Annotated in this window: 59 protein-coding genes and 1 pseudogene (1 of these 60 cut by a window edge); 30 read left to right on the top strand and 30 right to left on the bottom strand. The window is 67.9% G+C overall.

Annotation, left to right across the window (positions count from 1 at the left end; translation table 11 throughout):
• Positions 1 to 938, top strand: partial view of an APA family fibronectin-binding glycoprotein gene (locus G6N07_RS10110; protein ID WP_085192877.1) — the 3' portion only. Its footprint begins 79 nt before the window's first position; the window shows 938 of its 1,017 coding nt (coding positions 80-1,017); its start codon lies off the left edge, out of view; it ends in the stop codon at positions 936 to 938.
• A gap of 33 nt (positions 939 to 971) precedes the next feature.
• On the opposite strand, the gene G6N07_RS10105 is transcribed toward G6N07_RS10110, so the two are convergent.
• The 3 genes from G6N07_RS10105 to G6N07_RS10095 all read right to left on the bottom strand — a co-directional run bounded on the left by G6N07_RS10105 (position 972) and on the right by G6N07_RS10095 (position 4,953).
• Positions 972 to 1,229 (bottom strand): CDGP domain-containing protein, encoded by a 258-nt coding sequence (locus G6N07_RS10105; RefSeq protein ID WP_085192878.1) that lies wholly within the window; start codon positions 1,227 to 1,229, stop codon positions 972 to 974.
• Positions 1,230 to 1,759: 530 nt separating this feature from the next.
• Positions 1,760 to 2,494: a CPBP family intramembrane glutamic endopeptidase gene (locus tag G6N07_RS10100; RefSeq protein ID WP_085192879.1), complete on the bottom strand. Its 735-nt coding sequence runs from the start codon at positions 2,492 to 2,494 to the stop codon at positions 1,760 to 1,762.
• Positions 2,495 to 2,532: 38 nt separating this feature from the next.
• Positions 2,533 to 4,953 (bottom strand): phosphoketolase family protein, encoded by a 2,421-nt coding sequence (locus G6N07_RS10095; protein WP_085192880.1) that lies wholly within the window; start codon positions 4,951 to 4,953, stop codon positions 2,533 to 2,535.
• Between the two features lie 133 nt (positions 4,954 to 5,086).
• On the opposite strand from G6N07_RS10095, the gene G6N07_RS10090 reads away from it, so the two are divergent.
• Positions 5,087 to 6,565: an acetyl-CoA acetyltransferase gene (locus G6N07_RS10090; RefSeq protein ID WP_085192881.1), complete on the top strand. Its 1,479-nt coding sequence runs from the start codon at positions 5,087 to 5,089 to the stop codon at positions 6,563 to 6,565.
• Positions 6,566 to 6,672: 107 nt separating this feature from the next.
• Here G6N07_RS10090 and G6N07_RS10085 read toward each other — a convergent pair whose 3' ends face one another.
• The 4 genes from G6N07_RS10085 to G6N07_RS10070 form a co-directional block, all read right to left on the bottom strand.
• A complete protein-coding gene (locus G6N07_RS10085) occupies positions 6,673 to 7,290 on the bottom strand; it encodes a YgdI/YgdR family lipoprotein (protein ID WP_085192904.1) in 618 nt (205 codons plus the stop codon).
• Positions 7,291 to 7,337: 47 nt separating this feature from the next.
• The gene (locus G6N07_RS10080; protein ID WP_085192882.1) at positions 7,338 to 8,072 is read right to left on the bottom strand and encodes a DUF72 domain-containing protein; all 735 of its coding nucleotides are present in this window, start codon (positions 8,070 to 8,072) and stop codon (positions 7,338 to 7,340) included.
• A 254-nt stretch (positions 8,073 to 8,326) separates the two neighbouring features.
• Positions 8,327 to 10,669, bottom strand: coding sequence for an endopeptidase La (gene lon, locus G6N07_RS10075; RefSeq protein ID WP_085192883.1), 2,343 nt, complete (start codon positions 10,667 to 10,669; stop codon positions 8,327 to 8,329).
• Between the two features lie 264 nt (positions 10,670 to 10,933).
• Positions 10,934 to 11,938, bottom strand: a complete 1,005-nt coding sequence (locus G6N07_RS10070; protein ID WP_085192884.1) for an esterase family protein — start codon at positions 11,936 to 11,938, stop codon at positions 10,934 to 10,936.
• Positions 11,939 to 12,179: 241 nt separating this feature from the next.
• On the opposite strand from G6N07_RS10070, the gene G6N07_RS10065 reads away from it, so the two are divergent.
• Positions 12,180 to 12,572, top strand: a complete 393-nt coding sequence (locus G6N07_RS10065) for a DUF1810 domain-containing protein (RefSeq protein WP_085192885.1) — start codon at positions 12,180 to 12,182, stop codon at positions 12,570 to 12,572.
• A 4-nt stretch (positions 12,573 to 12,576) separates the two neighbouring features.
• Here the strand turns inward: G6N07_RS10065 and G6N07_RS10060 are convergent, their stop codons facing one another.
• From G6N07_RS10060 to G6N07_RS10040, 5 genes are all read right to left on the bottom strand, one after another.
• Positions 12,577 to 13,878, bottom strand: a complete 1,302-nt coding sequence (locus G6N07_RS10060) for an alpha-amylase family glycosyl hydrolase (RefSeq protein WP_085192886.1) — start codon at positions 13,876 to 13,878, stop codon at positions 12,577 to 12,579.
• On the bottom strand, positions 13,875 to 14,021 hold the full coding sequence (locus G6N07_RS20325; protein ID WP_235849951.1) for a hypothetical protein: 147 nt from the start codon (positions 14,019 to 14,021) through the stop codon (positions 13,875 to 13,877). The genes G6N07_RS10060 and G6N07_RS20325 overlap by 4 nt, the downstream gene beginning before the upstream one ends.
• Before the next feature lie 547 nt (positions 14,022 to 14,568).
• Positions 14,569 to 16,161, bottom strand: a complete 1,593-nt coding sequence (locus G6N07_RS10050) for a SulP family inorganic anion transporter (protein ID WP_085192888.1) — start codon at positions 16,159 to 16,161, stop codon at positions 14,569 to 14,571.
• Positions 16,162 to 16,170: 9 nt separating this feature from the next.
• A complete protein-coding gene (locus G6N07_RS10045; protein ID WP_085192889.1) occupies positions 16,171 to 16,863 on the bottom strand; it encodes a cysteine hydrolase family protein in 693 nt (230 codons plus the stop codon).
• A complete protein-coding gene (locus tag G6N07_RS10040; protein WP_085192890.1) occupies positions 16,860 to 18,260 on the bottom strand; it encodes an allophanate hydrolase in 1,401 nt (466 codons plus the stop codon). The genes G6N07_RS10045 and G6N07_RS10040 overlap by 4 nt, the downstream gene beginning before the upstream one ends.
• A 69-nt stretch (positions 18,261 to 18,329) precedes the next feature.
• Here G6N07_RS10040 and G6N07_RS10035 point away from each other — a divergent pair, with 69 nt between their 5' ends.
• Positions 18,330 to 18,458 (top strand): hypothetical protein, encoded by a 129-nt coding sequence (locus tag G6N07_RS10035; protein ID WP_372507556.1) that lies wholly within the window; start codon positions 18,330 to 18,332, stop codon positions 18,456 to 18,458.
• Here the strand turns inward: G6N07_RS10035 and G6N07_RS10030 are convergent.
• The 3 genes from G6N07_RS10030 to G6N07_RS10020 form a co-directional block, all read right to left on the bottom strand.
• A complete protein-coding gene (locus tag G6N07_RS10030) occupies positions 18,430 to 20,382 on the bottom strand; it encodes an FUSC family protein (RefSeq protein ID WP_085192905.1) in 1,953 nt (650 codons plus the stop codon). The genes G6N07_RS10035 and G6N07_RS10030 overlap by 29 nt on opposite strands.
• A gap of 143 nt (positions 20,383 to 20,525) precedes the next feature.
• Complete coding sequence (locus tag G6N07_RS10025; RefSeq protein WP_085192891.1) at positions 20,526 to 20,741, bottom strand: (2Fe-2S)-binding protein; 216 nt, start codon at positions 20,739 to 20,741, stop codon at positions 20,526 to 20,528.
• An 11-nt stretch (positions 20,742 to 20,752) separates the two neighbouring features.
• Positions 20,753 to 21,385 (bottom strand): fatty-acid--CoA ligase, encoded by a 633-nt coding sequence (locus G6N07_RS10020; RefSeq protein ID WP_085192892.1) that lies wholly within the window; start codon positions 21,383 to 21,385, stop codon positions 20,753 to 20,755.
• Between the two features lie 274 nt (positions 21,386 to 21,659).
• On the opposite strand from G6N07_RS10020, the gene bfr reads away from it, so the two are divergent.
• The 4 genes from bfr (at position 21,660) to G6N07_RS10000 (ending at position 27,142) form a co-directional block, all read left to right on the top strand.
• A complete protein-coding gene (gene bfr / locus G6N07_RS10015; RefSeq protein ID WP_085192893.1) occupies positions 21,660 to 22,139 on the top strand; it encodes a bacterioferritin in 480 nt (159 codons plus the stop codon).
• 160 nt (positions 22,140 to 22,299) lie between these two features.
• Positions 22,300 to 24,351 carry an MDR family MFS transporter gene (locus G6N07_RS10010; RefSeq protein ID WP_085192894.1) on the top strand — a complete coding sequence of 684 codons (2,052 nt, stop codon included), beginning with the start codon at positions 22,300 to 22,302 and terminating at the stop codon, positions 24,349 to 24,351.
• A 335-nt stretch (positions 24,352 to 24,686) separates the two neighbouring features.
• Positions 24,687 to 26,048, top strand: a complete 1,362-nt coding sequence (locus tag G6N07_RS10005; RefSeq protein ID WP_085192895.1) for a type I glutamate--ammonia ligase — start codon at positions 24,687 to 24,689, stop codon at positions 26,046 to 26,048.
• A 182-nt stretch (positions 26,049 to 26,230) separates the two neighbouring features.
• Positions 26,231 to 27,142: a dienelactone hydrolase family protein gene (locus G6N07_RS10000; protein ID WP_085192906.1), complete on the top strand. Its 912-nt coding sequence runs from the start codon at positions 26,231 to 26,233 to the stop codon at positions 27,140 to 27,142.
• A gap of 97 nt (positions 27,143 to 27,239) precedes the next feature.
• On the opposite strand, the gene G6N07_RS09995 is transcribed toward G6N07_RS10000, so the two are convergent.
• Positions 27,240 to 28,643 (bottom strand): HNH endonuclease signature motif containing protein, encoded by a 1,404-nt coding sequence (locus G6N07_RS09995; protein ID WP_163784169.1) that lies wholly within the window; start codon positions 28,641 to 28,643, stop codon positions 27,240 to 27,242.
• A 192-nt stretch (positions 28,644 to 28,835) separates the two neighbouring features.
• Between G6N07_RS09995 and G6N07_RS09990 the strand changes: the two genes are divergently transcribed.
• From G6N07_RS09990 to G6N07_RS09985, 3 genes are all read left to right on the top strand, one after another.
• Entirely contained in the window at positions 28,836 to 29,942 is a 1,107-nt protein-coding gene (locus G6N07_RS09990) for a glycosyltransferase (protein ID WP_085187175.1), read from the top strand.
• Positions 29,943 to 30,049: 107 nt separating this feature from the next.
• Complete coding sequence (locus tag G6N07_RS20725) at positions 30,050 to 30,178, top strand: hypothetical protein (protein ID WP_263858039.1); 129 nt, start codon at positions 30,050 to 30,052, stop codon at positions 30,176 to 30,178.
• Positions 30,175 to 30,894: an HAD family hydrolase gene (locus G6N07_RS09985; RefSeq protein ID WP_085187178.1), complete on the top strand. Its 720-nt coding sequence runs from the start codon at positions 30,175 to 30,177 to the stop codon at positions 30,892 to 30,894. The genes G6N07_RS20725 and G6N07_RS09985 overlap by 4 nt, the downstream gene beginning before the upstream one ends.
• Here the strand turns inward: G6N07_RS09985 and G6N07_RS09980 are convergent.
• From G6N07_RS09980 to G6N07_RS09970, 3 genes and pseudogenes are all read right to left on the bottom strand, one after another.
• The gene (locus G6N07_RS09980; protein WP_085187305.1) at positions 30,879 to 31,979 is read right to left on the bottom strand and encodes an Rv2629 family ribosome hibernation factor; all 1,101 of its coding nucleotides are present in this window, start codon (positions 31,977 to 31,979) and stop codon (positions 30,879 to 30,881) included. The genes G6N07_RS09985 and G6N07_RS09980 overlap by 16 nt on opposite strands.
• A 138-nt stretch (positions 31,980 to 32,117) precedes the next feature.
• Positions 32,118 to 32,356, bottom strand: a pseudogene (locus G6N07_RS20320) (hypothetical protein); the annotation flags it as partial.
• Positions 32,357 to 32,801: 445 nt separating this feature from the next.
• Positions 32,802 to 33,017, bottom strand: coding sequence for an Rv3202a family protein (locus tag G6N07_RS09970; RefSeq protein WP_085187181.1), 216 nt, complete (start codon positions 33,015 to 33,017; stop codon positions 32,802 to 32,804).
• A gap of 243 nt (positions 33,018 to 33,260) precedes the next feature.
• Here G6N07_RS09970 and G6N07_RS09965 point away from each other — a divergent pair, with 243 nt between their 5' ends.
• Positions 33,261 to 34,145 (top strand): cyclopropane mycolic acid synthase family methyltransferase, encoded by an 885-nt coding sequence (locus G6N07_RS09965; RefSeq protein ID WP_085187184.1) that lies wholly within the window; start codon positions 33,261 to 33,263, stop codon positions 34,143 to 34,145.
• A 38-nt stretch (positions 34,146 to 34,183) separates the two neighbouring features.
• Here the strand turns inward: G6N07_RS09965 and G6N07_RS09960 are convergent, their stop codons facing one another.
• Positions 34,184 to 34,582 (bottom strand): acyl-CoA thioesterase, encoded by a 399-nt coding sequence (locus tag G6N07_RS09960; protein WP_085187308.1) that lies wholly within the window; start codon positions 34,580 to 34,582, stop codon positions 34,184 to 34,186.
• 128 nt (positions 34,583 to 34,710) lie between these two features.
• Positions 34,711 to 35,178, bottom strand: coding sequence for a DUF5994 family protein (locus tag G6N07_RS09955; protein ID WP_085187187.1), 468 nt, complete (start codon positions 35,176 to 35,178; stop codon positions 34,711 to 34,713).
• 153 nt (positions 35,179 to 35,331) lie between these two features.
• Between G6N07_RS09955 and G6N07_RS09950 the strand changes: the two genes are divergently transcribed.
• Positions 35,332 to 36,267, top strand: a complete 936-nt coding sequence (locus G6N07_RS09950; RefSeq protein WP_085187189.1) for a threonine ammonia-lyase — start codon at positions 35,332 to 35,334, stop codon at positions 36,265 to 36,267.
• Between the two features lie 245 nt (positions 36,268 to 36,512).
• Positions 36,513 to 37,262, top strand: coding sequence for a L,D-transpeptidase (locus G6N07_RS09945; RefSeq protein WP_085187191.1), 750 nt, complete (start codon positions 36,513 to 36,515; stop codon positions 37,260 to 37,262).
• Between the two features lie 75 nt (positions 37,263 to 37,337).
• On the opposite strand, the gene G6N07_RS09940 is transcribed toward G6N07_RS09945, so the two are convergent.
• Entirely contained in the window at positions 37,338 to 37,757 is a 420-nt protein-coding gene (locus G6N07_RS09940) for a lipoprotein LpqH (RefSeq protein ID WP_085187194.1), read from the bottom strand.
• 642 nt (positions 37,758 to 38,399) lie between these two features.
• Here G6N07_RS09940 and G6N07_RS09935 point away from each other — a divergent pair.
• Entirely contained in the window at positions 38,400 to 38,879 is a 480-nt protein-coding gene (locus tag G6N07_RS09935; protein ID WP_085187197.1) for a hypothetical protein, read from the top strand.
• Between the two features lie 69 nt (positions 38,880 to 38,948).
• Entirely contained in the window at positions 38,949 to 39,293 is a 345-nt protein-coding gene (gene fdxA, locus G6N07_RS09930; RefSeq protein ID WP_085187200.1) for a ferredoxin, read from the top strand.
• Here the strand turns inward: fdxA and G6N07_RS20315 are convergent.
• Entirely contained in the window at positions 39,290 to 39,466 is a 177-nt protein-coding gene (locus G6N07_RS20315; protein WP_235849492.1) for a hypothetical protein, read from the bottom strand. The genes fdxA and G6N07_RS20315 overlap by 4 nt on opposite strands.
• Positions 39,467 to 40,009: 543 nt before the next feature.
• Here G6N07_RS20315 and G6N07_RS09920 point away from each other — a divergent pair.
• The 11 genes from G6N07_RS09920 (at position 40,010) to G6N07_RS09875 (ending at position 46,375) form a co-directional block, all read left to right on the top strand.
• Positions 40,010 to 40,747 carry an HAD family hydrolase gene (locus G6N07_RS09920; protein WP_085187203.1) on the top strand — a complete coding sequence of 246 codons (738 nt, stop codon included), beginning with the start codon at positions 40,010 to 40,012 and terminating at the stop codon, positions 40,745 to 40,747.
• A 101-nt stretch (positions 40,748 to 40,848) separates the two neighbouring features.
• Positions 40,849 to 41,187 (top strand): aminopeptidase, encoded by a 339-nt coding sequence (locus G6N07_RS09915; protein WP_085187206.1) that lies wholly within the window; start codon positions 40,849 to 40,851, stop codon positions 41,185 to 41,187.
• A gap of 339 nt (positions 41,188 to 41,526) precedes the next feature.
• A complete protein-coding gene (locus G6N07_RS09910) occupies positions 41,527 to 41,664 on the top strand; it encodes a hypothetical protein (RefSeq protein WP_163784168.1) in 138 nt (45 codons plus the stop codon).
• A gap of 228 nt (positions 41,665 to 41,892) precedes the next feature.
• Complete coding sequence (locus G6N07_RS20720) at positions 41,893 to 42,018, top strand: hypothetical protein (RefSeq protein ID WP_263858038.1); 126 nt, start codon at positions 41,893 to 41,895, stop codon at positions 42,016 to 42,018.
• A 3-nt stretch (positions 42,019 to 42,021) separates the two neighbouring features.
• Entirely contained in the window at positions 42,022 to 42,420 is a 399-nt protein-coding gene (locus G6N07_RS09905) for a PP2C family protein-serine/threonine phosphatase (RefSeq protein WP_085187210.1), read from the top strand.
• A gap of 173 nt (positions 42,421 to 42,593) precedes the next feature.
• A complete protein-coding gene (locus tag G6N07_RS09900; protein WP_235849493.1) occupies positions 42,594 to 42,986 on the top strand; it encodes an STAS domain-containing protein in 393 nt (130 codons plus the stop codon).
• Between the two features lie 32 nt (positions 42,987 to 43,018).
• On the top strand, positions 43,019 to 43,495 hold the full coding sequence (locus tag G6N07_RS09895; protein ID WP_085187213.1) for an ATP-binding protein: 477 nt from the start codon (positions 43,019 to 43,021) through the stop codon (positions 43,493 to 43,495).
• 131 nt (positions 43,496 to 43,626) lie between these two features.
• The gene (locus G6N07_RS09890) at positions 43,627 to 44,364 is read left to right on the top strand and encodes a glucose 1-dehydrogenase (RefSeq protein WP_085187216.1); all 738 of its coding nucleotides are present in this window, start codon (positions 43,627 to 43,629) and stop codon (positions 44,362 to 44,364) included.
• A gap of 34 nt (positions 44,365 to 44,398) precedes the next feature.
• Positions 44,399 to 44,635, top strand: a complete 237-nt coding sequence (locus G6N07_RS09885) for a hypothetical protein (RefSeq protein ID WP_085187219.1) — start codon at positions 44,399 to 44,401, stop codon at positions 44,633 to 44,635.
• Positions 44,636 to 44,766: 131 nt separating this feature from the next.
• Positions 44,767 to 44,991 (top strand): hypothetical protein, encoded by a 225-nt coding sequence (locus G6N07_RS09880; protein ID WP_085187222.1) that lies wholly within the window; start codon positions 44,767 to 44,769, stop codon positions 44,989 to 44,991.
• Positions 44,992 to 45,109: 118 nt separating this feature from the next.
• Positions 45,110 to 46,375 carry a competence/damage-inducible protein A gene (locus tag G6N07_RS09875; protein WP_085187225.1) on the top strand — a complete coding sequence of 422 codons (1,266 nt, stop codon included), beginning with the start codon at positions 45,110 to 45,112 and terminating at the stop codon, positions 46,373 to 46,375.
• Positions 46,376 to 46,448: 73 nt separating this feature from the next.
• On the opposite strand, the gene G6N07_RS09870 is transcribed toward G6N07_RS09875, so the two are convergent.
• On the bottom strand, positions 46,449 to 47,342 hold the full coding sequence (locus G6N07_RS09870; protein WP_085187228.1) for a fructose bisphosphate aldolase: 894 nt from the start codon (positions 47,340 to 47,342) through the stop codon (positions 46,449 to 46,451).
• Positions 47,343 to 47,525: 183 nt separating this feature from the next.
• Here G6N07_RS09870 and G6N07_RS09865 point away from each other — a divergent pair, with 183 nt between their 5' ends.
• The gene (locus tag G6N07_RS09865; protein WP_085187230.1) at positions 47,526 to 48,038 is read left to right on the top strand and encodes a hypothetical protein; all 513 of its coding nucleotides are present in this window, start codon (positions 47,526 to 47,528) and stop codon (positions 48,036 to 48,038) included.
• Between the two features lie 4 nt (positions 48,039 to 48,042).
• Here the strand turns inward: G6N07_RS09865 and G6N07_RS09860 are convergent, their stop codons facing one another.
• Positions 48,043 to 48,198: a hypothetical protein gene (locus tag G6N07_RS09860; RefSeq protein ID WP_163784009.1), complete on the bottom strand. Its 156-nt coding sequence runs from the start codon at positions 48,196 to 48,198 to the stop codon at positions 48,043 to 48,045.
• A gap of 11 nt (positions 48,199 to 48,209) precedes the next feature.
• Here G6N07_RS09860 and G6N07_RS09855 point away from each other — a divergent pair, with 11 nt between their 5' ends.
• On the top strand, positions 48,210 to 49,409 hold the full coding sequence (locus G6N07_RS09855) for an enhanced intracellular survival protein Eis (RefSeq protein ID WP_085187233.1): 1,200 nt from the start codon (positions 48,210 to 48,212) through the stop codon (positions 49,407 to 49,409).
• A gap of 83 nt (positions 49,410 to 49,492) precedes the next feature.
• Entirely contained in the window at positions 49,493 to 50,320 is an 828-nt protein-coding gene (locus G6N07_RS09850) for an alpha/beta fold hydrolase (protein WP_235849494.1), read from the top strand.
• 11 nt (positions 50,321 to 50,331) lie between these two features.
• Here the strand turns inward: G6N07_RS09850 and yaaA are convergent, their stop codons facing one another.
• The 5 genes from yaaA to G6N07_RS09820 all read right to left on the bottom strand — a co-directional run bounded on the left by yaaA (position 50,332) and on the right by G6N07_RS09820 (position 55,848).
• The gene (gene yaaA, locus G6N07_RS09845) at positions 50,332 to 51,078 is read right to left on the bottom strand and encodes a peroxide stress protein YaaA (RefSeq protein WP_085187239.1); all 747 of its coding nucleotides are present in this window, start codon (positions 51,076 to 51,078) and stop codon (positions 50,332 to 50,334) included.
• 179 nt (positions 51,079 to 51,257) lie between these two features.
• Positions 51,258 to 52,394, bottom strand: a complete 1,137-nt coding sequence (locus G6N07_RS09840; RefSeq protein WP_085187241.1) for an alkaline phosphatase family protein — start codon at positions 52,392 to 52,394, stop codon at positions 51,258 to 51,260.
• Positions 52,395 to 52,655: 261 nt separating this feature from the next.
• Entirely contained in the window at positions 52,656 to 53,096 is a 441-nt protein-coding gene (locus G6N07_RS09830; protein WP_085187244.1) for a response regulator, read from the bottom strand.
• Positions 53,096 to 54,685, bottom strand: coding sequence for a sensor histidine kinase (locus G6N07_RS09825; protein ID WP_085187247.1), 1,590 nt, complete (start codon positions 54,683 to 54,685; stop codon positions 53,096 to 53,098). Before G6N07_RS09825 ends, G6N07_RS09830 begins: the two co-directional genes overlap by 1 nt.
• Entirely contained in the window at positions 54,682 to 55,848 is a 1,167-nt protein-coding gene (locus G6N07_RS09820; protein ID WP_085187250.1) for a PP2C family protein-serine/threonine phosphatase, read from the bottom strand. The genes G6N07_RS09825 and G6N07_RS09820 overlap by 4 nt, the downstream gene beginning before the upstream one ends.
• Between the last annotated feature and the right edge of the window lie 9 nt (positions 55,849 to 55,857).

Genomic DNA, 55,857 nt, shown 5'->3' with positions numbered 1-55,857 from the left:
CCGCAGCGGCCCTGGCGATGTCCTCGGTGGCCGGTGCGCAACCAGGACCGCCCCCGCCACCCCTGCCACCCTCACCGGCGATGCCGGCGCTTCCGCCGGGTGCCGGTGCGGTCCCTGCACCGCCGCCGCCCGCGGACCCCAATGCGGCCGCGCCGCCCGCAGGTCAGCTTCCTCCGCCGCCGCCGCCCCCGGGGGATCCCAACGCAGCGCCCCCTCCGGCGGATCCCAACGCCCCGTCGCCACCCCCGCCGGAGCCTGGCCGTGTCGGCAACGCGGCGGGTGGCTTCAGCTACGTGGTGCCCGGCGGCTGGAAGGTATCCGAGGCGACGAATCTCTCCTACGGCCAGGCACTGCTGACGAGAATCCCGCCGGAGGGCGTCACCGACCCGCCGAACGACACCAGCGTGCTGCTGGGCCGCCTGGACCTCAAGCTCTTCGCCGGCGCCGAGGCAGAAAACATCAAGGCGGCCAACCGGCTGGCGTCGGACATGGGTGAGTTCTTCATGCCGTTCCCCGGCACCCGGGTCAACCAGTCGACGACCCCGCTCAACGCGGACGGCATGCCTGGCGCCGCGTCGTACTACGAGGTGAAGTTCACCGACACCAACAAGCCGAACGGTCAGATCTGGGCCGGTGTGGTGGGCAACCCGACAGCACCGGGCACGCCGCGCGGCCAGCGTTCGCCGGAACGGTGGTTCGTCGTCTGGCTCGGTTCGGCCACCAACCCGGTCGACAGGGATGCGGCCGTCGCGCTCGCCAACTCGATCCGGCCGTGGGCGCCCCCGCCGCCACCGCCGCCACCCCCACCGCCTGCGCCGGGCGATCCGAACGTGCCCCCTCCGCCTGCGGATCCCAACGCGCCGCCGGCCCGTCCCCGAGTCGGCGTCCCCGTCCCGGTCGCGCCTGAGAACGCCCAGGGGATGCTGCCCCCGGCTTGACGTCGACGATGAACCGACCCGTACGTCGGGCCGCTACGGCCCGACGTACGGGAGCTGGTTTCCGAGGTTGTTCACGTTGAGCAGGTAGCAATTGGTGCCGCCGAACCCCAGGGCACCGGCCGTCACGCACCGCTCGAACGTGCCGTCGCCGGCGATCGGCCCGTCGCATGTCGTGCCGCCGCCCCACGGTGTCCAGCCGCCCTGACATCCCGCCTGAGCGGGCGCGGCGCTGGCCAGCGCGATGCCCGCGGCCGCGAGCGCGCCGACAGCCAGTGCTATGAGCGTCTTCATCTCGGACCCTTCCTGCCGTGCGCCGCCGACCGCCGGCGGCGCGGACCGATCACATCGCAGCCATGATCTTTGCTGCAATGGGTGTGTGACAGTAGTGCCGGTGAGGACTCTGCGATCCCGCGCTGACCATCTCTGGTTGAGTCGCGCCAACCCCAAGCCGCCCCGATGCCGTGCCGCATCGCGGACACGGCATTGTGCGTGGCTGTCAGCAGTGTGCGCGCCGTATTCACCGTCACCCTCGTCGACCGACCGGCATGCGCAGTGAATTCCCGTCACGGCCGTCCCATGAGGTCGGCGACCTCATCAGATTAGCGCCGAAGTGGCGTCTGCGAAAGTTTGCCGGAAGCGATCATCGGCGGCGTGTGCCGCCACGCTCACATGGTGCCAGGGCCGCCCTCAATCGGCAGCTGAGGTCGCCGCCCCAGAACCGGTACAGCGGCCCGGCGCCGTCGGCGAAGATGCGGTGTTCTGGGGGCGACGCCCCGAGCATCGACGGGTCGGCTGCGCGCAATCGCGCCAAACCGTGACGCTCAGGCGGACAGTTGCCAGACCAGTGCGGCCGCCAGCGCGCCGATCCCGTTGAGCGACCAGTGCAGCGCGATCGGCGCCAGCAGGCTGCCGCTGCGCTTGCGTAGCCAGGTGAACACGAAGCCCGCGATCCCGGTCGCGATGACAGCGAGCACCACGCCGGCCACGGTGCCCAACATGCCGCCGCCGAACAACCGGGTGAAACCGACGTTGCTGCTTGTCAGACCGAGTGACGTGGCGATGTGCCACAACCCGAACAGTAGGGAACCGGCCGCGGCCACGCCGCGGAAACCCCAGGCCCGGTTCAGCGCCCCGTGCAGCACTCCCCGGAAAGCCAGCTCTTCGGGGATCACAGTCTGCAGCGGGATCACGACCAACGAGGCGATCAACGCCCCCGAGATCGTGGCGTAGTTGTTGTTCATGAACATCGGCCGGGTCCACGGCAGCAGTGCGCCGATCGCGACCACCGAGAGCACCACGGCCACCGCGGCCGCCGCGTACCCGGCACCGGACCGCCAGTGCTGGCGTCCCAGTCCGAGCTCGGTCCAGCCCAGCCCCCGCCGACGGACCAGGACGAGCAGGCCCACTGCGGCCGCGGGCACGGTCGCGATGCTGGCCCACGGCGTGGTGAAGTGTGCGACGAGATTGGTGATGGCGAGGACCGCCACGATGACGGCGATGTCGACATAGACCCGCACTCTGGGCAGCGTCGACGGCTGGACGGTTACGGCTGTCATCCGGACCGATGGTACCGGCGCTTGCTGTGCGTCCAGAACTACTCGTTGTCGCCGGTATCCTGCGCCATCGACTGCGCTCCGCCGGGCCGGAAGCCGCTGTCCCATGTCCAGCCCGAGATCGCGGGGTCGTCCTGGCCGTGCTCGCGCGTGTATGCGCGCGCGGCCAACCGAGCGTCGACCATCTCCTGGCGCAGCCCCGCCGCCCTGGTGCCCAGACTCTCGACGCGGTCGATGACATCCATGACCAGATGGAACCGGTCGAGGTCGTTGAGCATCACCATGTCGAACGGTGTCGTCGTGGTGCCGCGCTCCTTGAATCCGCGCACGTGCAGCTGGTTGTGATCGGCGTGCCGGTACGCCAATCGGTGGATCAGCCACGGATAGCCGTGATAAGCGAAGATGACCTGCTTGTCCTTGGTGAAGATCGAGTCGAACTCCCGCTCCGACAGCCCGTGCGGGTGTTCGGAGTCGGGCTGCAGCCGCATGATGTCCACGACGTTGACCACACGCACCTTGAGGTCGGGCAGCCGACGACGCAGGATGTCGGCGGCGGCCACCGTTTCGAGCGTGGGAATGTCCCCGGCGCACGCCAGCACGACGTCGGGTTCGCCGGTCGTTGTGCTGGCCCACTCCCAAATGCCCAGCCCGCGAGCGCAGTGTGCGACCGCTTCGTCCATCGACAGATAGGTCAGTGCGGGCTGCTTGCCGGCCGCGATCACGTTGACGTACTGACGGCTGCGCAAGCAGTGGTCGGCAACCGACAGCAGCGTGTTGGCGTCCGGGGGCAGGTAGACCCGCACCACCTCGGGCCGCTTGTTGGCGACGTGGTCGATGAACCCCGGGTCCTGGTGCGAGGCGCCATTGTGGTCCTGACGCCAGACGTGGGAGGTCAACAGGTAGTTCAACGAGGCGATCGGACGCCGCCAGCTCAGGTGGGCACTGCTGGACAGCCACTTGGCGTGCTGGTTGAGCATCGAGTCGACGATGTGGACGAATGCCTCATAGCAGTTGAACAGACCGTGTCTGCCGGTGAGCAGATAGCCCTCGAGCCATCCCTGGCACAGGTGTTCGGACAGCACCTCCATCACCCGACCGGCCGGTGCTAGTTTCTCGTCATCGGGGCTGGTCTCGGCCATCCAGACCTTGTCCGTCGCCTCGAACACCGGCGACAATCGGTTGGACGCCGTCTCGTCGGGCCCCATGATGCGGAACCGGTCCTGGTTGCGAACGATCACGTCGCGCAGGAACGTGCCGAGCACGCGGGTCGCCTCGGCATTGTCGGCGCCGGGCTGCTCGACGGGCACGGCGTAGTGGCGGAAATCGGGCAGATCGAGGTCGCGTAGCAGCAGACCGCCGTTGGCGTGCGGGTTGTCGCTCATCCGGCGCGTCCCCTCCGGGGCAAGGGCTCTCAGTGCGGGGATCAGCCCTCCGTCGTCGTCGAAAAGCTCATCGGGGCGGTAGCTGCGCAGCCACTGTTCGAGCTGTGCCATGTGCTCGGGGTTGTCGTGCGTCTCCGACAGCGGTACCTGGTGTGAGCGCCACGTGCCCTCCACCTTCTTGCCGTCCACCTCATGCGGACCGGTCCATCCTTTGGGTGTACGCAGGATGATCATCGGCCACAGCGGGCGGCCGGGCTCGTCGTCGAGGCGCGCGGCCCGCTGGATGGCGGCGATCTGGTCGAAGCATTCGTCAAGGGCGGCGGCGAGCTGCTGATGGACGTTGTCCGGATCGTCGCCGGCGACGGTGATCGGCCGGTACCCGTAGCCGTAGAAGAGCGACTCGAGCTCTTCCTGCGGGATGCGCGCGAGCACCGTGGGGTTGGCGATCTTGTAGCTGTTGAGGTGCAGGATCGGCAGCACGGCGCCGTCGGTCACCGGGTCGAGGAACTTGTTGGAGTGCCAGCTTGCGGCCAGCGGTCCGGTCTCGGCCTCGCCGTCGCCGACGACACACGCAACCACCAGATCGGGGTTGTCGAAGGCCGCGCCGTAGGCGTGCACCAGCGCGTAGCCCAGCTCGCCACCCTCGTGGATGGAGCCTGGCGTCTCCGGCGCCACGTGGCTGGGGATGCCGCCGGGAAAGGAGAACTGGCGGAACAACTTGCGCAGTCCGTCGACGTCTTCGCCGATGTTCGAGTAGACCTCGCTGTACGTGCCTTCGAGATACGCGTTGGCGACCAGGCCGGGGCCACCGTGCCCCGGTCCGGTGATGAAGAGCACGTTGGCGTCGCGCTCCCGGATGATCCGGTTGAGGTGCACGTAGAGGAGGTTGAGACCCGGGGTGGTGCCCCAGTGCCCGAGCAGTCGCGGTTTGACGTGCTGGGCCCGCAATTCCTCGCGGAGCAGCGGATTGTCGAGCAGATAGATCTGCCCTACGGACAGATAGTTGGCGGCCCGCCAGTAGGCATCGATGAGCAGGAGTTGCTCGGGGGACAGGGTCGGGGAGAGCGCGGTCTCACTCATTGCCGTCCCGTACCCGATTGTGGGTTGCATTATGTGTTACCGCGTCCACGCCGCGTGGCCGGACGCCGGGCGGATCAGTCCGTCGTGCCACACTAGGAGTTGACACGTGTCAACTGAGCGCAGAGGAGCGTCGATGCCTTCGTCCGCCCACACTCCCGTGCTCGTCGGCTACGGACAGGTGAACCAGCGCGAGGACCGAACCGACATCGAACCCGTCGACCTGATGGAGGCCGCGGCCCGCGAGGCCGCCGACGCGCGGGTGCTCGAAGCGGTCGATGCGGTGCGAGTGGTGAACTTGCTGTCCTGGCGCTACCGCGACCCGGGCCTGCTGCTGGCCCAGCGCATCGGCGCCCAGAAGGCCGCCACCCGGTACACCGGGATCGGTGGGAACGTCCCGCAAAGCCTGGTCAACCAGGGATGTCTGGACATCCAGTCCGGGCGCCACGGCGTCGTGCTGATCGCGGGAGCCGAAACCTGGCGGACGCGAACGCGGCTACGTGCCGCGGGGGAGAAGCCGAACTGGACGCGGCAGGACGAGTCCGTGCCGATGGCGGACGGCGCCGACGAGGACGTGCCGATGGCCGGGGACGCCGAGCACCGCATCCAGCTCCGAGCTCCCTCCCACGTCTACCCGATGTTCGAACAGGCCCTTCGCATCGCGGCCGGGGGGACGCCCGACGGGCACCGCCGCCGGATCGGTGAACTGTGGGCGCAGTTCTCCGCGGTCGCCGCCGAGAACCCGCACGCCTGGCGCCGCGACGCCCTGGCCGCGGATGCGATCTGGCAGCCGGGCCCAGAGAACCGGATGATCAGCTGGCCCTACCCGAAGCTGATGAACTCCAACAACATGGTCGATCAGGGCGCGGTGCTCGTCCTGACCTCCGTCGAGAACGCCCGGCAGCTGCGGATCCCGTCGGACCGCTGGGTGTACCCATATGCCGGCACCGATTCACATGACACCTACACCATCGGCGAGCGCGCAGAGTTCCACCGGTCGCCGGCGATCCGAATCGCCGGTCAGCGGGCACTGCAGCTGGCGGGCGCCGCGATCGAGGACATCGAACTCATCGACGTCTACTCGTGTTTCCCGTCTGCGGTCCAGGTGGCGGCCACCGAACTCGGCCTGCCGGTCGGTGATCCGGCCCGGCCGCTCACCGTGACAGGAGGACTGACCTTCGCCGGCGGCCCCTGGAGCAACTACGTCTCACACTCCATCGCCACGATGGCCGAACGGCTGGCCGCCAATCCGGGACAGCGCGGCCTGATCACCGCCAACGGGGGCTACCTCACCAAACACAGCTTCGGGGTGTACGGCACCGAGCCGCCCCAGGGCGAATTCCGTTGGGAGAACGTGCAGTCGGAGGTGGACCGCGAGCCGACCCGGACGCTCGCCGTGGAGTGGTCGGGTGTCGGAACCGTCGAGTCGTGGACCACACCCTTCACCCGTGACGGTGTCCCCGAAAAAGCCTTCGTCGCCGTGCGGACCTCCGAAGACGAACGCACCCTCGCGGTGATCCACGACCCGCAGGACGCCGCGGCGACCGTCGTGGAGGACATCGCCGGCGCCGCGGTGACCGTCCACACCGACGGCACCGCGCGCCTGGCTGTTTGATCGGGTAGCCGCCGCCGACAAGGTTGGCACCGGTGATCGTCGCCGCGCCACCTGATGCGAAATAGACCACGGCGGCGACTCGGTTGGGTACGGCGTCGTGGCCAGTCCTACCTGGTGGTGGATGTCGGCGGCGGCACCAGCGCTCCGGCGGGCACATCGGTGTACTGCGGTGCGTAGCCGTCGGCGGAAAAGGTGAAGCCCCGCCCGCTGCGTTCGCTGAGACACGACACCCCGAAGGCCTCCTGGACATTGCACCGGAAACCCGCCACGGCCAGGATCTGGTTGAACTGCAGCACGGCCGCCGTTGCGGTGGCGGGGCGCAACGGCTTGTCGAGCGCCACGAATGCGGGGTCACCGTCGCGGCCGACGACGATCGCGTTGGGTGCGGTCTCCTCCCCGGCGGCGTCGGTCACGCTCTCGGGTGCGCCTTCGATGCCGAGGGCCGCGCCGTCTGCGGCTTGACAACCAGCCTGCACCCGCGGCACGACCGCGCATTCCCAGCGTCCCGACGGCGTGGTGAAGAAGTACTGGGTGAAACCGTCGACCGGGGCGCCGAAATGGAAGGCGTTGACCAGGCTGGCGTTGTTCAGGGGCGGTGGAGAGGGTCCGGTGAGCGACGCCGATGTCGCGGTGCCGCCGTCGTCGGTGGTCACCACGGCCGGCCCGGTGCAGCCGGCCAGTACCACGACGGCCAGTGCTGCCGGGATCACAGTTGATTCACGCATGTCGGTGTCCAAGCCTGCCGCAAGTGGTTCCGAGCGTGCCCGCCGGGTCAACCCACGCGGGCGGCGAGCAGCTGACGCAGTGTTCGCGCGTTACGCACCGCGTGTCCGCCGAGATCGTTGTTGAAGTAGACCAGCACCCTGCGACCCTCGGCATCCCACGCGGCGATCCGGTCGGCCCACCGGCCCAGGGCGTCGCCGGGATAGGATCCCGCGTAGCGCGACTCCTGGCTCGGACCGTGCAACCTGAGGTAGACCAGATCGCTGGTGGCTCGCGGTACGCACCGCAGGCCGGCACCGCTCATGATCACGTAGGCGGCGCGGTGCTCTTCGAGCAGGCGATACACCGCCGGCACGTCCCAGGAGGCGTGCCGCAATTCCATCGCGACGGGAATCCAGTCCGGCATGACCGTCAGGAAGTGCGCCAACAGTGCGTCGTCGCGCTCGATGGCGGGATGCAGTTGTACCAGCAGGGCTTCGCGCCGGTCACCGAGCGCGGTCCAGCACCGTTCGAAGCGGTCCACCCACGGCTCCGGGTTCGTCAGCCTGCGGAAATGGGTGAGACCGCGGTGAGCCTTGACGGACATGGTGAACCCTTCGGGCAGCCGCTGTCGCCAGCCTTCGAAGGTCGCGTCGCGCGGCCACCGGTAGAAGCTCGCGTTGAGCTCGACGGTGTCGAACTCCGCGACGTACAGGCTGAGCCGTCTGGCCACCGGTGTGCGCTGCGGGTACAGCACGTCGGTCCAGTGGTCGTAAGACCATCCGGAGGTGCCGATGCGGATCATTGCCTGACCGGTTCGAAGAGCTCGTCGAAGTAGGGTCGCGGCCACGTCCAGGTGTCCCGCGAATCCTGCGGGCGCCGGGTGATCTTCTGTGATGCGCCCATGGCGGTGTCGTTACCCGCGTGCGGCGGCGGTCAATCGGCTACTTGACTTCCAGCACGAATTTCACAGCTCACCCGTACCGGATTCGTCGAATTTGCACTCAGGGTCGTGGCGGCCGAGCGATCACGACCCTGAGTGCAAACCGACTGTCGCCGCTATGCCGCCCGGCTGGCCTCCGCGGCCGATACGATCGCCTGGGCGACGATGTCGGCGACGTCGGTCATCGGTCGAACGTCGAGCGCCGCGAGCACTTCGGCGGGCACGTCGTCGAGATCCGGCTCGTTGCGCTGCGGGATGAACACGGTCGAGAGCCCGGCACGCTGGGCGGCCAACAGCTTCTGCTTGACCCCGCCGATCGGCAGCACGCGGCCGTTGAGCGTCACCTCGCCGGTCATCCCGACATCGGACCGGACCTGCCGTCCGGTCGCCATCGACACCAGCGCGGTCACCATCGTGACGCCGGCCGACGGACCGTCCTTGGGAACGGCGCCCGCCGGCACGTGGACGTGGATACGGCGGTCCAGCGCCTTCGGATCGACGCCGAGCGCCTCGGCGTGGGCCCGCACGTAAGACAGCGCGATCTGCGCGGACTCCTTCATGACGTCACCCAGCTGACCGGTCAACTGCAGACCGGCCTCACCGTCCGTCGAACCCGCCTCGATGTAGAGCACATCGCCGCCCAGTCCGGTCACCGCGAGACCGGTCGCGACGCCGGGCACCGCGGTACGCTCGGCCGATTCCGGCATGAAGCGGGGCCGCCCCAGGTACTGCACGAGATCGGGCTCGTCGATCGTGATCGGCTCGTCGCTGGAGGTGAGCTTCGTGGTCGCCTTGCGCATCGCCTTGGCGAGCAGCCGCTCGAACTGCCGCACGCCCGGTTCCCGGGTGTAGTCGGCGGCGATCTTGCGCAGCGCCGCGTCGGTCACCGTCACCTCATCCTCGGTCAGCGCCGCGCGTTCCCGCTGCCGCGGCAGCAGGAAGTCGCGCGCGATGGCCACCTTGTCGTCGGAGGTATAGCCGTCGATCTGCACCAGCTCCATGCGGTCCAGCAGGGCCTGCGGGATGTTCTCGATCACGTTGGCGGTCGCCAGGAACACCACGTCGGACAAGTCGAGGTCCAGATCGAGGTAGTGGTCGCGGAACGTGTGGTTCTGTGCCGGGTCGAGCACCTCGAGCAGCGCCGCGGCCGGGTCGCCGCGGTAGTCGGAGCCGACCTTGTCGATCTCGTCCAGCAACACAACCGGATTCATCGAACCGGCTTCGCCGACGGCGCGCACGATTCGGCCGGGTAGGGCGCCGACGTACGTCCGCCGGTGACCGCGGATCTCGGCCTCGTCACGCACGCCGCCGAGGGCGACCCGCACGAACTCACGGCCCAACGCCCGCGCGACCGATTCGCCGAGCGAGGTCTTGCCGACACCGGGGGGACCGACCAGCACCATCACCGCACCGGACCCGCGGCCACCGACCACCTGCAGTCCGCGCTGGGCGCGCCGCGCCCGCACGGCCAGGTACTCGACGATGCGATCCTTGACGTCCTCGAGCCCGTGATGATCAGCGTCCAGGATCTCCCGAGCGGCCTTCAGATCGGTCGAGTCCTCGGTCCGGACGTTCCACGGCAGGTCCAGCACCGTGTCGAGCCAGGTGCGGATCCAGCCGCCCTCCGGGCTCTGGTCGTTTGTGCGTTCCAGCTTACCGACCTCGCGCAGGGCGGCCTCGCGGACCTTCTCTGGTAGATCGGCTGCCTCGACACGGGCCCGGTAGTCGGCTCCTTCTCCCGCCCCGTCGGGACCCAACTCGCCCAGTTCCTTGCGGATCGCGGCGAGCTGTTGACGCAGCAGGAACTCCTTTTGCTGCTTCTCCATCCCGGTCCGGACATCCTCGGCGATCTTGTCGTTGACCTCGACCTCGGCCAGATGATCACCCGTCCAGTCGATCAGCAGGCGCAGCCGTTCTGCCACATCGGGAGTCTCCAGCAGTCGACGCTTCTGGACCTGAGTCAGATACGGTGCGTAGCCGGCGGTGTCGGCAAGCGCCGACGGGTCGGTGAGCTCGTTGACGAAGTCGATGATCTGCCAGGCCTCGCGGCGCTGCAGCATCGCCAGCAGGAGCTTCTTGTATTCGGTCGCCAGTTCGCGGGTCTCGTCGGTGATCTCGGGATCGGTCACCTCCTCGACCGAGACCCACAGTGCCGAGCCCGGTCCGCTGGCGCCTGCGCCAATGTGCGCACGGCTCTTCCCGCGGACGACCGCGGCGGTTCCGCTGCCGCCGGGAATGCGGCCGACCTGCACGATCGTCGCGAGAACGCCGTAGGTGGGGTAGCGGTCACCCAGCCTGGGCGCAATGAGCAGCTCACCGGATTCGGTGGCGCGAGCCGCATCTACGGCGGCACGGGCGGCCTCGTCCAGTTCGATCGGCACGACCATGCCGGGCAGCACGATCGCCTCGTTGTTGAAAAGGACGGGCACAACACCCGATGTGTCGTTGGCTTGAGCCATGTGATCCTCCAAAGTTCAGTCAGATCGACTCAACCCTGTCAGGGAAGTGTTTGTTCCCGAGCCCGACCCGGGGGCGGTAGCGCCAGCGCCCGGGTCCACCCGTTGCTTCCCGTCGATATGTGTGACGCAGTGCCGACATCGGCCATTGCGTCACTCCAAGGCGGGTGTCGGCTGCTCGGTGGCCTTTGCCGAATAACCGGAAGGGCAGGGAGCCTGCCGTAGGGACGCGGCAGGCTCCCTGGTTCGGGGGGTCAGGCCCTCGGTTCAGACGGCGCCCTGTGCGCCCAGCACCCGCTGGATGTCCGGCTTCATCTGCTGCAGCTGCTGACCCCAGTAGCCCCAGGCATGTGTGCCATTCGACGGGAAGTTGAAGACCCCGTTGGTCCCGCCCGCGGCGATGTAGTTGTCACGGAAGGTGACATTCGTCCGCAATGTGAAGCCCTCGAGGAACTGGGCTGCCATGAGGTTGCCACCGGAGGTGCCGGCATCGAGCTCCGACGGTGTGCCGGTGCCGCAGTAGATCCATACCCGGGTGTTGTTGGCGACGAGCTGGTTGATGTTGACCATCGGGTCGTTACGCCGCCACGCCGGATCACTGGCCGGGCCCCACATGCTCTCGGCGTTGTACCTGCCGGAATCCTGCATCGCCAGCCCGATCAGCATCGGCCACCAGCCCTCGGAGGGGTTGAGGAAACCCGACAGCGACGCCGCGTAGATGAACTTCTGCGGGTAGTAGATCGAGTATGTGAGCGCCGTGCTTCCGGCCATCGAGATACCGACGACGGCATTGCCGTTGGGCGAAACGCCGCGGTTGGCCTCCAGCCACGCGGGCAGTTCCTGGGTCAGGAACGTCTCCCACTTGTAGGTGTAGTCCTGGCCGTTGCCGCGCGACGGCTGATACCAGTCGGTGTAAAAGCTGGACTGGCCGCCGACGGGCATGACCACCGACAGCCCCGACTCGTGGTACCACTCGAACGCCGGGGTGTTGATGTCCCAGCCGTTGTAGTCGTCCTGCGCCCGCAGACCGTCGAGCAGATACACCGCATGCGGGCCGCCGCCCTGGAACTGGATGCGGATGTTGCGGTTCATGGATTGGGAGAACACGTCGAGGTACTCGACCGGCAGACCCGGCCTCGAGAACGCACCTGCGCTCGCCGACCCCCCGGCGAAGCCGATCAGACCCGGAAGCGTGATCGCGGCGACCGTAACCACCGCCATCCGCCTCCATGTCCGCCTCGCTGTATCGCGGAACTTTCCGACGAATTTCATAACGGCAACCCACCCACCTTTCTTCCATCCCACAAGCAGTGCCGCGCTTATCGAGACTCATGAAACAACGGCCACACCTGTCACAGCCGTACCAACACGATGGCGCGTGATCGCGGTTGGCTAACGATTGCGACTCAGCCCGTTACGAAGGTCCGCATGGCCTCCGCGTGATGTGGGAGTGGGACGGGTATCACCCGATGGTGACATCGAAGTGCGCTGACCCCCACGGGCTGCACCGTTCGTGGACGCCCAGAACCCCCTGTACGTCAACGTGATCAGCGAACTGCGCGCCGGACACAAACGTACACACTGGATTTGGTTCATCTTCCCGCAGCTGCGGGGACTCGGCCGCAGCCCCACCGCGCAGCACTACGGCATCGCCTCGCGCGAGGAGGCCGTCGCCTATCTCGAGCACAAGGTACTGGGGCCCCGGCTGCGGGAGTGCACGCGACTGGTGCTGGCCATCGAGGGCCGGTCAGCCGGTGAGGTATTCGGGTCGCCCGACGATCTGAAGCTGCGATCGTCGATGACGCTGTTCGCCCGGTGCACCGACGACAACGCCGATTTCCTCGGCGTGCTTGAGAAGTTCTACGGCGGTGAGCCGGATCCGGCGACGGTCCAGCGGCTGTCGTGAATGCTCAGGCGGTTGCGACGACGACCCAGCCGTGCGGCGGAACGGTCAGCCGGTCGACCTCCTCCGCAGGCGGTGCCCCGGAGCCGGCGACCACCCGGCCGCGAGGTAGCGTGGTGTCGCCCAGGGATACCCTCAGCGGTGCGTCGTCGACGTTGAGCGCGACCACCAGCGCGTCGTCGCCGTTGCGGGTCTCGTAGACGTACTGGCTGTTGGTCAACTCCACCGCCGACGTCATCGCACGGTGGAGCCACGGATGGCGGCGGCGCAGCCCGATCAGGTACTTGTTCAGCCGGAAGATGTCGGTGTCTTCACCTGGGGGAAAGGTGAACTCGGGACGCACGGCGTCGTCGCCGCCGCGACGGTTCTCCTTGACTCCGCGGTATCCCAGCTCGTCGCCGGCGTAGACGCTCGGCACCCCGCCGATCGTGAACAACAGCACCAGCGCGTGTTCCAGGTGGCGGGGATCGGTCATCTGGCTGGCGATGCGGGTCACGTCGTGGTTGCCGACGAACGTCAACGGCACGAACGTCGCGAGGAACTCGGTGTGCCGCTGCAACGCGTGGTCGAGTTCGTGGAAGTTGCCGTCGTTGAGGCTGCTCCACACCGCTTTCCACAACTCGTACTGGGTGACGGAGTCGAATCCGGCGGCCACGCGGCCCGCATAGTCACCGTGGATCACCTCGCCGACAAACCACGCGTCGCGGTGCCGTTCACGCACTCGCGCAAGCACCTCTGACCAAAAGCGGTCCGGGACGGCGTAGGCGGCGTCCAGTCGCCAGCCGTCGGCGCCGCGCGCCAGCCAGTGCGACATCACCTCCACCGTGTAGTCGACTACGGCAGGCTCGCGGTGGTTCAGCGTGATCAGTTCGCCGTGCCCCTCAAATGTGTCGAACCTGTTGCCGCGCCGCCGAAACCATGCCGAAGCGGGGTGGTCAGGGCCGCCGTCGAGTGCTTCGCGGTAACGGGGGAAGTCGGTGCCGACATGGTTGAACACCCCGTCGAGCAGCACCCGCAACCCGCGCCGGTGCGCCTGGTCGACCAGTTCGTCGAAGTCACCGCCGTCACCGAGCCGCGGATCGATCGTGAAGTGGTCGGTGGTGTCGTAACCGTGTGTCCGCGAGGCGAACACCGGTCCCAGCGCGAGACCGGAGGCGCCGAGTGCGATGGCGTGGTCGAGCCAGTCCACGATGCGCCGCAGCCGGTGCTCGTCGGGTGGGGGTGGGGGATCGGCAGGGAAAGCGCCGACGAACCCCAGTGGGTAGACCTGCCACCAGATGACGTGTTCGACCCACGCCGGCTCTGTCATGAGGCGAACTTCTCCCGGTAGGGGGACTGGATGACGTCGGTCAGTTCCGGCGCCGAGCCGTCGACCGGCACACCCGGCACCACCCGGGCGTGGTCGCCGCCGCCGCGGCCGGGGTGGTCGAGATCCGAGTCGCTGATCGCCACAGGCGGAGTCTACGCAGCGCGCCTCGGTGGTCAGCCGGACCAGCAGTCGCCGACGACGTCGAGGCGGCAGGCGCACGATGACGCTGTGGGGATGTCCGCCCGAGCCACGGCCAGGTTGAGCTGCTGACCGATCGCTGTGACGAGCGGCTCAGATGCGGATCGAGTCCTCAGCGTCACCGATGCCACGGTATGCAGGATTCGGGTGCGGGGCATCGCCGGCGAAACCGCTGGCGGCCGTAGCGAAGCGGCAGTGAACGCCGTGGCGATCGGATCGTCACGATCCGCGAAGTGCTGGTACAAAGCCTGTCGGGTGACTCCGCACGGGCGACGAGATCGTCGACGGCCAGATCGTCGGCGGGCCGTTGCGCGACGAGGGCCGGCGCAGCTTCGCGGATGTGGGACCGAACGGGTTTCGCGCCTGGATCCGCGCCTGGATCCGCACTGTGGTCCGTGCTGCCACGCTGAGCGGGTTGAGCGGAACCGTAGACAAGACCACGAAGTGGGGCGTGCTTTCGGAAACCTCGCCGCCATGGCAGTGAGCGCTCACTCAGTGGCCGGCCACCACGCCACTCTCCTCCACGGCCACCGGCTCCTTGGCTCCCGGCAGGAGACTGCAAGCCGCACAGACGATCCCGAAGAAGACGTAGCCCAGCGCCACCTGTGGGTTGGCCGCCCAGGACACCTCGGGCGCGTGGACCAGGCCGACGAACGACAGCACGGCGCCGACCGCGGAGGCGAGCGCCGCGTAGCGGAACTTCTTCTCCAGGATGAACGTCACCATGGCGCCGAGAATCAACCCGACCAGCACGGCACCTTCGCCCAGGGTCTTGAGCCCCTCGTACACCACGCCTGCGCCGTTCAGCGCCTCCATACCGACGTTGCCGGCCGAGGTTCCCGCCGCGTTGAGCGCGTTGTCGACGAGGCCGTGGGCCCACTGCGCGAGGTTCGGCAGGATCGCCGCGACGACGGCGACCGCATGCAACCGGGGTACCGCCTGGAATGCCTGTGCACCGATCAGCAGACCGATGTACAGCAGGATCGGCACGATCGCAGGCACCGGGAGCACGGCATCGAGAACCCCGAACAGCCCGATGAAACAGAGGACTCCGATGACGACACCGCTGGCCAGCGAGTAGCCCGCTCGCCCGCCCGCGTCCTTCCAGCCCGGATGACCGATGTACACCGCGGGCGGGAAGGGTGAACCGAATGCCGACCCGACCACCGCGCCGGCGCCGTCGGCGAGCAGGACGCTGCGCAGGTTGAAATTGTCTCCGGCTGCGGCGGCGCTCTCGACGTTGCTCATCGCCTCGGTGAAGTTGTACACGCCCAGCGGGATGGCCGTGCCCAGTAGCGGCGCGAGGTCTGCCAGACCGTTGAAGAGCAGGTCGAGACGCAGGTCCGGAATGCCGACGGCGATGTCGGACACGGCCTGTCCGACGTCGGGAGCGGACATGTAACCGCCCGTCCATCCGATCGCGGTGCCGACGAGCAGCGCCACCAGGCCGACGGGGATGTTCCCGGGCACCTTCACGTCCGTGAAGAACCCGATCAGGATGATCGCGAGCACGGGTAGCCCGATCCACGCCGCCTCCCACATCTGCGCGGCCGGGCGCATCGAGATGAATGTGATGGAGATTCCCGCGAGCGTGCCGAGCATCGCCGCCCGCGGGGTCAGCCTGCGGATCCAGGGTCCCACGAACGCGCCGACCATCACGATCACACCGATGAGGAAAGCCCACGCCAACCCGGCCTGCCACGCCTGGATCGGGTCGTCGGTGTTGAGGTAGACCGGCAGCATCACGACGAAGACGACGATGAACAGGTGCGGGACACTGGGCCCGTAGGGCAGCGCCGTCACGTCGTCGCGGTTCTCCCGGCGGGCCAGCCTGCGAGCCAGGAACGTGTAGTACAGGTTGCCGAGGATCAGCGCGACACCGAGCGCGGGCAGGACGGTGCCGAGCACGTCGCCTGCCGGCACCGAGATCACCCCGACCATTAGCCCGGTCAGCGTGAGCACGTTTACCAGGATGTTGAAGCCCAACCCGAAGAACGCGTTGAGGTCGCCCCTGGTCCACCACGGAATCGACAGATTTTCGGCGCGCGCGGGCTCGGCGGGTGGATCTGTCACGTCGGTGGTCATGGTGTCTCCTCACACAGCGGTGGTCGTCATCTCGTCCAGCGCCGGGATGACGGCCGCGCTGCCGGCTACCCAGCCGAAGATGCCGCCCTGCGCCTTGATCATGTCCAGCCCGATACGCTGGAACTCCGGGAAATACGAACCGACACAGTCGGATACGACCAGGCACTCGTAGCCGCGGTCATTGGCCTCGCGGGTGGTGGTGTGTACGCACACCTCGGTGGTCACGCCGGTGACCAGGAGCTGCGTGATCCCTGCCGCGGTGAGAATCTCCTGCAGGTCGGTGGCGTAGAACGCCCCCTTCCCGGGTTTGTCGATCACCACTTCACCCGGTAGGGGCGACAGTTCGTCGACGATGTCGTGTCCGTACTCACCGCGGATGAGGATGCGCCCGTACCGGCCCGGGTCCCCGATGCGTTTGGCGGGTGCGCCCCGGTTGAGCTTGGCCGGCGGACAGTCCGAAAGGTCTGGCCGGTGGCCTTCGCGAGTGTGGATCACCATCACCCCGGCTGACCGGGCAGCCCCGATGAGGGCGGCTAACGGCGGCACCACCCTTTGCAGCTGTCCGACGTCGTTGCCGAGGCTCTCCCCGAAACCGCCGGGCAGCAGGAAGTCCCGCTGCATGTCGATTACGACCAGTGCCGTCTTGCCCACCTTGAGCAGAAAGGGCGTCGGTTCGGCAGGAAGACCGACGGTCTCATTCACGCGTGCTCCTCGGACGGTTCGACGATCTCGAAGGGGGCGGCCCGTGCGCGCGGCTCGTCGAGTAGCTGCGCCGCCAGGTGCAGGACGAGGTCGTCGGTCAGCGCGGCGCCGAGCAGCATCGCGCTGGCGGGTCTACCGTCGGTGGTGAGGCCCACCGGTACGGCAACGCCGAGCAGGTCGAGCAGATTGCCGAAATGGGTGTAGTGCCCGAGCATCGCGTTGGTGTCGATCGGCCGCTCGAGCACCTCGCCGACGGTGAAGGTGGTCCCGATGGTCGGTACGACGAGCACGTCCATCTGCTTCCACAACCGTCCCACCATCGCCTTGAGCTCCTGCAGGGACTGCAACGCCGCGAAGGCGTCGACTGCGGTGTAGCGCTGTCCACTGCGAAGGACGTCGCGTACCACGGGGTGGATCGAGTCCGGTCGTACGGCAAGGAACTCCCCGAACTCCACCAGCCGCTCCGCCACCCATGGTCCCTGGTAGAGCAGCGCACCGGCGGCCAGGAACGGCTCCAGTGAGACGTCCACGACGGTGTACCGGCGTGCGAGGTGGTCGCGGAATGTGAGATGGGCACGGCGCATCTCGACGTCTCCGAAGAACTCCAGCTGTTCGACGGTCGGCAACCCCACCCGGATGTCGGAGCCGTCGTGGAGCGGGCCGCGGTCACGCGACCACGGGTCGTCGTCGTCACGGTCCATCATCACGTCCACGACGCGGTCCACGTCGCCGATGCACGTGGCCATCACGCTGAGGCAGTCCAGTGACTTGCACGCCGGTACCAGCCCCACCGTGCTGATCAGCCCTCGCGAGGGCTTGTACCCGATGACCCCGTTAAGCGCCGCGGGCACCCGGCCGGATCCGGCGGTGTCGGTCGCCACGGCGAACGGCACCTGCCCGAGCGCTACCGCGAGCGCCGAGCCAGAACTCGAACCACCGGAGATGATCCCACCGCCGTAGACACTGCGGGGGACGGTGTAGGGGGTGCGCGTTCCGTTGAGCCCGGTAGCGAATTGGTCGAGGTTGGTCTTGCCGACATACAGCGCTCCGGCGTCCAACAGCCGACGCACAGCAGGAGCGGTCGCGGTCGCGACGTAGGCGTAGTCCGGACACGACAGGGTGGTCGGCACACCCTCGACGTCGATGCTGTCCTTGACGCCGAACGGCACGCCGTACAACGGCAGCGTGCGGGCGCCGGGACGCTTCTCGATGTTCTCGGCGGCGGCGAGCAGTTCGTCTCTCGGCACCGTCGATAGCCAGGTACCGTCGTCGGCGCCGGACGCGATCGCATCGGCGACCCGAGCCGCGGTCTTGACCGGTGACCCCGTGCCGGCCGCATGCGAGGCCAGGATCTCCGCGACGGACGGCCCTGTGGTAGGACCGCTTTCACCAGGCATAACTGTCGATTGTCGGCAGGATGATGGCGTTCGCGGGTCGGCCGTGTGTCGATCGTGTTAGCAACGCGCATGCGCCAACCCGATCGCACATCGCGCGTCGACGGCTACAAGGCCTTCGCGGTCGGCCACCTCGCCTACGACGGGGTCACGGTCGAGGCCGAGGGAATGTTCACCCCGCCCAGGCGGGCTCGGGGATAGGCGTGATCGCCGCGAGGCTGCGGGTGATCGCCGCCAGTTCGGTGACGAGCACGCGGGCACCGCTGCTACCCGTGACGGTGTGGGCCACTTCGCGGACCCGGCGGTCGGCCGCCATCACCTCGGGCAGGTCGATGGTCCACAGCGCGGCCGGGTTCAGCGGCGCCCCGCGCAACGCGTCGACGTAATCGTCGACCGCGGCGACGAACTCGGGGCTAAGCGCCACCGGTTGGGCGGGCAGGTTGCTCTCCATCGTGGTGCAGGCCCCGGTGATCGCGTTGAGCGCTGTGCGTAGGGACCGCAGCCACTGCCGCTGCATCGGATCCTGCAACCGGGTGGCGCCCGAGGCGGCCTCGAAGGCCGCCCGGGCGCGGTAGGCCCGTTGCCACGCCGCGGCCAACGCATCCGCCGGCCGGTCGAGTTCGTGCACGAACGCCCGCACCACCATTGCCGCGTAATCGATCTCCGTCATCAGCAACTCACCAGCGCGCTGACGCAGCCGGATCAGCGCGTCGTCGGGCAGCGTGACGTGGGCGACGAGGGCGAGCCCGCCACCGATCGCGACCGCCACCAAGCGGTGGATCACCGCGGTGCTCTCCACCGGATCCACGACCCCGAGCAGGAACACTACGGCCGCCGCCAACGCCGCGCTGGTCGCGATGTACCCGAAGCCCCACACGGCGTAGGCCACCCCGACGAACACCGCCGCGCTGATCGCCGCCACCATGCCCGCCGGCGGCCACAGCAGACTGATGGCGGAGGCCACCAGGATGCCCCCGGCGATCCCGGCCAGCCGCCCGGCGCAGCGGGTGTAGGTGTGCGCAGTCTCCGGCCGCACGATCAGCAGGACAGTCAGCGCGATCCATGAGGCCTCACGGAGGTCGGAGAAGCGCGCCACCGCCACGGCGACCGCGGTGGCGGCGGCCAGGCGGGTCGCATGCCGTAGCACCGGCGACGTCGCTGCCAGGTGCCGGCGTAGGACACTCGCCGATCCGGTCAGCGAACCCCTCAGGTCCGGTCCGCGCAGCCGGCCGAAACGCAGCACCGCTGCCTCATGCAGTTGTTCGGAGACACGTCGCGCGGCAGCGGCACCCGGTCCGGTGACGGCCGCGGCGGCGGTATCGACCCGCTGCAGGGCGCGGTCGGCTCCGCGGTGTGCGGCGATCCCGTGTTCGGCGATCGCGTCGAGAAACTCGCCGGCTGCCAATGACAGATCCGTGAGATCGGCGTCGGTGCGGCGCAGTGCGACAAGCGTCGCGGCGATCCGTTCGGGCAGCTGGTATCCGAGTTGATACGCCTTGGGGCGCTGGTATTGCGGGATGTTGGCGAACACCTCGCGCAGCCACGTCAGCTGCGCCGGGTCGAGCGTTGTGTCGGTATCGGTGGCCAGCCGCCTGGCGTCTTGCGCCAGCGACCGGTGCGCCCGGGTGAGGGCCTGCTGTTGCGCGCGCCACCGCTGCGGGGGACGCAGCCACACCAGCAGCGCCTGCACCAGGCCGGTGACCACCGTCAACGTCGCGGTGGCCAACACCTCGGACAGCGGCATCGCATCCGACGGGGTGATCACGAGCAGACCGGCTGCTGCGGCGGCGACGAAACCGGCGTTGGCGCCCAGCGCCCACTGCATGCCTGCCACAAAGCACCAGCCCGCCACCGTCGCGACGAACAGGGCGTCGTGTTCGGTGGTCAACGAGCCCAGCAGGGCGGCAGCACCCACCTCGACCGATGCGATGACCACGATGGGCAGCCGCCGTCCGGGGGTGTCTTGCAGCGCGATCGCGCCGGCGATGATGCCGGCTCCCGTGGTCCACATCGCCGCGGTGGGTGAGATCGCATAGAGCGCCAGCGCTGTCAGCGCCAGTACCCCCGACAGGCTGCGGACGACCGCACCGACTCCCGGCGTGGTCAGCCCAACCGTCTCCATCATCCGGCTGTCGACGTGCACGCGATCATTCTCCCCCCGAGGTGCCGACGGCCGGTCGTGAGCTCCTGGGTCTCGGCCGATCCCCGAGCCCGGTGGTCGTGAAGACACCGTCGTGGACCCGACGGGGCTGAAACGCAGGGCCGAAGCTAGTTGGCTCCCAGCCGCGAGGGGCAACCGTTGTGTTGCGCCGAGCAGGCGTCGACGCTGTGTGCCTCGATGATCGCCCGCAGGGTGCGACGACAGCGGCCGCACTCGCTGCCCGCGCCGCAGGCCTCCGCGATCTCCTTGGACGTCGACGCCCCGGCGGCGACGACATCGTTGACGACGTGACTGGTGACTCCCACGCACAAGCAGACGAACACGCCGGACCTCGCTATTCCTCGACGTCGACGGCCATGACCTGGGTCAGCTTGCCCACGAACAGCGTGGGGTAGGCGCCGAGGCCTGCCCTCGACATCCATTCGGCGGAGGCGTCGGGGTGGTCGATCCACTGCCGGGCGTTCGCCTCGTCGTCGAGCTCTTGGAGGATCAAAACCTCCTGGCCGTCATCGAGTGCCTGGTAGACCCAGACCTTGCGGACACCGGCCGCCCGGAACCGGTCGAGTCCGTCGTGCACCTCGGCCAGCAGCGCCTTCACGTCGTCGACGGCTGCCATCGCTCCGACAACGACCCCGGCGACGTGGCGTGCCGGGGAGGGACCGTCGAGGTCTATCTTCTCGACGACCTCCCCGCCGAACACCGGAGGGATGTCGTCGACCCCTGAGATGTCGAACCATTCGAATATCGCGGGCGAACGGAGCACCTCCCGCACGGATCTGGGATGGCGGATGCCGATGGTCGTCAGAACACGCCCCGCCTCGCAGATAGACGTGTAAAGCACCACATGGTGAGCGCCTATCGAATTCAGAGGCGCTTTTTTTGTCTGGAGCCATGCCCACATCCGCTGGGGATCGTCGACGCGGAAATCGCACGCGAGAATAAGTGAGTGGAGGTCATGCTCACCCATTGTTGCCCGCCTGTCAGATGTCTGCGCCCGCATGTTAGCCCAGTCTAACCTTGCTTAGGGCAGCCAGTCCAGAGAACCCGGCCCGCGATGCGGCCAGCAACTCGCGGGTGTGCTACCGCGCTCCGAAAACACGCCGGTGTCAAGCCGAACAGGCCGCCCCTGCTAGTGGTCGGCACTAGATTGCTTGAGTACCGCAAAATGCCGGAGTACCGCAAAATTGCCGGAGTACCGCAAACAGTGAGGCATAGCGCCCCACAGTCTCGAGGAGAAGTCCATGCAAGGCGATCCCGATGTCCTGAAATTGCTCAACGAGCAATTGACGAGCGAATTGACAGCGATAAACCAGTATTTCCTCCACTCGAAGATGCAGGAGAACTGGGGCTTCACCGAATTGGCGAGCCACACTCGGGATGAATCTTTCGATGAAATGCGCCACGCCGAGGCCATCACCGATCGAATTCTTCTCCTGGACGGCCTCCCGAATTACCAGCGCCTTTTCTCACTGCGGGTGGGCCAGACCCTGCGCGAACAATTCGAGGCGGACCTCGCCATCGAGTACGAGGTAGTCGGCCGGCTCAAGCCGGGCATCGTCATGTGCCGGGAGAAGGGCGACGCCACCAGCGCCAACCTGTTCGAAACCATTCTCGCCGACGAAGAGAAGCACATCGACTACCTCGAGACGCAGCTCGAGCTGATGGACAAGCTCGGCGAGCAGCTCTACGCGGCGCAGTGTGTGTCGCGTCCTCCGCAGTAGCGCCCAACCGCCGAACCGACTGACTGACCCTCGCCATTCTGGGTAACCGGAGGCGCGGATCGGTTCGGGTCGGACGTCAACGGAGGGAGATCGGAGTGGCCACCGTAATTTTTATAGCCAAGCTAACGATGTAGGTTCGGCATCTCGACGGAAGGTACGTATGGCGAGTTCGCCCCCACCCACCGCGGCCGCGCCCGAAGCCGACGGCGCGCTGGTCCCTCCGCAACGGCGCAACCTGGTGTTCGCAGCCGTACTACTGGGCATGCTGCTGGCCGCGCTCAACCAGACGATCGTCGCCACGGCGCTCCCGACAATCGTGGCCGATCTCGGCGGCGCGGGGAACCAGAGCTGGGCGGTGACGAGCTATCTGCTGGCATCGACGATCGTCACCGCGATCGTCGGCAAGCTCGGTGACCTTTTCGGCCGCAAGGCGGTGTTCCAGTCGGCGGTGCTGTTCTTCCTCGCCGGTTCGGTACTGTGCGGGTTCGCGGGCTCGATGAGCATGCTGGTAGCCGCGCGGGCAATCCAGGGTATCGGTGGCGGGGCGCTCATGGTCACGGCCATGGCGGTCATCGGTGAGGTCATCCCACTGCGCGACCGCGGCCGCTACCAGGGGGCGTTGGGGGCCGTCTTCGGCGTCACCACCGTTATCGGCCCGTTGATCGGCGGCTTCTTCACCGACCACCTCACGTGGCGCTGGGCGTTCTGGATCAACGTGCCGGTGGGCATCGTGGTGTTCTTGGTGGCCGCCGCGGCGATCCCGGCCCTGAGCAGAGCCGCCGGCCGTCCCAAGATCGATTACGCAGGCATGATCTTCGTGGGCCTGGGTGCCTCCGGTTTGACCCTCGCGACGAGCTGGGGCGGGGCCGAGTACGCGTGGACGTCGCCGGTCATCATCGGCCTGTTCGTCGCCTCAGCGCTGGCGCTGGCGGTGTTCACCCAGGTCGAGCGGCGGGCCGCCGAACCGATTCTGCCGATGCCGCTGTTCGCCAGCCCGGTGTTCACGGTGTGCTGCACACTGTCGTTCATCGTCGGCTTCGCGATGCTCGGAGCACTGACTTTCCTGCCAACCTTCATGCAGTTCGTCGACGGCGTCTCGGCCACCGAGTCGGGCCTGCGGACTCTGCCGATGGTGGCGGGACTGCTCATCACCTCCACGGGCAGCGGTGTCCTCGTGAGCCGCACCGGGCGGTACAAAATCTTCCCGGTCCTCGGTACTGCGATCATGATGGTGGGTTTTCTGCTGCTGTCACGGCTTGACGCCACCACGCCCCTATGGCAGCAGTCGCTTTATCTGTTCATCCTCGGCGCCGGCATCGGCCTGTGCATGCAGGTTCTCGTCCTCGTCGTGCAGAACACCGCCAGGTTCGAAGACCTCGGCGTCGCCACCTCCGGGGTGACGTTCTTCCGCGCCATCGGCAGTTCTTTCGGTGCGGCGGTCTTCGGGTCGCTGTTCGCCAACTTCCTCGACGACCGGATCGGGACCGCTCTGCTGCGCAGTGGTGCACCGCCGATCGCCGCCGAGTCCCCGCAGGCGCTGCACAGCCTGGCCCCCGATGTCGCGGCGCCGATCGTCAACGCGTACGCCGACTCGCTCGGCCTGGTGTTCCTGTTCGCTGCCCCAGTCGCAGCCGTAGGATTCCTGGTGGCACTGCTACTCAAAGAGGTGCCGCTGCGGGAGATGCAGCCCAGCAGCCCCGTCGACTTGGGCGAGGGCTTTGCGGTGCCCGGTGCCGAATCCTCCGAGCACATGCTCGAATCCGCGGTCGGCCGGTTGCTGCGCGACTCACCCGACATCCGGTTACGGTCGGTGGCTGGACGGCCGGGGTGCGAACTTGACGTCGCGCGGCTGTGGGCGCTGTTGCGGATCTACCGCCACAACCAGGTTTTCGGCTCCGCCCGGTTGAGCGAGATCGCCCACCGGCTGCGCATTCCCTGCGAGGTGGTCGAACCCGTCTTCGACGATCTGGTGGCCACCGGATACGCCGTCCGGACCGGAGATCTACTGTGGCTCAGTCAGTCGGGAGTCCGTCAGGTGGATGCCGTGTCCTCGGCGTTCGTCGGGATGATCGTCGACAAGCTCGCCAAGTCGCCGACGTTCGAGGGCCGACCGGACCGGATGCAGGTGGAGGCGGCGCTGGAGCGGATCACCCATCGCATGCTCGTACAGCGCGATTGGGAATGGGACGACGAACTGCAACGCGCTCGGTGAATGCGGCGTGCGCGTGCATGCGGTCGTGGGCGGAATCGGGCGTCTGCCCACGACTTTGCCGATGACGACGTGACGGCCTTCGCCGCCCGCTCACCCGATTTCGGTGCCGCCATGGTCTCGTCAGTCACGCCGTCTACACCAGGGGCCGGTTGCTCTGCGGTGGGGAACCAGCGCACGTCGTCACGAAGACGAGGAACCTCTACCGAATACAGCGACCGGTCACTCACCTGCGGGGTACAGGGTCGGTATGGGCAGGGTCTCGCACCCTCGACAGCTCCAGAGCTGCACGTCACTTTGTAGCTTCCGGACGCCGCCGGGCGGTCACCGGGTGAAGAATGGTCGCCATGGCAGCCAAACCCCTCGCCGCAGCCGCCATCGCGCAGCTGGAGTCCGACGGTGTCGCCACCCTGATCGGGACGGTCGTCAACCCGGCAGGGCTCACGCATGCCAAGACGGTTCCCCTACGCCGGATGGGCACGTTCGTGGACCCGGGACTCGGTGCCAGCCCGGTCTGGCACGCCTTCACCATCGATCAGGCGGGCATCGTGTTCGGTAACTCCATCAGCGTCGTCGGTGATCAGCGGATCCGCATCGACCTGAGCGGGCTGCGCATCCTGGGTGACGGATTGGCCTGGGCACCGGGCGGATTCTTCGACCAGGACGGCGGACCCGATCCGTACTGCAGCCGGGGCGCGCTGCGCCGCGTGGAGGACCGGTTGTCCGCGGCGGGGCTGACGGCCTCGGTCGGCCATGAGATGGAGTTCGTCCTGGTCGAGCCGGACGGCAGCCGCCTGCCGTCGACGCTGTGGGCGCAGTACGGGCTGGCAGGGGTGCTCGAGCACGAGGGGTTCGTCCGAGACGTCACCGATGCGGCGACGAGTTCGGGGGTGCCGATCGAACAGTTCCATCCCGAGTACGGGGCAAACCAGTTCGAGATTTCCCTACCGCCGATGCCGCCCGTCGCCGCCGCCGACCTACTGATACTCATGCGGATCATCGTCGGTCGAGTGGCCCGCCGGTACGGCATGCGAGTCAGCCTGTCACCCGTCCCGTTCGCCGGCAGCGTCGGAAATGGAGCGCACCAACACTTCTCCTTGCTGCGCGACGGCGTACCGTTGTTCTCCGACGGTTCCGGGGCCCATGGGATGACGGCGGAGGGCGAGTCCGCCGTCGCCGGCCTGGTCGCCGGCCTACCCAAGGCGCAGGGCGTGCTCTGTGGGTCGTTGCTGTCCGGCCTGCGCATTCAGCCAGGTCATTGGTCCGGCGCCTACATCTGCTGGGGCACCGAGAATCGCGAAGCCGCGGTGCGGTTCCTGCAGGGCGGGCCCGGAAACGTGCACGGCGCCAATGTCGAAGTGAAGGTGGTCGACCCGTCGGCGAACCCGTACCTCGCATCGGCAGCCATTCTCGGCCTGGCGCTCGACGGCATCGAACGCGAGTCGACGCTGCCGCCGGAGACCGACGTGGACCCGGCGTTGCTCTCCGAAGCCCAACGCGCGCAGGCAGGGACGGTGCTGCTGCCAAACCGCCAACTCGACGCGTTACGCGCCCTGGAAGGCTCCGCGTCGATGCGCCGCATCCTCGGCGACGCTGTCGTCGACGCCGTAGTCGCCGTGCGCCGTTACGAGGCGGAGCATTTCGGAGTTCTGTCGCCGGAGGAGCAAGCCGACAAGTTCCGGATGGCCTGGAGCGGCTGACCGCGCCCCCTCACGTCTAGCCGGTTCCGTCGAACACCCAGGAGTACATCACGGCGACGCGGCATATCGGCGTAGATGCCGTAGATGCCGTAGATGCCGTAGTGGTGTTCATGCCGAGCACGGCCCCGGCGAGCTCGGGCAATTCCGTCCGACGGTGCGGTGAGGGGTGGATACTCGCCACCGTGACACTTTTCCAGCGATATATCGCCGAGGAGATCGCCACCGACCATGTCGACGGATTGCTGTCGCGGCGTGAGGCGTTGCGCAGGCTCTCACTGCTCGGCATCGGCACCGCAGGCGCAACGGCATTGTTCGCCGCCTGCAGCGAGGACAAGCAGCCGGAAGCCGAGGTGCCGGTGACCTCGAGCGGCGCCGCCACGGTCAGTGCGCCACCGCCCGGATCGGAGAACGCGGTGCCGACGAAGCCGGTCACCTGGGCCGGCCCGCGCGGCGAACTGCAGGGCGCTTGGGCGGCGGCAGACAAGCCGCGCGGCGCCGTGCTGGTGATCCACGAGAACAAGGGACTCAACGACTACATCCGGTCCATCGCCGGCCGGTTCGGCGGCATCGGCTATTCCGCGCTGGCGATCGATCTGCTCTCCGGGCAGGGCGGCACCGCTACGTTCGCCGATCCCGCCGAGGCCACGGCGGCGCTGGGCAAGCTGCCGGCCGAGGAGGCTGTGGCCGATCTGAAGTCCGGTATCGACGAGTTGGCGCGCCGGGTCCCGGACCGCAAACTCGCGGCGGTGGGGTTCTGCATGGGCGGAGGCATGGTGTGGCGTCTGCTGGCCGCTGGGGAGCCACGGCTGGCCGCGGCGGTGCCGTTCTACGGGCCCACCCCGGAGAACCCCGACTTCTCCGGCTCCAAGGATGTCGCAGTACTTGGTGTCTACGCCGCCGAGGATCACCGGGTGAACGCAAGCAAACCGGCCGCGCGCGCGGCGTTGGAAAGTGCCGGCATGCAGTTCGAACTCGTCACCGAGCCCGACGCCAATCACGCCTTCTTCAACGACACCAGTGAGCGCTACGACGCCACAGCCGCCGCTGACGCGTGGAAACGCGTGCAGGAGTGGCTCTCGCGCTACGTCGGTTAGCCGTTGCGGGCCAGCGACCTCCTTGTCGGCCTCACCACCTTCAACATCGGTCAGCCGCCGAGTCACGCGGGTTGGCATAACTCAGCCGCCGTCCACCCTATTCGGGCTCGTCGTCGTCCTTTGCGCTGAGGTAGCGGTGGGGGTGGAAGTGGTGGTTGAGGCGGGGTTGGCCGGTGTCGTGGTGTTTTGGTGGGTTCCAGTGGGTGCGGCCGTTGCCGGGGCGGTGGGTGGTCCAGCCGGTTTTGTCGATCATGAGGTTGGCGGGTTGGCAGGCCAGGGTGAGGTTGTCGATGTCGGTGCGCCCGCCGGTGCGGTAGTCGTGGGCGTGGTGGGCTTGGGTCCAGTAGAACGGCGCGGTGCAGTGCGGGTGGGTGCAGCCTTTGTCTCTGGCGAACAGGGCGAGGCGTTGGGCGGTGGTGGCGGTGCGTTTGGCGCGGCCGAGGTAGAGGATTTCTTCGGTGTGGTCGTCGAACACCGCCAGGTAGTGCCGGGAGGTGGCGGCCATGCGGATCAGGTCGCGGAGGGGGAGGCGGTTGCCGCCGCCGGTGTGGGCCCATCCGGCGGCGTGTTCGAGTTCGCTGAGGGTGGTGCTGGCGACGATGGTGGCGGGCACGCCGGCGACCTGACCGAGCCGGCCTGAGGCCACGGTGTCGCGCAGGACGGTTTTGATGGCGTCGTGGTGGCGTTGGCCGGCGGTGCGGTGGTCGCGGCCGGTGCGGGCGGCGTCGTGGGTGTCGTCGTGGGTGTCGTCGTGGGCGGCATCGTGGGTGTCGTGGTCGTGGTGGGTGTCGTGGTGGGGCAGGTTGGCGCCGGGGGCGGCGTGTTTGGCCAGCACCACATCGAGGAAGGCCCGGAATTCGGGGTCGATCCAGCCGTCGAGGTGGCTCATCCCGTCGGCCTGCTGGCGGCCTACCGTGACGGTGCGGCGGCGTTGTTGGGTGGGGTAGTCGGGTTCGGCGCCGTCCTGGTCGATGTGGGCCAGCAGGGTCTCGGCGACTTTGCGGAAGTCCTCGGGCACCAACGTCTGCGCGTGGGTGACGAGGTCGTGTTCGTAGTCGTCGCGGCGGGCGAACGACACCCATGTCGGCAGTCTTTTCACGAAGTCCTGGATGATCCGCACATGGGCGACGCCGATGTCTCCGCGGGCTACTGCGTCAGCGGTGTGGGCGAGGTCGTTTTGGACGCGTTCGCCGGTGAGGGTGTAGCGGGGGCCCAGTTGTGTGGCGTCGGTGAGTCGTTGTGTGGCGTCTTTCTGGGTGATCCGTAGGTGGTTGGCCAGCACTTCGCGCAGGGAGGTGGCGCCGAGGCGGTGGGGGTCGGCTTCGGCGATCAGCCGCCCGGTCAACCGGTGCTCGACACTGGGCACGGCCCATACGGCGTGTTTGATGCGGTCGAGTTCGGCCAGCAGTTGCCGGTGTGGCAGGTCGTCGATGGGGGCGGTCTGCAAGTCGGTCACCGCCGCCAGCAGGCGGTCGACCGCGCCGTGAAAGTCCCCATCCATATCTCGAACACTAGTTCGAACCACCGACAAAACACCGCGAATTGGGACAGCAGAAACCCAAGTCCTGCACAACCCACGGCATGGCGCGGACAAGCATGCACGGTTGCGAGACGGTGGAGAGTTCACGGCCCGTTCAGGCGCCGGTAGATACGCCGCCGCGCACCGCACAAATGCGTCGCGTTGCATCGAGGCATGCGGGTGGTGCAGGTCGCCAATTTCTACGGTCCACGCTCTGGCGGCTTACGTACCGCGGTAGACCGGCTCGGCGCGGAGTACTGCGCAGCCGGGCACGAGGTGTACCTCGTCGTCCCCGGGCACCGCGCAGAGACCGAGCAATTACCCAGCGGGGTCGCACGGATCACCCTGCCGGCCCGCCTCATTCCGTTCACGGGCGGCTACCGCGCTGTCCTGCCGGGTCCGGTGACCGCTTTGCTCCATGATCTGAAACCCGACGCGATCGAGGTGTCCGACCGGCTGACGTTGCGGTCGCTGGGAGGTTGGGGTCGACGCCACGGTGCGGCGACGGTGATGGTCTCCCACGAACGCCTCGACCGCCTCGTCGGTCAGGTGCTGCCTGGCCGCGTCGCTCGTGCGGTCGCCGATGTCGCCAACCGCCGCACCGCGAGCAGTTACGACACCGTGGTTTGTACGACGGCCTTCGCACGGACGGAATTCGACCGGATCGACGCCACGAACGTCGTCACCGTTCCGCTGGGGGTCGACCTCGACCAGTTCCACCCGCGCCGGCGGTCCGATGAGGTGCGACAGCGGTGGGCGACCCACGACCAGACACTTCTGGTGCACTGCGGTCGGTTGTCGGTCGAGAAGCATGCGCACCGCAGCATCGACACGGTTGCAACACTGCGTGATTCAGGTGTCGACGCCCGCTTGGTCGTAGTAGGGGAGGGACCGCTGCGGCAGCGCCTCGAACGTCAGGCCGCCGGCCTACCGGTGGATTTCACCGGCTACATTGGCTGTCGCGACACCGTGGCGGGCATCCTGGCGTCCGCCGACGTCGCGCTCGCACCGGGACCGCATGAGACTTTCGGCCTGGCTGCGCTCGAAGCGCTGGCATGCGGAACACCCGCCGTCGTGTCGCGCACGTCGGCGCTCGCCGAGATCCTCACCGCCGACAGTGGGGCATCGGCCGACAACGATCCCGAATCGCTCGCCCACGCGGTCAGCGCGGTGATCCGGAAACCGGAATCATTGCGTCGCAGAAATGCCCGTCGACGGGCTGAACAGTTCACCTGGCCGCGTGCCGCGGCGGGCATGCTCGCCGCACTCGAAGCGCGTTAGCCGGCGCGGTGGCACCGGGGAACCGTTTAGCCGTCGGCGCGGACGGGCACCCGTGACCAGCGGGAGGGTCGACAGCCTGACGCGCCCGCCCAAGCGAAGGAGCCGATGTGGCTACCAGCACGATCTTGTGGATCGTCGTCGCAGTGGTGGTGGTCGTCGCAGTGGTGGTAGTGCTGCTCGTCGTCGCCACCCTCGCCGCGGACAGCGGTCCTACGACCGATCACCACACCCGATGACCGATGCTCACAGCGCGGGTTCCGCACCGGCCGTGCTGTTCGATATTGACGGCACACTGGTCGACTCGAATTATCTGCACGTCCACGCCTGGCACCGCTCATTCGCCGACGAGTCGCTGACGGTCGAATCCTGGCGTGTGCACCGGTGTATCGGCATGGATGGTTCGACGCTGTTGGACACGCTGGTTCCCGACGTCGACGACGACGCAAGGAAGCGGCTGAAGGACGGCCACTCTCGGTACTATTTGGACTCGAGGGGGCTACTGCGGCTGCTCCCGGGGGCGCGCGAACTGCTCGAGCGGATCACCGAGCTCGGCCTGCAGGTCGTGTTGGCGACGTCGGCGCCCGAGGACGAGCTCGAGGCGCTGCGCGAGGTGCTCGACAGTGAAGACGTCTACTCCGCGATGACGTCCGGCGGTGACGTCGACACCGCAAAACCCGAACCCGACATCGTCAACATCGCGCTGGCACGTGCCGGTGTGGACGCTGACCACGCGGTTTTCGTCGGTGACGCCGTGTGGGACATCGAGGCCTGTCGACGTGCGGGTCTCACATCGATCGGCGTGCTCAGTGGGGGCGTGTCCCGCGGGGAGCTCACCGAGGCGGGTGCCCGCGAGGTCTTCGAGAACGCCGAAGACCTTCGCGCGCACCTCGACGAGAGCCCCGTGGCCACACTGCTGAGCCGAGTCCGCTCCAGCGGTCAGGGCAACGCGTAACGCAACACCGCGGCGATGCCGTCCTCCGGAGTGATCCGCTCGTCGGTGCGGACCAGCGCCGCACCGGTGCGCACCGCCGCAAGCGGCAACGCCTCATCTGCCCGCAGCGTCTGGGTCGGCGCGGTGCCCAGCTCCGACAGCACATTCTCGTTCGGCGCCACCGTCAGCAGGTCGTCGCCGGCGACGACAGTCGCATCCCCGATGTCACCGATGATGAGCGTTTCGACAGCTCCGGCCCGTAGCGCGGCGCAGACCCCATGGAGCCCCTCGGTGGCGAGGCCGGAACCCTGGCCCGTGGCCTGCGTGAACTGTTCCGCCGCACGCTCGATCATCGACAGCCGACGCCGCAGGAACTCCCGGTCGACCGCGGGCTGCAGATCGGCCTCGTCGAACCCGCTGTGCCGGGCGCCGATGTCGAGTTCGACCACCCGCTCGGCTACCCGGTCCTCCAGGGTGGGCATCAGGTCGGACCGGGACTGCACCTCACCGACGACGAAGATGACTTCGGGGGAGTGCTCATCGACCAGGCGGGCCAACCGTTCGGCCACCGCCCGCAGGTTCTTGCGCCCGGCTTCCATGGTGCGGCGCTGCGGATCGCCGTAGCCGGGTGTTTCGGCGCTGTCGGCCTTGTGGATCGGAGAGCCGCCGCCGTCGACGGTGTCCGATTCGACCTTGCGATCCCGGTGTAGCGTGATATCCCCGCCGGCATGGTCGACGGTGACGATCACGTAGGTCGAATGGAGGGCGCCGTGCTCCACGACGGGCACGAGGTACGGCAGTGACGAGAAGCGGACCACCGGCGTCTCGATCGGCCGGATCAGGTGCTCGTTGAGCAGGATGCCGTCGGCTCCGGCGATCAGACCCCTGCCGCTGCGTCCCACCGCCGGTGACGCGTCGAGGATCGCGTGCTGCAATGCCTCGATCACCTCGGCCGGCGCGTCCTGCTGCTCGAGGTCGTCACGGATCGCCCGCCACTTCAGATCGCGCTGGGCCGCGGCGTCCTCGGTGTCATACGAATCGTCGAAGTACACCGACGCGTAGGGTCCCTTCGACTCCGCAAGTGTTCGGAAGCGTTCGGATTGCATGGTTCTCCGTCCTGAGCGAGTACGACGCCCACTGAGTGCCCGCCCACTCGTGGGACAAACGGCTCGAAGCGTCGACCGTCCTTTTCGCACGAGCGGACGGGTCGCCGGTGTCGTCATCGCCGGCCGCGTGCGTCGGCCGTCGGCGAAATCCTCGACGATCTGAAACGTCCACCGGCCGTGAACCACATTGCGCCCGACCAACTCGCGGCCAACCGGTCGGCCAGTTCATCGTGGCCCGCTTCGCGCAGCTTGTCGCACGCCTCACCGACCAAGAGGTCGGCCCGGCGCATCAACTGGTGGAAGCTGTACAGATGACGACGGGCACGTTCGGGTAGCTGACGGCCATGGTCGGCAGGTGTGTCCGAGGACGGACTCACCGGCACCAGGTACCCGCCATGCCGGGCAGCCAGTCACCGACGTCCGACAAGTACATCGCCGGCGCTCTTCTCGACGTCAGCATCACCACTCCGACGTCAGCATCAACACTCCAATGAAGTCGCCGGCCCGCATGTCCGGAGGCGTGGATCCCGGGCGCCCGTCTTCGACGATTCTCCTGCCCTGGGGAACCTGGAGCCCGACCGCTCAGGACGTCTCCGAGGCGTCATCCTCACCCTCGGCCTGATCGGGCTGAGGCCGCGTAGAACTCTGCTTCATCTCAGGGTCGGCGTCGGGATCCTGGCCCGACTCCGTTGGACCGCTTCTCATGGCCGCGAGATACCCCCGCCGGACCCACCGAAACACGCTGGGCGGCCATCTCATCGACCATCGTCCACACCCTCGGACCGTCGCTGGCTGCCGCGTCGGCGCGGCTCCGGCGGGCGCTCAGCGGTCGAAATCCGGGTCGTCGTCCGACAGCGGGACCGCGATCGACTGTTCGATCACATCGGCCTCATTGGCGTCCCAGTTGCCCGATACCGACACCCGCGCCGGGTCCAGGCCGCCCTCCTCCTCGTCGTCCACGTCGACGGGAATCAGCTGTTCGACGACGTCGGCTTCCGGGGCGTCGTCATCGAACACCGGTTCATCCGGAGTACTCACGGGCAGTCTCCCTCCTGGCATTGACATCGGCCGAACGCCGGCCGTGTCACCACAGTAGTGATGTCGGCGGCATCGGCTGCGGTCCGGTTGTCGCGCACTCCGGGCAGTCGGGTGACTGACCTGGCCGACCATGGTCTTGGGGTGGTACCTGTTCGGGTAGTGTGCGCAGACGACCGGGGGCGACTCTCGAAAGCGGGAGAGCGCCGAACTGAACCGCAAAACCACGACGTCAGAGGCTGTACCGTGCCAGAAACAAGCAGTGATGCCCCGGGCTTGACCCCCCACTTCGAAGACGTCCAGGCGCACTACGACCTGTCCGACGACTTCTTCCGGCTGTTCCTCGACCCGACGCAGACCTACAGCTGCGCCTACTTCGAGCGCGACGACATGACTCTGGAACAGGCGCAGCTCGCCAAGATCGACCTGTCGCTGGGCAAGCTCGGGCTGCAGCCGGGGATGACCCTGCTCGACGTGGGCTGCGGATGGGGCGCGACCATCAACCGAGCAATCGAGAAATACGACGTCAACGTCGTCGGTCTGACGCTGTCGCGCAACCAGCAGGCACACGTACAGCAGCTCTTCGCCAAGCAGCACAGCCCGCGCAGCAAGCGCGTGCTCCTGCAGGGCTGGGAGCAGTTCGACGAGAAGGTGGACCGCATCGTGTCCATCGGCGCCTTCGAGCACTTCGGCCGCGACCGCTACACCGACTTCTTCAAGATGGCCTATGACGCGTTGCCGGACGACGGCGTAATGATGCTGCACACCATCATCAAGCCGAGTGACGAGGAGTTCGCCGAGCGCGGGCTGCCCATCACGATGCAGAAGCTGCGCTTCATCAAGTTCATCATGGACGAGATCTTCCCCGGCGGCGACCTGCCCCAGGCTCGCGCCGTCACCGACCACGCCACCAAGGCGGGCTTCGAAGTCAAGCTGGTGCAGCCGCTACGACTGCACTACGCGAAGACGCTCGACATCTGGTCGGCCGCGCTCCGGGAGCGGAAGGACGAGGCGATCGCGTTCCAATCGCAGGAGGTATACGACCGGTACATGAAGTACCTGACCGGTTGCGCCGACCTGTTCCGCGAGGGTTACACCGACGTCGCGCAGTTCACTCTCACCAAGGGCTGAGCAGACGGTATCGCGCCGTGCGACCGACCGGGCAGCGATCAACCCGTGGTCAGCGCGCTCCGCAGCCAGTCGGGGATCGCCCTCTTGGCCCAGTCGCACGTCGACACCACCACGTAGACGTTGCGCCCCGTCACCGCGGTGTGCGGGCCGGTGCCCGCATCGTGGCGCGACACCGCGAAGCCGAGGGTGAAACTCGACGAGCCGACACGCTCGCACCCGACCGCCACCCGCACGTCGTCACGCCAGCGGACCGAAGCGGCGTAGTCGAGTTCGCTGTGCACCACCTGGAAGTCGAGGCCGGCGGCGATCAACACGGGATACGCCACCCCGATATGGTCGAAGAACGCGGTGCACGCCTCGTCGAACCAGGTCAGGTAGTGACCGTTGAACACCACGCCCTGCTGGTCGATCTCGGCGTAGCGCGGTACGACCGGCATCGAGAATTTCGCTGCCGCATCGCCGGTCACCGGCACACCCTAACGCCCGGCGAGATCACCGACAGCTTCGCGGACGCAGATTCGCATCGGCGGCGACAGCCTGGGCCACGTCGTGTCGGTGAACGCGTTCACAAGGCGGCGTCTTCCTGACGGTCACCGGCCGCGGCCGGTTGTCGATGCGTCAGCCTGCGCAGCATGCCCACGCCGATCGACTCCCGGCCGCCGTCGACGGCGTCGAGGACCGACCGTGCCGCCGGCGGTGGCACCTGGGCACCGATCACGTAGAGCAGCGCATCCCTGGAATGTGAACCGACCAAGTAGATCGTGTCGTTGGCGACCAGTCGGTAGGCGTCGACGGCCACGGCGTGGTTGCGGTGGATGACGCGGCTGGGGGCCGACGTCCACGAGGAGGGGTCGTATACGACCCGACGGATCGGTCCGATCAGCCGGCTGAACACCGCGACGAGATCGGGAAGTTCGCCGCCGAGATCCGCACTGCGCGGCCACCAGGCGCCGTCGACCGCGCCGGGGATCTGTGATCTCTCACATATGGTCAACCGGCCGAAGCCGGGTGACTCGGAGTGTTTGGGCGTCATCGCAGACGCTCCTGTCAGTCTTCACGCATCACAGACGGCAACCCGACCTCGGGCACGCGACGAACCTGCGACCGGTCGAGCATAACCCGCAGGCGTCGCCCATCGTGGCGCCCCGCGAGCGGGAACGACGGTGGAGATCGGCACACTGGGTGGGTGCAACTGGTCACCATCGACGACATTCGCGCCGCGGCGGCGCGCACCCGCGACGACGTGCTGCGGACCCCGCTGATCCCCGCGGCATGGGCCGGAAAGCTGTGGCTCAAGCCCGAAAACCTGCAAGCCATCGGGGCGTTCAAGGTGCGCGGCGCGTTCAACGCGATCGCGCAACTGGATTCGCAGGTGCGAACCCGCGGCGTGGTGGCGTACTCGAGCGGCAACCACGCCCAAGCCGTAGCGTATGCCGCTGCCCAGCACGGAGTTTCGGCGCACATCGTGATGCCCGAGGAGACACCGGGACTTAAGGTCGACGCGACCCGTGCGTACGGAGCCGATGTGGTGCTGTGCGCCGCCGGTCAGCGCGAAGCGGTGGCCGCCGAAGTTGTCGAGCGCACCGGCGCGGTGCTCGTCCCGCCGTTCGACCACCCCGACATCATCGCCGGCCAGGGGACCGCAGGTCTCGAGATCGCCGAGGATCTGCCCGACGTCGAGCATGTTTTCATCCCGGTCAGCGGCGGCGGTCTGGCCTCCGGCGTCGGCACCGCCGTCAAGGCATTGTGCCCGAACGCGACGGTGTACGGCGTGGAGCCGGAGCTGGCGGGGGACACGGCCGAGGGTTTGCGGCGCGGGCACCGGGTGGACTGGTCGATCGCAGATCGCAACCGCACCATCGCCGACGGCCTGCGCTCACAGCCGTCGGACCTGACGTTCGCGCACCTGCAGCGGGTGCTCGACCACACCGTCACCGTCAGTGAGGACCAGATCCGTTCCGCGGTCAGGGATCTGGCACTTCGCGCTCATCTGGTCAGTGAGCCCAGCGGGGCGGTGGCGCTTGCCGGCTACCGCAGTGTGGCACCGGTGGGCTGGGCCGTTGCGGTGGTGTCGGGCGGGAACATCGAGGCCGCGTTGCTTCGGGAGATCCTCGCGGGCTGAGCCGTCCGGCCGCCCCGCTGTGCGGTGGTGGCATCCGTGGGAGGCTGGTGTACCGCGGCTGCTACATGGTCAGCGCGTTGGCCGCACCCGTCAGGGCGAGAACCCGGCATAGCGGGTGAAACGCCGGGGCGTGCGCCGACGATGACCACGACGTGGGGACAAGCCATATCAGGGAAGGCGCCGTCGAGGCGCGAGGGCAGCGGCGATCGGGAGGGCCAACCCGCCGGGCCCCCTACACTGGCCGTATGTTGCGTATATTCACGCGATCTATGCTGGTCGTCGCCGGAACGGTGGCCATCGCGATGAGCGGTTCTGTTGCGTCGGGGTCCGCAGCGATCAGTACGCCGCCGGCCGTCACGACGATCGAACCGGGAGTGGGCGACGTCGTCGGGGTGGCCATGCCGCTCACTGTGCGATTCGCCGCACCGGTCGACAACCGGCTCGCGGCCCAGCAGTCGTTGCGGATCACCTCGCCTAAGACGCCCGGCGGTGAATTCAGCTGGCTCAGCGACTCGGTGATGCAGTGGACCCCGACCAGCTTCTGGCCCGCGCATTCGCCCATCTCGGTCAGCGCGGGTGACTTTGCGACCGAGTTCCGGACCGGCGCGTCAGTCGTGGGCGTCGCCGACATCGATGCGTACACCTTCACGGTCAGCATCGACGACCAGGTGGTTCGCGAGATGCCCGCATCCATGGGCAAGCCGAAGTTCCCGACACCGGTCGGTACGTTCCGCGTCCTGGGCAAGGAGTCCGTCGTCGTGATGGATTCGCGGACGATCGGGATTCCCCTCGACGACCCCGAGGGCTACAAACTCACCGTCTACGACGCGGTCCGCATCACCTGGGGTGGCGTCTACGTCCACGGCGCTCCATGGTCTACCGGCTCGCAGGGCTACGCCAACGTCAGCCACGGCTGCATCAACCTCAGCCCTGACAACGCCGACTGGTACTTCAACACCGTCGGCATGGGGGACCCGGTCATCGTCCAGTCGTAGCGCGTTGAGGTTTTGGAGTGTCATGCCACCGAGGACGGCAGGCGCATCGGTCAGAAGACCAAGTGCCCTGACCCGTTAGCACGTCGTGGTGATCTCGTAGTTCGCTTCGGCGGCCGTGCTGGGGTTGGCGGCGAACGACCCCTTGGCGGTGCCGGCGATCGTGATCCTGGAGTTGTCGATGGTGGCCTTTCCGTCACCGACCGTGCCCTCCCAGTAGGCGCCCGTGAACCCCTCGAGGTCCCGGATCTCGACGGAGTGCGCCGTGATGTTCTCGCCGGTGGAGACGGAGGCGGAGAAACCGCGCGTCTGTTCGCCAAAGTCGGAGATGAACCATGTCCAACCGGTCTGACTGCACTCCACCGGGATCCTGGCGGTCGCCGTCCCGTTGAGGGAGACCTGCGCGGTGCGGGTGCCCAGTGCGGGCTCCGATCCGCCGCATGCACAGAGTGCGACGGCAGAAGCCGCACTCAGCACCATGACGATTCGGTTGTTCACGGGCCACCTCTGTTCTCGTCGACTAGGTGTCCCGACTTCGCTGACCGCGAGATCGAGTTGGCTGACCCTGCGGCGCTGCAGCCAGGTGCGCACACGTCACCGAATGTCCCGGCGGTGAATGTGACGGTCACGGGTCTCAGTGTCGCCTGCGCGCGGCGCCGGCGCCATCACTTCGGAGGTATTTGTTGTGCTTACGTGCCTGCGCGACGGTGGAGTGGTCCGCCACGACAGGGAGACACGGCGATTCAAGACCTGCCGAGCAGAGGATCTCCGTTGGTTTCGTTTCGTCCTGGCATCTCCAACGTGCGGGCGCCTCCCGGCACTGCGAACCAATCCCTGCTCCAACGCCGTGCGGGCGATGCTCTGTGCGCGGGCGCCGGGTTCGGCGTGCAGCCGCTCGACCGCACGCGGCACCGCCCGGGACAGGACTTGCGGAGGTGGTGCGATGTGGCGTCCTGATTGAGCGTGACGGACTGGCCGCGTTCGATCTGTTCGCCGAGCGCGCCGTCGTCGAACCCCCGGGCGCCGATGGGCTGTTCGTTACGGATCGACGCGCAGAAACGTTGGCCACTTCTGTAACAAAGCGGGCGGGGACGGAGAACTATCCCTATAGCCGGCTCATGGACGTGGAGGGAGACCGCAGTGGCGATCGATATTCGGCGCACCGCCGCCTATGCGGCACTTGGGATGGGCATCGGTCTCGGGATGTTCCTGACGGCGCCTACTGCAGGTGCGGAGCCGGTGCCCGCGCCGGTGCCCGGCCCGCTGCTCGAGCCGGCGCCGGTCGCGGTAGCGGGCCAGGTTGCGCCGCCGGCCGCACCCGCCGAAGCGGGGGTCCCTCATCTGTACAGCCCGGACAACCCGCCGCCCGGAACGACGACCATGCCGGCGGCGCCCACGGGTAGCCGCGGTCTGTCCTACTTGCGTGACCTGTGGCATGCGGTGCAGACCCAGGAGGTCAGCGGAAGCGATGCAATCTTCCTGCTGACGCAGCGTCCGCTCGACCCCGCGGCGACTCCGCCGCCGGGGATGGCCGCCGGACCGCAACCACCGTCCGCGCCGCCGCCGCCTGCACCAGGGCCTGCGCCGGTCGCTTCCGCGTCGGCACCGGTGCTGGAGTGACCGTACGCCGCAAGATCTAGGGACCTTCGGCCCCAGCGGTGCGGGAGAGATGTTCCTAACGTGAGACCTATGACGTACGTGATCGGTAGTGCCTGTGTGGATGTCGTCGACAAGTCCTGCGTGCCCGAATGCCCCGCTGATTGCATCTACGAAGGGGACCGGGCGATGTACATCAACCCGGAGGAGTGCGTGGACTGCGGTGCATGCCGGGTGATCTGCAAGATGGACGCGATCTTCTACGAGACCGATCTGCCCGAGGACCAACAGCGCCACCTCGCCGACAACGCCGCCTTCTTCACCGAGGTGCTGCCGGGCCGCGACGCGCCGCTGGGCGCGCCGGGAGGGGCAGGGGTGGTCGGCCGGATCGGGGTCGACACACCGCTGGTCACCGGGCTCGCCGGTCGCGAAAGCTAGTAGGCTGCGGGCGCGTAGTACTGCAGCATCGACTGGCGGTGCAGCGTGGTGTCTCCGTCGGTGACAACGAGTTCGGCCGATGAGACGTCGTAGACGACACCGCCGTTCTCCGCCGTGAAGCCGCCTGATTCGTCGGCCGTGGCGGTCAGCATCAGCGCCGATTCATCGCTCAACCGCACCCCGCGGTACTGCAGCTGACCGTCAGGGGCCTTGCAGATGGCGACCAGCGCCTCGGCCGTGCGGCCGAACGCGACTGCCGCCGCAGAACCAGTACGCGGCGGTTCCGACGTATCCGTTGTGGTCGGTAGCGGGCTCGGAAGGTTGCGCGCCAGCTAGCGGTGCGATCGCGAGGGCACCGGCCGCAGTGACGGACCCGATCAGCATACGGTGGAGGACGGTCCGACGGGGCCGCGGGGAAACCGTCATGGCGGCAGGCTAACCCGCACGGCGGCGCCATGGGGGGAGGCGCGGCCGTGCCGGCGGTCCGCTCAGACCGCGCCGCCGTCGCCTCTGTCTATCCGCACAGCGGTCTACCAGCAGCTGCGGGGTTCTCCTGGTTGTCCTCGGCGGTCGGCGATTGAAACGTGTTTTGTTTCAGTAAGAATGACGCCCTGTCGCGGGACGGGGACCTGCTGTTCGGCGGCTAACGACGCGCACCACACGGTCTCCGCTGTGCGCCCCGCACCCGGAGAGGCCGCAACGGAGGCGATGATGGGATGGTGCCCCTGTCCCGCATGCTCGCCGAGTCGGTCGACGAGATCGCCGCGGGCCCGGGTGGTCCGCGTGTCGGCGCCTTTTTCGACCTCGACGGCACCCTGGTCGACGGGTTCACCGCAACCGCGCACGCCGGCGACCGGATCAGGCGCCGCCAGGCGAGTCTGGGCGAGGTGCTCGGCGTCCTTGAGGCGTCGGTGCGATACCGGCTCGGCCGCATGCAGTTCGAGCGACTGGTCCGGCGCGCCGCCGGATACCTGCGTGGGGAGTCGCTGGCCGAACTCGACGAGCTCGGCGAGCGATTGTTCGTCGAACGGGTCGCCGCGCGCATCTTTCCCCACATGCGCCAGATCGTCGAGGCGCACCAGCGCCGGGGCCACACCGTGGTGCTGAGCTCGTCGGCGCTGACCATCCACGCCGAACCGGTGGCCCGTTTCCTCGGCATCGAGCACGTCCTGTGCAACCAATTTTCGGTCGACGGCGCGGGCCGGTTGACCGGCGACATCGTGCGCCCGGTGATCTGGGGACCGCAGAAGGCCGTGGCGGTCGAACAGTTCTGCGGGGCCAACGACATCCCCCTGACCACCAGTTGGTTCTACGCCGACGGCGACGAGGACGTCGCACTGATGGAGCTTGTGGGACACCCTCGACCGGTCAATCCCCGCTCCCGGTTGGCGGCGACGGCGGCCGCCCGCGACTGGCCGATTCTGCAGATCGCCAGAATCCGGCGCCGAGCCTGACCTGGATACGTCCCGGCTCAGGGTTTCGGTCACGGTTTGGAGCAATCGCTGCAGGGGTAGACCTCGGCCTGGTCCAGACGGACCCAGACGAGGGGAGTGTTGTGACGGCGCGACGGTTGGCCATGGTGGTGGGCGCGATCATTCTTGTGGTCGGGATCGCCGGATTGCTCGTTCCGGTGTCGGTGTCCGGCGACGACGGCGAGAGCGTGGGATGCGGCAACGCCCTGGTGTCGGATTCCTCCGCCGCGGAAGCGGCCAACAACCAAGGCGTCGCGAACGTCCCGGTGCTGAACGAGATCGTTCCGCACACCGACTACGTCGCCCTCTGCGACTCGGCGGTGGCCAGCAGGCGGGCGTGGGCCATCCCGGTTGCGGTCGTCGGCGCACTCATCGCGGTGGGCGCAGCGGTCCTCGGTGGCCGGCGATCCCGGGCCACCTGAGACCGTCACGCAAGGACCGCTGACGTGCGGTGGCTCCCGCGGTACGCTGTGCTCGTTCGCGTCTCCAGAACAGCGGAGGACGCCCACCAGCGGCGGGAATAACCGTCACCCTTACCCAGTCGTCGGCCCAGGGTTTCGACGAGACCGAGGCCGAGCGGCTTCGTGCGGTTGGCAGGGACAGCTTTCCGCCCAGGCCGGACGACGACGACGGGTTCGACCGGATCGTCGGGGTGGCCGCACGCACGTTCTCCGCCCCGATGGCGACGGTGTCCATCATCGACCGCGACCGCATCCGGTTCAAGGCGGTGTATGGCTTGGAGGACATGAACCTTGGAGGACATGAACGAGGTCGACCGGCGCGCCGGGTTCTCGTCGACGACTATCCTCGGTGACCGGCCACACCTCGTCATCCCCGGCACCGCGCGAAACCCGCGCAGTGAGAACAACTTTTTCGTCAGCGGCCCGCACGGAACGTGAACTGGTCGCCCTCACCGACCTGGCCGCCCTGGCCATGGACCAGTTGGGCCTACGGCTCCCAACCTTCCGCGGCCGACTCTGCCGGGGCCCTGCAACGCTCCCTGCTTCCGCCGTCCCTACCGGATGTGCCCGGCCTGTCGATCGCCGCGCACTATCACCCCGCCGCGGCGGCCCGGGTCGGCGGCGATTTCTACGACGTGTTCGCGCTCGACGGCGCCCGTTGGGCTGGTGCGCTACACCCTGCGCACGGCCGCACTGCACTACGAGAATCCCACCGACTGCGAGAATCCCACCGACTGCCTGGAAGAACTCAATGGGGTGCTGGTCGGCGACCCGAATGAATGCAGATTCTGAACCGTGCTGTTCGGTACGGTCGCCGCACGCCCCGGCGGCGGACACGACATCCGGTTCGCCACCGGTGGGCACCTGCCCGCGCTGCTGCTCGATCCGTCCGCCGGCAGCGTCCGTCCGATTCGGCCGCACCGCGGCATGTTCGTCGGCGCCGTTCCCGACGCGACCTTCGGCGAGTGCGCGGTGACGCTACGTCCGGGTGAGAGTCTGTTGCTCTACACCGACGGCATCGTCGAGGCCCGGCCGACGGGCGGCTCCTGCTTCGGCGAAGCAGCATTGCGTCGATACCTGACACTCAGGGTCGACAAGCGTGCGTCGGAGCTGATCGACGACCTGGCCGGACTGGTTTCCACGTTGCGCCAGGACGACGACATCGCGCTGCTCGCCCTGACCGCTGACCACTGAGCCATACACACCTGGTTTAATCTGATTCCGGTTGCGCTCTCCGATCGGGAGCACGCCCGACATTGGATCGTCCCGGTGTCGCTGGATGTCTTGCCAGGTTCAGCCCGCAGCCTGGTGAGCATGAATTGCGTGGCGCGCTCTGCTCGAAGAGCGGGCACGCGGGAGGTGGACCATTGGAGGAACAGCGCGAAGCCGCAGCAGGGTCGGCCTCCGCCGCGGACTCGACGGACTGCCAGATCAGCGAGCGCTGGGTTGATCGCACCGTCGTGGTCTCGGTGGCCGGTGTCGTCGACATGCTCACGGCACCGCAGCTGGAGCAGGCCATCCGAGCGGGTCTGGCGAAGGAGCCGGCCGGACTGGTCGTGGACTTCTCCGCCGTGGAATTCCTCGCATCGGCGGGCATGGGCATTTTGGTCGCCATCCACGACGAGATCCCTGCCGGCGTCAATTTTTGCGTCGTCGCGGAAGGTCCCGCTACCAGCCGTCCCTTGAAACTTCTCGGGATCGCGGACATCATTCCGCTCTACGCATCGGTCGACGAGGCGCTCACCGCACTGAGTGCGTAGTTGCGGGGTTAACGGGTATCACATCGTCGGCCATGATCGATTCCGTCTCCACAGCAAACCTTTCCAACGCCGAGCGCTTCACGCGCATCGGCCTTGCCGCCGACGGGGAGGCCGCCTCGCGGGTACGGGAGGAGTTCGGTCAATGGTTGGACACACATTTCCGGCTGGACTCGGTTCGCTCGAGTGATCTCATCCTCGCCACCAACGAAGCGCTGGCCAACGCCGCCGAATTCGCCTACGTCGACGCCGACCGGCCCGGCACCATGGATGTCGAAGCCCGGTTCGACGCGCAGGCCGGTGTCCTCACTGTCATCATCGTCGATCAGGGGAGCTGGCGTGACCGTGCCACCGTCCCGCACAACAAGGCCCGCGGCCGCGGCATACCGCTGATGGAAGCGCTCGCCGATTCGACGTCGATCGACCGCTCCGAGAACGGCACCCGCGTCCTTCTCCAGTGGACCGGTATCACCGCCGGCCCCGCGCCGTCGCGCACCGCTGCGGCGGAATGACACCGCTGTGGTGCCATCTCAGCCGTGGGTGGCGAACAGACCGCACGGCGGTGAGTTCGAGGACTCTTCCGCACCGACGTCAAATTGGAACGAGTTCTAGTTGGTGACAGCCTGGGGTAGCCTGGCCCGTCATGGGACGGGTTGACGGAAAAGTTGCACTGATCAGCGGTGGGGCCCGGGGTATGGGCGCCGAACACGCACGCGCCCTGGTGGCCGAAGGTGCCAAGGTGGTGATCGGCGACATCCTCGACAAAGAGGGCAAGGCACTCGCCGACGAACTCGGTGGCGCCGCGCGCTACGTCACGCTCGACGTCACACAGGCCGACCAGTGGGACGACGCCGTGGCGACGGCCGTCGAGGATTTCGGTCTCCTCAACGTCCTGGTGAACAACGCGGGTATCGTCGCGCTCGGCCAGATCGGGAAGTTCGACATGGCCAAGTGGCAGAAGGTCATCGACGTCAACCTCACCGGGACCTTCCTCGGCATGCAGGCCAGCGTGGAGCCGATGAAGACTGCCGGCGGCGGATCGATCATCAACGTCTCCTCCATCGAGGGCATGCGGGGGGCCGTAATGGTGCACCCGTATGTGGCGTCGAAGTGGGCGGTGCGTGGCCTGACCAAATCGGCGGCGCTCGAACTGGGTCCACACCAGATCCGGGTCAACTCGATCCATCCCGGTTTCATCCGCACGCCCATGACGAAGCACTTCCCCGACAACATGCTGACCATCCCGCTCGGCAGGCCGGGGCAGTCAGAGGAGGTGGCCACCTTCGTGGTGTTCCTGGCGAGCGACGACTCGCGATACGCCACCGGCGCCGAGTTCGTCATGGACGGCGGTCTGGTCAACGACGTCCCGCACAAAATCTGAGTCTCGGGCGCACCGAAGGGGCAATCACCGCCGTGTGGACCACCAAGCCGGTGCGCTGCTCGAGGAGGTCGGGCGTTCGCTGACGGTGGCAGGGACCCGTCTCTGCGGCGGAAGTGAACCGCGCACTGGGCGCGACGGCCCAGACATGCAACGCGCATCCGGTGGGGAGAGCTCGGTCTACAACACCGATGGCCACCTGATGCTCGCGACCACCCTCACCGAGCCGGGACCCTGCTCGTCGGCGATGACCGCCGGACCCTGCACGGGGTGACACCCGATCCGTCCCGTCGACCCGTCACAGCTCGCACACTGGGAGGACGTGCTGGTCGCCTTCGCCTCCTGACCGGTCCCGTAGGCTCGTCGCGTCAACGCGTACGCCTACCCGCGGACAAGGAGCGAGCCATGACCGCAGTCGATGAGCGCCGCGGGCTGCAGCAGCTCGCCGAAGAGGCCGGATGGCGGCGCAACGATCTCGGCCGTATCGACCTTTATCTGCGGGGCGACACCCGGGTCCGAGTGATCTGGCGGGGCAGCGACGCCATCAGCGGCGCGACCCTGATGCAGGACGACATGATGATGACCTACACGCGCGAGCTACCGACCGTCAACAGCTGGTTGAAGCGCTGACCGACGGCACACCGTCCAACGCCCCGCGCAGGCGATGACGCGGTGCCCTGTTCGGTGGTGAAGACCATGTCGCCGGTCTCAACCGGGTTCAGATCAAGGCCCGCGTAGGTTTGACGCCGTGAACGCACGCGCAGGCATCGTCGTGACGGGGACGGAGGTGCTGACCGGTCGCGTCCAGGACCGCAACGGCCCGTGGATCGCCGACCGGCTACTGGAACTCGGCGTCGAACTCGCCCACATCACGATCTGCGGTGACCGCCCCGCGGACATCGAAGCGCAGCTGCGCTTCCTCGCCGCCGAGGGCGTCGACCTCATCGTCACCAGCGGAGGGCTCGGGCCCACCGCCGACGACCTGACCGTCGCCACGGTCGCCCGGTTCTGTGGTTTGGACTTGGTCCTGGACACGGCACTCGAGGAACGGATCGCCGACATCCTGCGCCGGCTGATCGGACACCGCACCGACGCCGACGTCGACGAGGTGCGGGCAGCCAACCGAAAGCAGGCCATGATTCCCGAAGGCGCGACCGTGCTTCAACCGGTCGGCACCGCGCCAGGCGTGGTCGTGCCGGGCTCGCCCACGGTGCTCGTCCTGCCCGGCCCGCCACGCGAGCTGCAACCGATGTGGCGCACCGCGGTCCAGACCGACGCACTGCAGCGGGCCATCGCGGGACGCACCGAATACCGGCAGGACACGATTCGCATGTTCGGGCTACCCGAATCGCGACTCGCCGAGACGCTGCGCGACGCCGAACGCGACGTCACCGGACTCGACCGCCTGGAGATCACCACCTGCCTACGGCGCGGTGAGCTCGAGATCGTCACCCGCTACGAACCCGACGCCGCACCGGTGTACCGGGACCTGGTCGTGTTGCTGCGAGAGCGGCACGGCTCGGCGATCTTCTCCGAGGATGGTTCCCTTGTCGACGATCAGGTCGCTGCGCTGCTCGCCGGACGAACCATCGCCACCGCCGAATCGTGCACCGGGGGAATGCTTTCCGCACGGCTCACCGATCGTGCCGGATCGTCGGCGTACGTGGCGGGCGGGATGGTGTGCTACGCCGACTCCGCCAAGGTCGATCTGCTCGGCGTGCCCACGGGCCTGATCACCGCCCACGGTGCGGTGTCCGAGCCGGTGGCCGAAGCCATGGCCGACGGTGCACTGCATCGCTTCGGCGCCGACCTCGCCGTCGCGATCACCGGGATCGCGGGGCCAGGCGGCGGTACCGAGCTCAAACCCGTGGGCACGGTCTGCTTCTGCGTGCGCCGCCCCGACGGCCACGGCATCACCCGGACGGTTCGGCTGCCCGGCGACCGCACCGACGTGCGGGAGCGTTCGACCACGGTCGCCATGCATCTGGTGCGACGCGCGCTGCAGGACGGCTGAACCCTCAGCTGCGGTCGGCCTGATGTGGTCGCAGGCGAGCGCGTACGGATCGCCGTACGCCCCGCGGGAACGGTCAGCCGGCGATCGACGCCTCGTAGATGGCCTGGATGGCGTCGTCGAGCGCGGCGTTGAACTCCTCGTCCGACTGCTCCGCCGACAGTCCCTCCGTGAGCGCCCGGCTGAAGCTGGCAATGACACCGGAGTTCTCCGCTAGCTTCTTGTTGGCCTCGTCGCGCGAGTAGCCGCCCGACAGTGCGACCACACGCAGCACCTTGTCGTGGTGGACCAGCGACCGGTAGTGGTTCGCCGTCGACGGCAGCGTGAGTTTGAGCATCACCTGCTGCCCGCTGCCGATGGCGTCGAGGTTCTTGGCGATCTCGTCGAGCAGGATCTCCTCGGCGGCCGCCTTGTCGTCGATCGAGATCGTGATCTCGGGCTCGATGATAGGGACCAGGCCGTGGGAGAGCACCTGCTGAGCCACCTCGAACTGCTGGGCCACCACCGCGGCGATGCCCTTGGCGTTGGCGCCGCCGATCACCGAGCGTTCCTTGGTGCCGAAAATCCCGTTGTCGACACCACGCTTGAGCAAGTCGTCGAGTTCCGGGATCGGCTTCATCGGCTGTACGTCATCGGACACCTCGGCGAGGCCCTTGTCGATCTTGAGGAATGGGACCACGCCCTTGTCCTCCCACAGGTACCCCGCCGACGGCTTGCCGTCGATCTGGCGGTCCATGGTCTGCTCGAACAGGATCGCACCCAGCACGCGGTCACCGGTGAAGACCGGGGAGGTGATGATCCGTGAGCGCATCTTGTGGATCAGATCGAACATCTCGGTTTCGGACGAGTACTCGTTCTCGTCGATGCCGTAGAGTGCCAAGGCTTTAGGCGTCGAGCCACCACTCTGGTCGAGCGCGGCGATGAAGCCCTTCCCCGCCGCTAGCTTGTCCGTTTGCTGTTGGTTCGCCATCGGTGCAGTCCACTCCTTCGAAGACGGTTGTCGCTGACGGATTCGAGGTCGGCCCGCCGAGCTCGGTACCCTGTGAGGATATTCGTCGTTTACGTGCCCGTTCCGCCAGGTACCGTGCTTGGCTCGATGGACGCCGGTCTACACCTGCCGGCGCTTGCTCACCTTCGGCCGAAAGGGATACTCATGTCCGCTTTGTCACCCTTCGTCTCGGTGGCTGCGGCGATGGCGCTGATCACGGCGCCTTTCGCGCCGGCCAGCTTCGGCGTCGTATCGGCGCCGGTCGCGGCCGCGCAGTCCGGTGGTACGTTCATGCCGTTCAGCAGTAGGCTGCGCCGGTGCGATTTCAGCGTGCGTCAGTACAACGGCGCAGCGGGCAGCGGGAGGCCCACCGCGACCATGCGTACCGTCGGTTCGCAGGTCAGCGCGGACGTGCAATTGGCGGTGGCGAAGCCCAATTCGCATTACGAGGTCAGGCTGATCCAGATGCCGAGGGAATCCTCAGCGGGGTGCCACGCCGGTGCGCCCGGCACCGCGGTCGCGGCGCTGAACACCGACGCGGTGGGTACAGGCGCGGTCACGCTGTCGAGCCCGATCATGTCCGGCGCGACCGGCTCATGGCTGGCCATCGAAAGTTCCCACCCGCACTCGCAATTGCCCGCTGAGTTCTACACCACCGACTTCATCGCCGCCATCTAGCCACTCACGTCGCCGTCCAGCCGGCGCCGGGGATCGCGGCGAGGTGTTCGGCCATCCGGCGGGCTTGGGCGCAATTGCGCTCCACCATGTCGGCGACGTCGGTTCGACCGAGCGAGCGGATGGGATAAATGGCGTGCGCTTCCCGTCGCTCGTGTGGCACCCTCGCACGCTGTGAGCGCTTCTGGACTGCATCTGCGACCGGTCACCGAGAACGACTGGCCGCTGATGGCGCGGCTGGACGCCACCAATTTCGGCCACGTCGTACACGAGTCGGCCATCACGGCCTGGCGATCGCTGATCGCCGACGGCGCGGCACTGGTCGTGGCCGACGGCGCGGAGGTGGTCGGCCAGGCCTTATACCTCGACCTGCAGTTGACGGTCCCGGGCGGTGCCGTCCTGCCTGTAGCCGGCATCACGTGGGTCTCGGTGGCGCCGACGCATCGCCGCCGCGGGGTGCTGCGGTGGATGTTCACCGAACTGCACGACCGGATCGCCACCGCCCGACATCCGATCGCCGCGCTGACGGCCAGTGAGGGCGGAATCTACGGACGGTTCGGGTACGGGCCGGCGACGACGGTCAACGAGTGGTCCGTCGACCGGCGGACTGTGCAATTCCTCACCGCCGCAACGGATCCCGGTGGCGTCCGGGTCGTGACGCCGGGTGAACACATCGACGATTTCGCCGCCGTCTACGACCGCTGGCGGGTCCAGACCCCGGGAGGACTCGTCCGCCCACGCGCGTTGTGGGACGAGCTACTGGCCGATCGCGACGAAGACCGCGCCGGTGGGAGCGCCCTGTTCGCGTTCCTGCACCCCGACGGGTACGTACTCTACCGGGTACACGGTTCAGGGCCCAGACATGTCCGCGTCGTGGAGTTGACGGCCGCGACCGCCGAAGCGCACATCGCAATGTGGCGGGCGCTGTGCGGACTGGATCTGATGGAACGCATCGAGATCGCCACACACCCGGCCGACCCGTTGCCCTATCTCCTTGCCGATCCCCGCCAAGTGCGCACCACTGCCGTCGCCGATGACCTCTGGTTGCGGTTGATGGACATCTCGGCCGCGCTGCAGGCCCGGACCTACGACCGTGACCTGTCAGTTGTCATCGAGGTCGAGGACGGGTTCCGGCGCGAGGGCGGGCGGTTCGCGCTCGACATCCGCGACGGTCGCGCGGTCTGCGCGCCGACGGACGCCGCACCAGACGTCACGTTCGACATCGACGTCCTCGGGGCGCTGTACCTCGGCGGCCATCGGGCCACGGCGTTCGCCGCCGGGAACCGGTTGCGCGGCAAAAATCCGGACCTCATCACACGGATCGACAGAGCTTTCGCCACCGACGTGCCCGCGGCGTTGGGCTTTCCGTTCTGAGTTTCGCACTCACATGGTGGTGAAGCCCTGTTCTGCCTCATCCTCAACATCTGATGCCCGGGGGTTCGCGTAGAGTCCGGCCGGTGGACTTCGACCTCGACCTGCCCTCGGGCCGAGTGCGGACCCGGTCCTGGGGCGCCGACGATGCGCCGATCCTGTTGTGCGTACACGGCATCTCGGCCAATCTGACGGCGTTCTCCTACCTGGCCGAACGGCTGGCCGGTACGGACCGCCGCGTCGTCGCGTTCGACCTGCGCGGTCGCGGGCGCAGTGCCGTCACCCCGCCCGGCAGCTACGGTCTCGACAGCCACGCCCGCGACGTGTCCGCGGTGGCCGACGCGCTCGGCGCCGGCGCGGTGGACCTCGCCGGCTGGTCGCTGGGCGCGCTGATCGCGATGCGCGTCGCCCGCGACGACGGCGCCCGGGTGCGCAGCCTCTCACTGATCGACCACATCGGGCCGGCGCAGCCAGCCGCGCTGGCGCCCGTCCGTGAGGGATTCGCCCGGCTCGACGCGGCCGTACCGGACCCGCGCGACTACCTCGACAGTGTGCGCGCCGCGGGCATGGTGGATCCGTGGACGGCCTTCTGGGACGAGCACCACACCTACGAACTGGCCGAACAACCCGACGGGAGCTGGCGCCCGACGACATCGCGGGCGGCTGCCGAAGAAGACCTCCGCCAGCGCTGGCCCACCGACTGGGGCGACCACTGGCAGGCCATGACCATGTCGACCGTGGCGGTCCGCGCGATGCGGCCCCTCAACGGCGCCGTGCTGATCGGCGACGACGCCGTGGCCGCGCTGCGCGCCACCAACCCGCGGGTCCGCGTCGTCGAGACCCCGGGCAGCAACCACTTCACGTGCATCGTCGACCCGGTCACCGCCGAAGCGGTCGAATCAGTCCTGCAATAACGCCCGGCTGATCAGGCGGGGACGACGACCACGAGGTCGTCACCGTCGCGTTCGACGCGCATCCCGGCGCGGCGCGCCACCGTGGCGACCGACGCGGTGTCGGACGGCTCGGCGCGGGTGGTGGCCAGCGCGCGGGCCAGTCTGCCCTTGTGCGCCTTGTTGAAGTGGCTGACGGCGGTTCGCCGACCGTCGGGGTGCTCGGCCAGCACGTCGACCCGCACCGCGGCGGACACCCGGCCGAGCGCCGCGTAGGAGCCGGAGCGCAGATCGACGACGAGTTCCCGTGCGGCGAGGTCGGCCAGCAACGGTTCGAGCGCCGGGCGCCAGCGTGCGGTCAGCGGCACGCTACCGGGCAGCTTCGCGGCTGCCGAGAGCCGGTAGGCGGGCACCGGGTCACCGGCCCGCAGCAGCCCGAACAGCGCCGACCCGACCATCAGCCGCTGCCGAGCCCGTGCGGCGGCCGCGCCACGTAGCGAGCCGACATCCAGCGCGTCGTAGAGCACGCCGGTGTACCGGTCGATGGCGGGCAGCGTCGGAGCGCTGCGCAGGGCGGCGTTGCGTTCGATCTCGGCGTCCTGTTTCGGCGAGAGGCCGAGCGCCTTGCGGCTCGCTTCCCGGTCGGCCGACAGTTCGACGAGGTCGTCGAGGAGCGCCGTGCGCACGGGTTCGAGGTCGGGGAAGGACAGCTGACCGAATCGCAGCGGCGGTCCATCGCCCCCGTCGCGTTTGGTCTCCGATGGCGGAAGCAGCAGGAGCACGGCGACGACGTTATCGCCGTGAGAGCTCAGAACGGTATTCGGCGGTCGCGATCCGACGCCGGCACATGTGCGGCAGATCGTCGGGCACGCCACGGAACAGCGGCCGGTAGTGGTCCGCAGAACGGACCGCACCCGTGCGACGTACCCGCGGTGCGCGAGGAACACACCCGGATGCCCGCTCAGGTGTGCGCGAGCAGCAGGGGTACCCGCTGTTCGGCATCGGTCAGTGAGCCGTGCTGACCGCGCAACGCCGACTCTGTCGGCTCGGCGGTGCGACGCACCAGCGCAGCGGAATCCTTCGCCGCGACGACGATGTCCCCGATTCGCCGCCGCATGTCGTCGGCCACGCGGGCGCCGAACCAACCGGCGTCGATCGCCTCATCCCGTGTGGTCACCCACGCCCGGTCGCCCAGCGTCTCACGCCAGGCCGACAGCACCGCGGCCGTCGCTCCTTCGGCGACGTAGACGTAGCGGGCGCGCGCTTCACCGGCGACGGCCTCGACCCCTTCGAACAGCGCGGTGCATTCGTCGAGATCGAGGGTGCGGTCGGGATTGACCTCCACCATGCCGTGGTCGGCGACCACGGCGAGTAGCGCACCCGGTGGCAGACCGGTGACCACCGACTCGACGAGGCGGTCGACCTGTCGCAGTTGCATGCGCCACGCCGTCGAGCCCGGTCCGTAGAGGTGCCCCAGCAGATCCAGGTCGCCGTGGTAGCCGTAGCAGAATCCGCCGTCGACGAGGACCCTGTGCACTGAGGCGGCGAGGTCACCGAGGCCGTGCACCCCGATGAAGCGCCCGCCGCGCAACACCGCGCGGGTCAGGCCCGAGCCGGCGAACTGTGCATTGGACACGACGTGCACAGCGACACCGGCCGACGCCGCGCGTTCGAACACCGTCGGCATCGGCTGCACGGCCTCAGGGGGCATGGACTCGCGCAAGTCCTGGCCCCAGGGATGGCGACGCCACCGCAACGGGTTCACGACGCCGACGCCGGGCATACGGAACGTGTAGCCCACCATCCCGTGCGCCCCGGAGCAGCACCCCGTCCCGACGGAGGCGAGGCTGGCGACCGTCGTGGACGGGAATCCCACCTGCAGGGTCTCACCGCGCAACCCGCTCATGACCGGCGCATCGTCGGCATGCTGGTCCAGCAGTTCCGCGCCGAGGCCGTCGATGAGCAGGACACCCGCAGAGCCGATCCCGGTCGGTAGGTCGATCCGGGCGCCGAAGCCCGGCACCTCCATGGCCGCGAGCATCGACGGCACCACGTCGGCGAGATGTGGCAGGTCCGGATCCGACTGGGGGAGCTGCATTGCAGCAGCGTGTCACACCGCGGGGTCGGTCACACGGCCATCGGGGGCGCCGCGGCTTTCCGGTAGCTGGATCCGTAGGTACGACCGCGCGCCGGCCGCCGGACGCGGGGTCAACGGTTCACCGGACAGCGGATCGGGCGCCATGAAGGTACGCCCCGCCCAACGACCAGCCGACGACGATCAGACCGTCCGCTGCGCCGCTTCGGGTGGCGGCGAACCGGGCCGAACCGCGGCCGTATTCGTGGGTCTCCACAGAGCCGCTCAGCCCTGCGGCAAGCGGACGACCTGGACGAAGAACTCGTCGATCTGCCGGACGGCGTTCATGAACTGGTCGAGGTCCACCGGTTTGGTGACGTAGGCGTTCGCATGCAATTTGTAGCTGCGCAGGATGTCCTCCTCGGCCGAGGAGGTGGTCAGCACGACGACCGGGATGTGGCTGAGGTCGGGGTCGGACTTCACCTTCTCGAGCAGCTGACGACCGTCGTACTTCGGCAGGTTCAGGTCCAGCAGGATCAGGTCGGGGCGCGGTGCGTTCTCGTACCCGCCGCGGCGGTAGAGGAAGTCCAGACCCTCCTCCCCGTCGTGGGCGACGTGCAGCGTGTTGCTGATCTTGTTGTGCTCGAACGCCTCACGGGTGATCAGTTCATCACCCGGGTCGTCCTCGATCAGCAGGACGTCGATGGGCCTGGTGGAGGGTGTCATTATTGGGCTCCTTCCAGAACCGCTTCGGGTTGTTCGTGGACGGCGACCGGCAGAGTGATCCGGAACCGGGTGCCCTCGGTGTAGCTGTTGTCGATCCAGATGGTGCCGCCGTGGTACTCGACGATCTTCTTGCACAGGGCCAGCCCGATGCCGGTGCCGCTGTAGGCATCGCGACCGTGCAGCCGCTGGAAGATGACGAACACCTTCTGGGAAAACTCCTCGGGGATGCCGATGCCGTTGTCCGACACGGTGAACAGCCACTGCCCGTCCCGGTCGTCGGTACCGCGCTGACATTCGATCACGATCCGGGGGGTGGTGTCAGGTTTGCGGAACTTCACCGCGTTGCCGATCAGGTTCTGCCACAGCATCGCCAGCAGCGTGGGATCGCCAAGAACCTCGGGTAACGGCTCTTCGGGACGCACGATCTGGGCGCCCGACTCCTCGATGGCGGTCTCGAGATTCGACAACGCGGCGTCGAGCACCTCGTCGAGTTCGACGTCGGTGTGCGCGGCGCTTAGGCGTCCGACGCGTGAGAAGGTCAGCAGGTCGTTGATGAGCACCTGCATGCGTTTGGCGCCGTCGACGGCGAACTTGATGTACTCCACCCCGCGTTCGTCGAGCTTGTCTCCGTAGCGTCTCTCCAGCAGCTGACAGAACGAGGCCACCTTGCGCAGCGGTTCCTGAAGATCGTGGGAGGCGACGTAGGCGAACTGTTCGAGTTCGGCGTTCGACCGCCGCAACTCGACGGTCTGCTCGTCGAGTTGCTGCTGCGCGGCGCGTGATGCCTCGAGATCCTCCACGATCCGCTGCCGCATGTCCTCGACGTCCGACGCCATGCTCTGCACGTCGCGAGGGCCTCGAGCGACGATCCGTTCGTCGAAGTGGCCTTCGGTGATGCGGCGGCAGGAGGCGGCCAGCGCCGACAGCGGACGGACCAGCGCGCTGCGAGCCAGGACCGCCAGGAGGGCCGCGGTCACGAAGAACGTGACGATGATGCCGGCGAGCACGCGGTCGCGCCATGCGCGCACCTCGTCCAGTTCCTTGACCCCCGCGGTGCGCGCGGCCGCGAGGTCGACGTTCTGGACGTGAAAGAGCGCGCGGATGTTGTCGAAGCCCTCTTTACCACGCTGGACGAGGTCGTTGTCGATCACGCCGGGGCGGCCGGGATCGATGCCCCGGATGAACGGCTCGGCGTAGGCTGCACGCCACTCGGCGGTGGCTTGTTCGACCGCATCGAGATCCGCGATCAGGTTCGGGTGGTCGCCGACGTGTCGGCGGATCTCCTCGGCGGCTTCCTGTTCGGTCTGCTGGCCCTCGTAGTAGGGCTCGAGGAACTGCCTGTCGGCGGCGATCGCGTAACCGCGCACGGCGGTCTCCTGATCGCGCACCGCGGCCTGTAATCGGTAGGCCGCCACTCGAGACGGCTGGATTTCTTCGATCAGCTCGCCCGACACCGCGTCGGTGCGGTTCATCAGGATTGCACCGGCGATGGCGCCCGCCAGCACGAGGATGCCCATGACGGCCAGCACGACGTTGAGCCAGCCCTGCACGGTCAACTGGCCGCCCCGCCGCCGGGCGGGGGCCGTCACGTGGTGCGCTCCACGCGCACTACCGCGATGTCGTCGGTCAATCCGCCGTGGGGTCGGGCGCGGTCCTCGGCACGGTCGATCAGGGTCTCGACGAACTGGCGGCCGGGTAGCCCCGCCATCGTGCGGGCCAGTTCCAGCAGCCCCTCCTCGCCGAGGCGTTCGTTGCCCTGCCCGGAGTGGCCCTCGAAGAGTCCGTCGGTGAGCAGCAGCAGGCCGTGGCCGACCGGCAGTTCCAGTTCGGTCAGCGGCCACGCCGACCCGCCGAGCCCGAGCGCGGGGCCGGCGGGCGGTTCCACCCATTCGACGCCGTTCCCGCTGCGGTCGTGCAGCAGCATGCCGGGATGACCGGCGCGTACCGCGGTGAAGCCGCGGTCCGTGGGGGAGAAGGCCAGGCTCATGACGGTGGCGAAGATGCCCGGCCCGGGCCGCTCGGCACGCAGGATGCGCTCCAGCTGCTGCATGCGCTGGTTGCCGCGCAGACCGGCGAAGGTCAGTGCGCGCCACCCGATCCTCAGCGCCACCCCGAGGGCGGCTTCGTCGGGTCCGTGACCGGACACGTCACCGACCATCACGTGCACAGTGCGATCGGGTGTCTGCACGAAATCGTAGAAGTCGCCGCCGAGCAGGGCGTTCGGCCGGCCGGGCCGGTACTTGGCGACGATGTCGACGCCAGGATCGTCGAGCAGCAGCGGCGAGGGCAGCAGGCCACGTTCCAGCCGAGCGTTCTCCTGCGCACGCAGATGGCTCGCGTGCAGGTCCACCGCGGTGAGCTCAGAGCGTTTGCGCTCGATGGCGTAAAGCAGGGAGCGCCGCAGCATCTCCGGCTCGACAGATCCCTTGACGAGGTAGTCCTGGGCGCCCGAGGCGACCGCCGACACGCCGTAGCGGTCGTCGACATTCCCGGTGAGCACCACGATCGGGAGGGTCGGGTCGAGTCCGCAGATTTTGTCGACGGCGTCGGTTCCGTTGGCATCAGGCAGATTGAGGTCCAACAGCACGCAGTCCGGACGGGACGACCGGATCTCCTGGGCAGCGTCCGACATGGATTCGGCCCACCTCAGCCGGATGTCGGCCACCGCGTCGCCGATCAACTCCTCGACGAGCAACGCGTCACCGCGGTCATCCTCCACGAGGAGCACCGTCAAGGTATCGAACTGCGTCATGGGAGCAAC

This window comes from Mycolicibacterium doricum, from assembly GCF_010728155.1.
Classification (GTDB): Bacteria; Actinomycetota; Actinomycetes; order Mycobacteriales; family Mycobacteriaceae; genus Mycobacterium; species Mycobacterium doricum.
Note: the sequence above shows the minus strand (reverse complement) of the source record. Positions and strands in the feature narration are given on the sequence as shown.

Bases quoted from the DNA above. Each gene is read 5' to 3' on its own strand.
- G6N07_RS10005 (WP_085192895.1), top strand. From the start codon at position 24,687: ATGGTCGCCATGGCAGCCAAACCCCTCGCCGCAGCCGCCATCGCGCAG.
- G6N07_RS10100 (WP_085192879.1), bottom strand. From the start codon at position 2,494: ATGACAGCCGTAACCGTCCAGCCGTCGACGCTGCCCAGAGTGCGGGTC.
- G6N07_RS10030 (WP_085192905.1), bottom strand. From the start codon at position 20,382: ATGATGGAGACGGTTGGGCTGACCACGCCGGGAGTCGGTGCGGTCGTC.
- G6N07_RS10080 (WP_085192882.1), bottom strand. From the start codon at position 8,072: ATGATCCGCATCGGCACCTCCGGATGGTCTTACGACCACTGGACCGAC.
- G6N07_RS10050 (WP_085192888.1), bottom strand. From the start codon at position 16,161: ATGACCACCGACGTGACAGATCCACCCGCCGAGCCCGCGCGCGCCGAA.
- G6N07_RS09820 (WP_085187250.1), bottom strand. From the start codon at position 55,848: ATGACGCAGTTCGATACCTTGACGGTGCTCCTCGTGGAGGATGACCGC.
- G6N07_RS10060 (WP_085192886.1), bottom strand. From the start codon at position 13,878: ATGACAGAGCCGGCGTGGGTCGAACACGTCATCTGGTGGCAGGTCTAC.
- fdxA (WP_085187200.1), top strand. From the start codon at position 38,949: ATGACGTACGTGATCGGTAGTGCCTGTGTGGATGTCGTCGACAAGTCC.
- G6N07_RS10035 (WP_372507556.1), top strand. From the start codon at position 18,330: ATGCGCCAACCCGATCGCACATCGCGCGTCGACGGCTACAAGGCCTTC.
- G6N07_RS09830 (WP_085187244.1), bottom strand. From the start codon at position 53,096: ATGACACCCTCCACCAGGCCCATCGACGTCCTGCTGATCGAGGACGAC.
- G6N07_RS10070 (WP_085192884.1), bottom strand. From the start codon at position 11,938: ATGAAATTCGTCGGAAAGTTCCGCGATACAGCGAGGCGGACATGGAGG.
- G6N07_RS09870 (WP_085187228.1), bottom strand. From the start codon at position 47,342: ATGGCGAACCAACAGCAAACGGACAAGCTAGCGGCGGGGAAGGGCTTC.
- G6N07_RS10020 (WP_085192892.1), bottom strand. From the start codon at position 21,385: ATGGGTGAGCATGACCTCCACTCACTTATTCTCGCGTGCGATTTCCGC.
- G6N07_RS10010 (WP_085192894.1), top strand. From the start codon at position 22,300: ATGGCGAGTTCGCCCCCACCCACCGCGGCCGCGCCCGAAGCCGACGGC.
- G6N07_RS09895 (WP_085187213.1), top strand. From the start codon at position 43,019: ATGATCGATTCCGTCTCCACAGCAAACCTTTCCAACGCCGAGCGCTTC.
- G6N07_RS09980 (WP_085187305.1), bottom strand. From the start codon at position 31,979: ATGCAATCCGAACGCTTCCGAACACTTGCGGAGTCGAAGGGACCCTAC.
- G6N07_RS10105 (WP_085192878.1), bottom strand. From the start codon at position 1,229: ATGAAGACGCTCATAGCACTGGCTGTCGGCGCGCTCGCGGCCGCGGGC.
- G6N07_RS10040 (WP_085192890.1), bottom strand. From the start codon at position 18,260: ATGCCTGGTGAAAGCGGTCCTACCACAGGGCCGTCCGTCGCGGAGATC.
- G6N07_RS09865 (WP_085187230.1), top strand. From the start codon at position 47,526: ATGTCCGCTTTGTCACCCTTCGTCTCGGTGGCTGCGGCGATGGCGCTG.
- G6N07_RS10095 (WP_085192880.1), bottom strand. From the start codon at position 4,953: ATGAGTGAGACCGCGCTCTCCCCGACCCTGTCCCCCGAGCAACTCCTG.
- G6N07_RS09995 (WP_163784169.1), bottom strand. From the start codon at position 28,643: ATGGATGGGGACTTTCACGGCGCGGTCGACCGCCTGCTGGCGGCGGTG.
- G6N07_RS09990 (WP_085187175.1), top strand. From the start codon at position 28,836: ATGCGGGTGGTGCAGGTCGCCAATTTCTACGGTCCACGCTCTGGCGGC.
- G6N07_RS09945 (WP_085187191.1), top strand. From the start codon at position 36,513: ATGTTGCGTATATTCACGCGATCTATGCTGGTCGTCGCCGGAACGGTG.
- bfr (WP_085192893.1), top strand. From the start codon at position 21,660: ATGCAAGGCGATCCCGATGTCCTGAAATTGCTCAACGAGCAATTGACG.
- G6N07_RS09880 (WP_085187222.1), top strand. From the start codon at position 44,767: ATGACCGCAGTCGATGAGCGCCGCGGGCTGCAGCAGCTCGCCGAAGAG.
- G6N07_RS09955 (WP_085187187.1), bottom strand. From the start codon at position 35,178: ATGACGCCCAAACACTCCGAGTCACCCGGCTTCGGCCGGTTGACCATA.
- G6N07_RS10090 (WP_085192881.1), top strand. From the start codon at position 5,087: ATGCCTTCGTCCGCCCACACTCCCGTGCTCGTCGGCTACGGACAGGTG.
- G6N07_RS09985 (WP_085187178.1), top strand. From the start codon at position 30,175: ATGACCGATGCTCACAGCGCGGGTTCCGCACCGGCCGTGCTGTTCGAT.
- G6N07_RS09910 (WP_163784168.1), top strand. From the start codon at position 41,527: ATGAACGAGGTCGACCGGCGCGCCGGGTTCTCGTCGACGACTATCCTC.
- G6N07_RS10085 (WP_085192904.1), bottom strand. From the start codon at position 7,290: ATGCGTGAATCAACTGTGATCCCGGCAGCACTGGCCGTCGTGGTACTG.
- G6N07_RS09840 (WP_085187241.1), bottom strand. From the start codon at position 52,394: ATGCAGCTCCCCCAGTCGGATCCGGACCTGCCACATCTCGCCGACGTG.
- lon (WP_085192883.1), bottom strand. From the start codon at position 10,669: ATGGCTCAAGCCAACGACACATCGGGTGTTGTGCCCGTCCTTTTCAAC.
- G6N07_RS09960 (WP_085187308.1), bottom strand. From the start codon at position 34,582: ATGCCGGTCGTACCGCGCTACGCCGAGATCGACCAGCAGGGCGTGGTG.
- G6N07_RS09890 (WP_085187216.1), top strand. From the start codon at position 43,627: ATGGGACGGGTTGACGGAAAAGTTGCACTGATCAGCGGTGGGGCCCGG.
- G6N07_RS09920 (WP_085187203.1), top strand. From the start codon at position 40,010: ATGGTGCCCCTGTCCCGCATGCTCGCCGAGTCGGTCGACGAGATCGCC.